This window comes from Stenotrophomonas sp. FBCC-B152 (assembly GCF_059134105.1).
Window position 1 is genome coordinate 1,010,861 of the sequence record NZ_CP101442.1, and the last position, 55,266, is coordinate 1,066,126.

Sequence of the window (55,266 nt, forward strand, 5' to 3'; positions counted from 1 at the left end):
GCATGCACCAGCCCCAGTGCCCGCATCGCATCGGCCTCGCTGCCGGCATCGATGGTGACCACGCCCAGCGCATCGCGGCTGACGCTGACCTTGGCCTGCAACCCGGCCACGGGCTGTTCGCCCTCCAGCGCTGGCAGGCTGCCGCGCAGCAGGAACCAGGCCACGCCGATCACGACGACCACGATCCCGACCAGCACCCCGAACGCCCACGCACCCCGTTTCAGCCAACGACGCATCCCACGCTCCCCGAAGAAGGTCATGCAGGCCGACCCCACCTGCGCCTGCGCATGCAACTGATTCCGATTAGATCACGGCGATCCGGGATAGGGCACCATGGCCCCCATCGATTCACAGGAGCTCCCCCATGAAAGGCAATCCCGACGTCATTGAATGCCTGAAGGAACTGCTGCGTGGCGAACTTGCCGCGCGCGACCAGTACTTCATCCACTCGCGCCGCTACGAGGACCAGGGTCTGTTCGCGCTGTACGAGCGCCTCAACCACGAGATGGAGGAGGAGACCCAGCACGCCGACGCGCTGCTGCGCCGGATCCTGTTCCTGGGCGGCAATCCGGACATGCGCCCGCACGGCTTCGAGCCCGGCGTGACCGTGGAGGAAATGCTGCAGAAGGACCTGGACACCGAATACAGCGTGCGCAACAACCTGGCCGCCGGCATGAAGCTGTGCGAACAGCACCAGGATTACGTGAGCCGCGACATGCTGCTGGTCCAGCTCAAGGACACCGAAGAAGACCACGCCTGGTGGCTGGAACAGCAGCTGGGCCTGATCAAGCGCATCGGCCTGGCCCTGTACCAGACCAGCAAGATGGACGCGAAGGGCACCGCCGCGCATTGATGCGCCCCGTGCCGACCAACGGTCGGCACCTACCGCGACGTATGCCGACCAACGGTCGGCACCTACCGGTAGCGCCCGACCGTTGGTCGGGCGGAATCAACAGCCAGCCAGCCAAACGCCAGCCAGCGACGGATACAAAAAAACCGGGGAAATCCCCGGTTTTTTTGTGGGCGATCACTCCACCGACAACCCTTCCACCTTCTGCCACCCGCGCGGCAGCAGGTGCCCACGGCTGGCGCGGCTGCCGAGGTAGGCCTCCAGGTCCTTGTACGACAGGTTCATGGTGCGCTGCCCGCTGCGTACCAGCAGCGTGTTGCCCGGGCCGACCGCCACCACCGCGACCACGCGTTCGGTGGCCAGCTTGGCCTTGGGGATCTCGATGATCTTGTTGCCCTTGCCCTTGTCCAGTTCCGGCAGGTCGCTGGCGGGGATGGCCAGCAGGTTGCCCGAGCTGGTCACCGCCACGATGCGGTCGGTGTCCGGGTTGGCCACCACGGCCGGGGTCAGCACCTTCGAGCCGGAGGTCAGGTTGAGCATCGCCTTGCCGGCCTTGTTGCGCCCGGTCAGGTTCTCGAAGCGGGTCACGAAGCCATAGCCATGGGTGGACGCCAGCACGAAGCGGGTGGCGTTCTCGCCGCTGGCCAGGGTCATGAAGGCACTGCCCGGGGCCGGCGAGAAGCGGCCGGTGAGCGGCTCGCCATTGCCACGTGCCGAGGGCAGGGTGTGCACCAGCGTGGAATAGGCGCGGCCTTCGCTGTCCAGGAACGCCACCTGCTGCGTGCTGCGTGCACGCACCGAACCCAGCAGGGCATCGCCGTCGCGGTAGGACAGCGTGGACGGGTCCACGTCGTGGCCCTTGGCCGCGCGGATCCAGCCCTTTTCGGACAGCACCACGGTCATCGGCTCGCTCGGCACCAGCTCGGTTTCGTCGATGGCCTGCGCGGCGCCACGCTGCACCAGCGGCGAACGGCGCGCATCGCCGAACTTCTTCGCATCGGCCACCAGTTCGTCGCGGATCAGCTTGCGCAGCTTGGCCTTGCTGTCCAGGATCGACTGGATCTTGTCGCGTTCCCTGGCCAGCTCGTCCTGCTCGCCGCGGATCTTCATTTCTTCCAGGCGCGCCAGCTGCTTGAGCTTGGTTTCCAGGATGTATTCGGCCTGGTCGTCGCTCAGCTCGAACCGCGCGATCAGCGCCCGCTTGGGCTCGTCCTCGGTGCGGATGATGTGGATCACTTCATCCAGGTTGAGGAACGCCACCAGCAGGCCTTCCAACAGGTGCAGGCGACGCTCGACCTTTTCCAGGCGGTGGGTAAGGCGGCGGGTCACGGTGGTGCCGCGGAACTGCAGCCACTCGCTGAGCAGCATCTTGAGGTTCTTCACCTGCGGACGCCCATCCAGCCCGATCACGTTGAGGTTGACCCGGTAGCTGCGCTCCAGGTCGGTGGTGGCGAACAGGTGGCCCATCAGCTGTTCGGCATCGACGCGGTTGGAACGCGGCACCAGCACCACCCGCACCGGGTTGGCGTGGTCGGATTCGTCGCGGATGTCTTCCAGCCACGGCAGCTTCTTGGCGCGCATCTGCGCGGCGATCTGCTCGATCACCTTCGACGGCGAAACCTGGAACGGCAGCGCGTTGATGACGATGTTGGTGCCGTCCTTGAAGAACGTCGAGCGCGCGCGCACGCTGCCGTAGCCGGTCTCGTACATGGTGCGCAGGTCGGCGGCCGGGGTGATGATCTCGGCCGCGCTCGGGTAATCCGGGCCCTTCACGTGCTCGAGCAGGTCGCCGATGCTGGCCTCGGGATCATCCAGCAGGTGCAGCAGCGCGCTGACGATCTCGTTGAGGTTGTGCGGCGGCACGTCGGTGGCCATGCCCACGGCGATGCCGGTGGTGCCGTTGAGCAGCAGGTGCGGCAGGCGTGCCGGCATCCAGGTCGGCTCTTCCAGGGTGCCGTCGAAGTTCGGGGTCCAGTCGGTGGTGCCCTGGTTGATTTCGCCCAGCAGCACTTCGGCGATCGGGGTGAGCTTGGATTCGGTGTAGCGCATCGCCGCGAACGACTTCGGATCGTCGGTGGAACCGAAGTTGCCCTGGCCTTCGATCAACGGGTAGCGGTACGAGAACGGCTGGGCCATCAGCACCAGCGCTTCGTAACAGGCGCTGTCGCCGTGCGGGTGGTACTTACCGATGACGTCGCCGACGGTGCGCGCGGACTTCTTCGGCTTGGCGGCGGCGTTCAGCCCCAGCTCGCTCATCGCATAGATGATGCGGCGCTGCACCGGCTTGAGGCCGTCGCCGATGAACGGCAGCGCACGGTCGAGCACCACGTACATCGAATAGTCCAGGTACGCCCGTTCAGCGTATTCACGCAGGGGCAGCTGTTCAAAGCCGTGGAAAGCGGGGCGGGCTAGATCGGTCATGCGGGATTGTTACCTGTGGCAGGGGACGGCGACGGCTGTCGCCCTCGCAGGCGGTCGATTATCCGGATGCGGCGTGGGATGCCAAGCGATGTGAAGGAATCGGGGGTCTGGGCCGTTGTCCTGAATGGGGCAACACTGCATTTCCTTCCAGATTAAATATTTCCATTGAGAAATATATTTTTCGGAAGTAAAGTGCGTCCCCATGATGATCTGCCCTGAATCCACGCCGCCCAGCCTGGGCCTGCTGCTGCGCCAGGTCCGCGATGGCCTGATGCGCCAGCTGGACGTTTCCATGGCCGAGGAAAACCTCGATATCGGCTTCACCCACTACCTGGGCCTGAAGGTGCTGTCGTTCCGCGCGCCGTGCACCGCCAACGAACTGGCCCAGGCCCTGGACCAGGTGCCCAGCGCGGTCACCCGCCTGCTGGACAAGCTGGAGGCCCTGGGCTGCGTGCGCCGTGAACCGCATGCGCAGGACCGGCGTGCGCTGCAGATCGTACTGACCGACGAGGGCCGCCAGCTGTGGGCCCGCCTCAAGCAGCGCGGCGACGCGGTGATGGACGACGCCATGCGCGACCTGTCCGCCGACGAGCGCGCCCTGCTGCTTTCCCTGTTGACCCGTGTCCGTGACTCTCTGATTTCGCCATGACTTCCATACCTGATCGCACCTCATCGCTGCGCCCGCTGCGGCCGGTGCTGCTGTCCGTGCTGGCGCTGGCGCTGGCCGCCTGTGCCAGCACCGGTGGCCTGCAACCGCACGGCCAGCTGCTCGACGCCGACAGCCTGCAGACCCAGCGCACCCTGGCCGGCCACGCCCTGAGCCCGTCAGCCTTCCCGGCCACCGACTGGTGGCGGGCGCTGAACGACCCGCAGCTGGACGCGCTGATCGCCGAAGGCCTGCAGCGCAACCCGGGCCTGGAGGCCGCCGATGCGCGCCTGCGCCAGGCCCGTGCCCAGATCGGCACCGCACATGCCGACCGCCTGCCCAGCGTGTCCGCCTCCGGCGGCTACACCGGCGTGCGCCTGCCCGAATCGATGGTGGGTGACGAGCTTGGCGGCAGCTATGCCGGCAGCGGCCAGGCCTACCTCAGTGTCAGCTACGGCGTGGACCTGTGGGGCGGCAAGCGCGCTGCCTGGGAAGCAGCGGTGGACAGTGGCCATGCCGCTGCCGTCGACGCGCAGGCCGCGCGCCTGAACCTGTCGGCCGGCATCGCCGAAGCCTACGCACAGCTCGGCTATGCGTGGCAGCTGCACGATGTGGCCAGCGAAGAACTGGACCGCTCGCAGAAAACGCTGACCCTGACCCGCCAGCGTCGCGCGGCAGGCATCGACAGCGACCTGCAGACCCGCCAGGCCGAAGCCCGCATTCCGGCCGCGCAGCAGCAGCTGCAGGCCGCACAGCAGCAGATCGACGAGGCCCGCACCGCGCTGGCCGCGCTGGTCGGGCAGGGCCCGGACCGTGGCCTGCAGATCGAACGCCCGCAGCCGCTCAACCCGCTCGCGCTGCAGCTGCCGGGCGTGCTGCCCAGCGAACTGCTGGGCCGCCGCCCGGACATCGTGGCCGCGCGCTGGCGCGTGGAAGCGGCCGGTCGCGAGATCGACGCGGCCAAGGCGAAGTTCTATCCCAGCCTCAACCTCACCGCGCTCGGCGGCGTGGTCGCCAGTGAAGTGGACCAGCTGCTCAAGAGCGGCTCGACCTTCGCCTTCATCGGCCCGGCGCTGAGCCTGCCGATCTTCGACGGTGGCCGCCTGCGCGCCAACCTGGACAAGACCGACGCGCAGTACGACCTGGCCGTGGCCGACTACAACCAGTCGGTGGTCACCGCGCTGCGCGAGGTGGCCGACCAGGTCAACGCGGTGCGCTCGCTGGCCGACCAGGCCGCGTCGCAGGCGCAGGCCGTCAGCACCGCGCGTGCCGCCCACGAGCTGGCGCAGCAGCGCTACAAGGCCGGCATCGGCAGCTACCTGGACGTGCTCAGCGTGGAAGCGCAGCTGCTGCAGTCGCAGCAGCAGCTGGCCTCGCTGCAGTCACGGCAGATCCTTGTTTCGGTTCGGCTGAGCCAGGCGCTGGGCGGGGGCTTCACCCCCTCCGGCGACACCGCCACGCTCGCCACCGCCCCCGAATCCACGCATTCCTGAGATACCTTCCATGAGCCAGACTTCCGCTCCCGCTGCCGCACCGGCAGCCCCCTCCCGCCGTGGCAAGCTGCTGCGCGGCCTGTTGGCCATCGTGGTGCTGCTGCTCGCCGCCGCGGCGCTGTGGTACTTCATGTTCGGCCGCTGGTTCGAAGAAACCGACGACGCCTACGTGCAGGGCAACCAGGTGCAGATCACCCCGCTGGTGACCGGTACCGTGGTGGCGATCAACGCCGATGACGGCATGCGCGTCGAGCGTGGCCAGCTGCTGGTGCAGCTGGACCCGGCCGACACCGAAGTGGCGCTGCAGCAGGCCCGCGCCAACCTGGCCCGCACCGTGCGCCAGACCCGCGGCCTGTACCGCAGCGTGGAAGGCGCGCAGGCCGAACTGAGCGCGCGCCAGGTCACCCTCAACCGCGTCCGCGAAGACTTCGCCCGCCGCAAGGGCCTGGCCGCCACCGGCGCGATTTCCGATGAAGAGCTGGCGCACGCCCGCAACGAACTGGCGGCCGCCGAAGCGGCCGTGGCCGGCTCGCGCGAAACCTTCGAGCGCAGCAACGCGCTGGTCGACGACACCGTGATCGCCACCCAGCCGGACGTGGAAGCCGCCGCGGCGCAGCTGCGCCAGGCCTACCTCAACAACGCCCGCGCCGGCATCGTCGCGCCGGTCAGCGGCTACGTGGCCCGTCGCTCGGTGCAGGTGGGCCAGCGCGTGCAGCCGGGTACCGCGCTGATGGCGGTGGTGCCGACCGAACAGATGTGGGTGGAAGCCAACTTCAAGGAAACCCAGCTGCGCCACATGCGCCTGGGCCAGGAAGTGGAGCTGCGCTCGGACCTGTACGGCGGTGACGTGAAGTACAAGGGCCGTATCGACAGCCTCGGCCTGGGCACCGGTTCGGCGTTCTCGCTGCTGCCGGCGCAGAACGCCAGCGGCAACTGGATCAAGATCGTGCAGCGCGTTCCGGTGCGCATCGCCATCGATGCCAAGCAGCTGGCCGACAATCCGCTGCGCATCGGCCTGTCGATGAAGGCGGAAGTGAGCCTGCGCGACCAGAAGGGCACCGTGCTGCCGACCACCACGGCCAAGGGCCAGGTGTTCGACACCGACGTGTATGCCAAGCAGCTGCACAGCGCCGACGATGTGATCCACGAGATCATCCAGAGCAACCTGCCGCGCCAGTCGAAGGCGAGCTGAGGTATCCATGTCCGCACAAGCTCCCGCCGCGCCCGGCCTGCCGGGCGCGCCGTCGGCGCCAGGTGCGACCGGCGCGTTCCGGCCGGCCAACGTCGCGCTGTGTACTGCAGGCCTGGCCATGGCCTCGTTCATGCAGGTGCTCGACACCACCATCGCCAACGTTTCGCTGCCGACCATCGCCGGCAACCTCGGCGCCAGTTCGCAGCAGGCCACCTGGGTCATCACCTCGTTCGCGGTCAGTACGGCCATCGCACTCCCGCTGACCGGCTGGCTGAGCCGGCGCTTCGGTGAAACCAAGCTCTTCATCTGGGCCACGCTGTCGTTCGTGATCGCGTCGCTGCTGTGCGGCCTGGCGCAGAGCATGGGCATGCTGGTGGTGTCGCGCGCGCTGCAGGGTTTCGTGGCCGGCCCGATGTACCCGATCACGCAGTCGCTGCTGGTCTCGATCTACCCCCGCGAGAAACGCGGGCAGGCGCTGGCACTGCTGGCGATGATCACGGTGGTGGCACCGATCTGCGGCCCGATCCTGGGCGGCTGGATCACCGACAACTACAGCTGGGAATGGATCTTCCTGATCAATGTGCCGCTGGGCATCTTCGCCGCGCTGGTGGTGGGCAACCAGCTGAAGGGCCGCCCGGAGCACATCGAAAAGCCGAAGATGGATTACGTGGGCCTGATCACGCTCATCATCGGCGTGGGTGCGCTGCAGCTGGTGCTGGACCTCGGCAACGACGAGGACTGGTTCAGTTCGCCGACGATCGTGGTGCTGGCCTGCGTCTCGGTGGTGGCACTGGCGGTGTTCCTGATCTGGGAGCTGACCGACAAGGATCCGATCGTGGACCTGCGGCTGTTCCGCCACCGCAACTTCCGCGCCGGCACGCTGGCGATGGTGGTGGCGTACGCGGCGTTCTTCAGCGTGTCGCTGCTGATCCCGCAGTGGCTGCAGCGTGACATGGGCTACACGGCGATCTGGGCGGGCCTGGCCACGGCGCCGATCGGCATCCTGCCGGTGATCATGACGCCGTTCGTGGGCAAGTACGCGTCGCGCTTCGACATGCGCTGGATCGCCTCCTTCGCGTTCGTGTTCCTGTCCTTCACCAGCTTCCTGCGTTCGGGCTTCAACCTGCAGGTGGACTTCGCGCACGTGGCGGGGGTGCAGCTGATCATGGGCATCGGCGTGGCGCTGTTCTTCATGCCGGTGCTGCAGATCCTGCTGTCCGACCTGGACGGCCGCGAGATCGCGGCGGGTTCGGGCCTGGCCACGTTCCTGCGTACGCTGGGTGGCAGCTTCGCGGCGTCGCTGACGACGTGGCTGTGGGCACGCCGCACGCAGGAGCACCACGCGCACCTGACCGAAAGCATTTCCGGCTACACGCCGGGCATGCAGGAGAAGGTGGCGGCGATGGGGCAGGGCGACCTGCAACATGGTGCAGCGGCGTTGAACAACATCATCAACCACCAGGCATCGCAGATGGGCTTCAACGACATCTTCTTCCTGCTGGGCTGGATCTTCCTGGCCATCATCGCCTTCCTGTGGCTGGCCAAGCCGCCGTTCGGCGCCGGCGCCGGCGCGGCGTCTGCTGGCGGGCATTGATGGTGTGAGGTGCTGAAACGAAAAACCCCGCTGAAAGGCGGGGTTTTTTTTACAGCCAACAGCAGCGTTTCGGTTGCTACGTGCTGGGGAGGCCGTCGGGCAGCCCCTTACGGGACACGCCGTGAATCCATCCCTGGAGGCTTGGCAAAAACATCCATGTTTTTGACAGTCCCTACAGGGGCTGCCCGCCGGCCTCCCCCGACAGATGGTCGCGTGCGGAAACGAAGAGCAGTCACGCAGGGCGTGGCTCTACGCCGTCCGGGCCTGGTCCGGTAGCGTCGGTTCCCAAACGACGGCACGCAGCGCCACCACGTCCGGTAACGCATGAAAATGATCGGCACCGCCGTTGATCTTCCCGTGGCCACCAACACACCGTCGAGGGTCGGCGGGGGCGGGTTTGCGGGACTGTCAAAAACATGGATGTTTTTGCCAAGCCTCCATGGATGGATTCACGGCGTGTCCCGCAAACCCGCACCCGCTGGCCCAGCCCAGACCAAGCGATGGCCACCGGCTGTTCGCCCGAATGCATGAAGCCGGGCGCAGCCCGGCACCACAGGACAGCGTGCATCGCAATCAAACCAGCAGAAACGAAAAAACCCGCTTTCGCGGGTTTGATCATTTACTGAGTCATGGTGCCCAGGAGAGGACTCGAACCTCCACGAAGTTGCCCCCGCTAGCACCTGAAGCTAGTGCGTCTACCAATTCCGCCACCTGGGCGACTCAGGAGGAGAATTTTGCGGGAGAACCGCGAATGTGTCAACAGGATGTCGAAGAAAATTTCCCGCGCGATCCATGCCGCAGATACGAAAAAACCCGCTTGCGCGGGTTTGATCATTTACCGAGTCGTGGTGCCCAGAAGAGGACTCGAACCTCCACGAAGTTGCCCCCGCTAGCACCTGAAGCTAGTGCGTCTACCAATTCCGCCATCTGGGCGACTCAGGGGGCGAATTATGCGGAAGCATCCGGAGGCTGTCAATGCATGCGCGAACGCCGATTGGCATACTCGGCCCACACCGACTCCCTGGAGTTTCCATGGCACTGCCGATCCTGCACGCCCACCCGCTGTCGTCCTGCTGCCAGAAGGTGCTGATCGCCGCCCGCGTGCTCGGCGTGGCCCTGGACGAACGCATGGTCAACCTGGGCGACCCCGCCGATCGCGAGATGCTCCAGGCCATCTCCCCGGCCGGGAAGATGCCCGTGCTGGTCGACCACGGCCGTGCCGTTGCCGAGACCAGCATCATCATCGAATACCTGCAGCAGCTGGCCGCCGGTGCGCGCCTGATTCCGGCCGATGCCGATGCCGCCCTGGCCGTGCGCTTCTGGGACCGGTTCTCCGACTTCTATGTCATGACCCCGATGCAGGCGCTGACCGCCGAACGGCTCAAGCCCGAAAGCGGGCGCAGCGAGGATGCCGAGCAGGCCGCCCGGTCTCGACTGCTGGAAAGCTACGCCGCCATGAATCGCCAGCTGGAAGACCGCACGTGGCTGGCCGGCGAAGGATTCAGCATGGCCGATTGTGCGGCGGCGCCCGCGTTGTTCTACGCCGTGGCGTACGTGCCCATTCCCGGCAACGCGGTCCACCTGCTCGACTATCTCGAGCGCTTGATGGCGCATCCGGCCGTGGCGGCAGTGGTCGACGCGGCGCGGCCCTGGTTCAAGTACTTCCCGGGGCGGGCAGGGCTGTCGGCCCGGTTCTACACGCCGGATGCCTGAAACGAAAAAACCCGCTTGCGCGGGTTTGATCATTTTCTGAGTCATGGTGCCCAGGAGAGGACTCGAACCTCCACGAAGTTGCCCCCGCTAGCACCTGAAGCTAGTGCGTCTACCAATTCCGCCACCTGGGCGACTCAGGGGGCGAATTCTGGGCAAGTCCGCAGGGGTTGTCAACGGTTTTGTCAGATTTCTTCACAATCCTGCATGGGCTGCGGCAATGACCCATTCTGCACACCGGCACGCGGTACCATGGGGGTCGATGAAATCAAAGAAACCGACCCGGGGCGCAAAAGCCCCCAAGTCCCCGGCGCCCAAGCAGGCTGCCGGTCCGTCGGGCAAGTCCCGCGCTGCTGCCAAAACCGGCAAGCTGCCGCCCTGGATGCCCGAGTCCATGAGCACCCCCGCGCCGCCCCGTGGCGGCAAGCGTTCCGGCCCCCGTCCCGACGGCCCGCCGATTCCGACCCGCCGCAACCCGCGCCCCAGCGCGCCAGTTGGCAGCGTGGACGATCCCTTTGCCGCCCGTGAAGCTGAACGCTACGCCCAGCCCATCGCCAGCCGCGAAGCGATCCTGCAGCTGCTGGACCGCTGCGATGGCCCGCAGACCGCCGAGGAAATCGGCATCCAGCTGGGCCTGACCGAGCCCGACCGCGCCGACGCGCTGGGCAAGCGCCTGGGCGCGATGGTGCGCGACGGCCAGCTGGTGCAGAACCGCCGCGGCGGCTTCGCCCCGGTGCAGGCCACCAACCTGATCACCGGCGTGGTGATCGCCAACCCCGAAGGGTTCGGCTTCCTGCGCCCGGTGGACGGCGGCGACGACCTGTTCCTGGCGCCGTATGAAATGCGCAAGGTCATGCACGGCGACCGCGTACTCGCCAACGTGACCGGCATCGACCGCCGCGGCCGCCGCGAAGGCAGCATCGCCCGCGTGCTCGAGCGCGGCATGACCCGCCTGATCGGCCGCTTCAGCGTCGAGTTCGGCATCAATTACGTGGTGCCCGACGACAAGCGCATCCAGCGCAACGTGCAGATTCCGCCCGACCAGACCGGCGATGCCCGCGATGGCCAGCTGGTGGTGTGCGAACTGACCCAGGCCCCGGATACCCGGCGCCCGCCGATCGGCCGCATCATCGCCGTGCTCGGCGACAAGCTCACCGCCTCGCTGATCGTGGAAACCGCGATCCACGGCCATGAGCTGCCGTTCGAATTCCCGCAGCAGGTGCTGGACGAAGCCGCATCGGTGCCGATGCAGGTGGAGCCGGCCATGATCGGCGACCGCGTCGACCTGCGCAGCACGCCGCTGGTCACCATCGACGGCGAAGACGCCAAGGACTTCGACGACGCGGTCTACTGCGAACCCAACGCCGAAGGCTTCCGGCTGGTGGTGGCCATCGCCGACGTCTCCAACTACGTCCGTCCCGGCACGCCGCTGGACAATGAAGCACAGAAGCGCGCCACCTCGGTGTACTTCCCCGGCTTCGTGGTCCCGATGCTGCCCGAGACGCTGTCCAACGGCATCTGCTCGCTGATGCCCAAGGTCGACCGCATGTGCTTCGTCTGCGACATGCAGGTGAACCGCGAGGGCGAAGTGATCCACTCGCGCTTCTACGAAGCGGTGATGAATTCGCACGCGCGCCTGACCTACACCCAGGTCTGGCAGGCGGTGGGCGAGAACGATCCGGCCGCGCGCAACGCCATTGGTGCGCTGCTGCCGCAGGTCGAGCGCCTGCACCAGCTGTACAAGGTGCTGGCCAAGGCCCGCACCCGCCGTGGCGCGATTGAGTTCGAATCCTCCGAAGTGCGCTTCGTGCTCGACAACACCGGCGAAGTCACCCAGGCCGGCATGCTGGTGCGCAACGATGCGCACAAGCTGATCGAGGAGTGCATGATCGCGGCCAACGTGCAGGCCGCACGCTACCTGCTGTACAAGCAGGTGCCGGCCCCGTTCCGTGACCACGCCAAGCCGCCGGAAGCCAAGTTCGAGGACCTGCTGGAGTTCCTCAAGGAATTCAAGCTGAGCCTGCCGCCGTGGTCCAAGGTCCAGCCGGGCGACTACACCAAGCTGCTCAAGAAGGTGCGCGAGCGCCCCGATTCGGCGCTGATCGAATCGGTGCTGCTGCGCAGCCAGAGCCTGGCGGTGTACTCGCCGGACAACCAGGGCCACTTCGGCCTGGCGCTGGATGCGTATGCGCACTTCACCTCGCCGATCCGCCGTTACCCGGACCTGCTGGTGCACCGTGCGATCAAGCATGCGCTGAGCGGCAAGCCGCTGGAGAAGTTCACCTATACCCAGCGCGAAATGGCCGCGCTGGCGCTGCAGTGCTCCGAACGCGAGCGCCGCGCCGACGAGGCCGAGCGCGAGGTCGACGAGCGCTACCGCGCGGCGTGGATGGAAAAGCACGTGGGCGGCCAGTTCGACGGCGTGATCAGCGGCGTGACCAGCTTCGGCCTGTTCGTGGAACTGGACGATTCCAAGGTCAACGGCCTGGTCCATGTCACCCAGCTGCCGCACGACTATTACCAGTTCGACGCAACCCGCAAGACGCTCAGCGGCGAACGCCGTGGCACCAGCTACCGCCTGGGTGACCGCGTGCGGATCCTGGTGCTCAAGGCCAGCATGGAAGAACGCAAGATCGACTTCCGGCTGGTCGAGGAGAAGGGCGACGAAGAACCCCAGCTGCCGCCACGCGGGCAGCCGGCCAAGCGGAAGAAGCAGAAATATTGAGGCCCGCGGTGTACCGACCAACGGTCGGTACCTACCGTCGCGGGACGATGCCTTGGTAGGTGCCGACCGTTGGACGGTACGGACATGAGGAGTGAGCGATGAACCCGGTTCCCGAATTCTCCGGCGGTTGCCAATGCGGCGCGGTGCGCTTCCATGTCCGCGGCGCCTTGCCGGATCGTTCCATCTGCCACTGCCGGATGTGCCAGAAGGCCTTCGGGGCGTACTACGCCCCGCTGGTCTCGGTCCGCGGGGCCGATTTCCAGTGGACCCGCGGCGAGCCGCGCCGGTTCCAGTCCTCCAACCACTTCCGCCGGGGCTTCTGCGCCGACTGCGGCACCCCGCTGACCTACGAAGGCGAGGACGGCATGGCGGTGGCGGCCGGCGCGTTCGACCAGCCTGGACGGCTGCCGCCGACGGTCCAGTACGGCACCGAGTCCAAGCTGCCGTTCGTGGACCAGCTGGGCGGGCTGGAGGTGATCCTGCAGGAAGACGACCCTGACGCCGAGCGCCTGCGCACACTGGTCTCCCACCAGCACCCGGACCACGACACCGCCCGCTGGCCGCGTTGAGCGGCCGGGCAGGGCCGCGCCGCTACGGCAGCCGAACCGGCAATGCTCTACCATTACCACCCCCTGTACCGGTCCCGCCCCCGCAATGAGCAAGCAAAGCCAGTGGATTGTCGGCGTCAACGCCGTCGCCTCCTCGATCGAGAACGATGCCGAGAACGTCCGCGAAGTGCTCATCGAGGCGAGCGCGAAGAATCCGCGGCTGACCGAAATCGAGGAAAATGCACGCCGCAAGGGCATCGACGTGCGCAAGGTCAACACCCAGGCGCTGGACGGCGTGGGCGGTTCGGTGCGCCACCAGGGCGTGGCCGCGCGCTACCAGGCGGCCCGCACCTGGGGTGAGAACGAGCTGGAAGGCCTGGTCGAGGCCGCCGAAGGCAAGGCCCTGCTGCTGATCCTCGACGAGGTGCAGGACCCGCACAACCTGGGCGCCTGCCTGCGCAGCGCGGCGGCCGCCGGTGCTACCGCGGTGATCATTCCCAAGGACAAGTCGGCCACGGTCAATGCCACCGTGCGCAAGACCTCGGCCGGCGCCGCCGACCGCATCCCGGTGGTGGCGGTGACCAACCTGTCGCGCTGCCTGAAGGACCTGCAGAAGCAGGGCGTGTGGATCTATGGCCTGGCCGGTGAAGCCACCACCTCGCTGTATTCGATCGACCTGAAGGGCAACGTGGCGCTGGTGCTGGGCGGCGAAGCCGACGGCATGCGCCGCCTGACCCGCGAAAACTGCGACGGCCTGGTCAAGATCCCGATGCCGGGCGACATCGAGAGCCTGAATGTTTCGGTCGCTGCAGGTGTGAGCCTGTTCGAGGCCGTGCGTCAGCGGAGCTGACGGAGGGCTTCGTAGAGCCACGCCCTGCGTGGCTGCTCCTCGTTCCGGCACCGCGAAGCCACGCAGGGCGTGGCTCTACGGTGTGTTGGCGCTGCCCCCCAGCGCCTTGAACAACGTCACGTCGTTGACCAGCTGCTTCTGCTTCACCGACGCCAGCGACAGCTCGGCGTCGCGGCGGGTCTGCTGCGCTTCCAGCCAGGTGCGCAGGTCGGTGGCGCCGACCCGGTAGCGCACTTCGTACATGCGCTCGATTTCCACCGCTTCGTCATACGACGCCTGCGACGCCGCCACCTGGGTGGTGAACTGGGTGCGCGCTGACAACGCGTTGTCCACCTCCGACAGCGCCGTGTACAGCGTGCGCCGGAAGGTGTTTGCCGCGATCTGGTAATCGGTGCCGGCGATCTGCGTGTCCAGCTGGGCCTGGCGGAGGTTGAGGAATGGCAGCGACAGCCCCGCACCCAGCGAGGCCACCGGGTTCTTCAGCACATCCGACAGCGTGGTCGCGCCGCTGCTCACGCCCCCGGTCAGGCTCAAGGCCGGGTAGTAGCTGGTGGCGGTCACCTTGATGTTCTTCAGGCTGTTGCGCAGGCGCAGCTCGGCTGCGCGCAGGTCCGGGCGCCGGCCCAGCAGGTCGGCCGGCAGGCCCTCGGCGATGGCCGGGCTGCCGGCGCTGTCCAGCGCCTGCGGTTCGTCGGCCTGCGGCCAGGGCTGGCCATCGAGCAGCACGGTCAGCGCATTGCGGCTGGCCACGCGCTGCTGTTCCAGCGCGCTCTGCGCGGCACGCTGTGCTTCCAGCTGCTGGGTGGCCTGGCGCACTTCCAGCCGCGACACCGCGCCGGCCGTGAAGCGGGCCTGCACCAGTTCCTGGGTGCGCTGCAGGCGCGCCAGGTTCGCTTCGCCGGCCGCGATCGACTGGTTGAGGTAGGCCAGGGTCCAGTACTGCGTGGCCACGTCGCCGATCACCAGCAGCGCGGTGTTCTGCAGGTCTTCCTCGCTGGCCTGGGCTTCCCACTGCGCGATGTCGCGCTGGGTGCGCAGGCGGCCCCACAGGTCGATTTCCCATTGCAGCGAGACCCCGGCCGAACTGCTGCGGTTCCAGTCGGCGCCCTGGTCGATGGGGCGATTGCCGCTGCTGCCCACGCTGCCCGACGGCTGCGGCCACAGCGCGTTGTCGCTCAGCCCGGCCTGCAGGCGGGCGCGCTGCACCGCCAGCCCGGCCGAGGCCAGGTCGGTGTTGGCCTGCAGCGCACGCGCGATCACGCGGTCCAGCCGCGGGTCGCCGAAGCCGGTCCACCAGGCGTCGTCGCGCACGTCGGTGCGCAGCAGGGAAGGGGCGTTTGACGCGTCGACAGGCGCGTTGCGCTGCGCATCGCCACGGCCGTACACGGCGGGCACGCTGGGCGGCTCGACCTGGTATTGGCCGGTACTGGCGCAGGCTGACAGCAGCAGGGTGGTGGTAAACAGGATGGACGTCTTCATTCGCGCGCCAGCGCCTCCACGGGATCGAGTTGGGCCGCATTGCGTGCCGGAAGGAAGCCGAACGCCACGCCGATCAGACTGGAGCACGCGAACGCGGCCACGATCGAGGCAGTGGAGAACAGCATCTTGAAATCAGGGGCGAAGGTGTCGAACACCCAGCCCACCACCAGCGACAGGCCCACGCCGAGCAGGCCGCCGAGCAGGCACACCAGCACCGCTTCGATCAGGAACTGCTGGCGGATGTCGCTCTGCCGCGCGCCCACCGCCATGCGCACGCCGATCTCGCGGGTGCGCTCGGTGACCGACACCAGCATGATGTTCATCACCCCGATCCCGCCGACCAGCAGCGCGATGGCGGCGATGGCGCTGATCAGCAGGGTCATCGTGCGGGTGGTCTGCTCGATGGTGTCACGGATCTCCGCGCTGTTGCTGAGGAAGAAGTCCTCGGTGCCATGGCGCATGACCAGCAGCTTGGAAATGGCGGCCTGCGCCGCATCCATCGGGGTGGCATCGTCCACCCGCACGGTGATGCTGGACACGTAGCTCTGGCCGAGCATGCGCGACATCACCGTGGTGTAGGGCACCCAGATCGACAGGCTGGTGCTGCTGCCAAAGCCCATGCTCTGGCGCTGGGCCACGCCGATCACGCGCACCGGCACGTTACCGAGCAGGATTACCTGGCCGACCGGGTCGGCGCCGTTGGGGAAGAACTGGGTGCGGGTGTTCTCATCGATCACCGCCACCTGCGCCAGCCCCTTCACCGCATCGGCATCGAAGAAGCTGCCGGCGCTCAGGGTCACGCCCTTGACCCGGAAGAACTGCTCGCCCACGCCGCTGACCTGCGCGGTGGCCGACTGGTTGCGGTAGCGCGCGGTGGCCGAGGAGGACACGCTGGGGGTGACGCTGTCGATGTAGCTCTGCCGCGCCAGCGCGTCAGCATCGCTCGCCTTGAGCGTCTGCACCCGCGCCGAGCGCATGTCGCCGAAGCCGCGCCCGGGGTACACGTCGATGGTGTTGGTGCCCAGCGCGCTGATGTTCTGCAGGATCTGCTGCTGCGAGCCGTTGCCCATCGCCACCACCGACACCACCGATGCGATGCCGATGATGATGCCGAGCATGGTCAGGAAGGTACGCAGGCGGTGCGCGTTCATCGCCAGCAGCGCCATCCGGAATGCTTCGGTGAAGCGGTCGCGCGCGGCGCGCCAGCTGTGGCCCCTGGTGGCGGCCACGGTCGGGGTGCGCTGTGCGCGGTAGCGGGGTGCCTTGGGGTTGACGCGGTCGGCGATGATCTCGCCGTCGCGGATCTCGATGATGCGCTGGGCGTGTTCGGCCACCGACATGTCGTGGGTGACGATGATGATGGTGTGGCCTTCGGCATGCAGCTCGCCGAGGATGCCCATCACCTCCTCACCGGATTTCGTGTCCAGCGCGCCGGTCGGCTCGTCGGCCAGGATCACCTCGCCACCGTTCATCAACGCCCGCGCGATCGACACGCGCTGCTGCTGGCCTCCGGACAGCTGGCCCGGTTTGTGCCGCATGCGGTCGCCCAGGCCCAGCCGCTGCAGCAGCTGTTCGGCGCGCGCGCTGCGCACTGGCGCCGGGCTGCCGGCGTACACCGACGGCACTTCCACGTTGCCGCGTGCATCCAGGTCGCCAAGCAGGTGATAGCGCTGGAAGATGAAGCCGAAATGTTCGCGGCGTAGTTCGGCCAGTTCGTCCGGCAGCATGCTGCCGGTTTCGCGGCCGGCGACCTGGTAGCTGCCCCGGGTAGGGCGGTCCAGGCAGCCAAGGATGTTCATCAGCGTCGACTTGCCCGAGCCGGACTGGCCCACGATGGCCACCATCTCGCCGGCGGCGATGTCCAGGTTGACGTCGCGCAGCACGGCGATGGTCTCATCGCCCGCCGGGAACTCGCGGCGCAGGTCGCGCAGCCGCAGCAGCGGCGCGCCGGTGGGAGCGGTCTTCATCGACGCGGCCCCATGCCCGGGCCGCCCATGCGCATCTGCGCGCCACCGCGGTTGCCGCTGCCGGAGGCGGCCGGAGTGGCGCTGCCTTCGCCGACCACCACCTTTTCGCCTTCCTTCAGGCCCGACAGCACTTCCACGCTGGAACCGGTGTTGATGCCGACCTTGACCTTGCGCGGCTGTGGCATGCCGTCGGCATCGGCCACGCGCACGATGTACTGGCCATCGCGTGATTTCGGACCCAGCGCCACCGACGGAATGATCAGCACGCCCTTGGCCTGCTTGAGCATCACCGACACCTGCGCGGTCATGTTGATGCGCAGCGTGCCGTCCGGGTTCTCGACGTCGAACAGGGCGTTGTAATACACCGCCGAACTGGAGCTGGAACTGGACGAACTGGAGCTGCTGGAACTGTCGCTGGCGATCGACGACGGTGCCGGATTGATCTGGCGCAGGGTGGCGTGGTACTTGCGGTCCGGGTCGCCCAGCGTGGTGAAGTACACCGGCATGCCGGCCTTGATCTTGACCACGTCCGCTTCGGAGACCTCGGCATTCACGGTCACCAGGTCCAGCCGCGCCAGCATCACGATGGTCGGTGCGGTCTGGTTGGCATTCACGGTGCGGCCTTCTTCGGCCACCACCGCGACCACGGTGCCGTCCATCGGTGCGGTGATGCGGGTATAGGCCAGGTTGGCGTTGGCCGTGCCCAGCTCGGTCTGGCGGCCCTGGATCTGCGCGTCATAGGCCTTGACCTGCGCACGGGCGGTCTTGAGCGCGGCGTCGGCGCTGTCGAACTCCGCACGCGAGGTGGCTTCGGCCGCCAGCATTTCCTGCTGGCGCGCGAATTCCAGTTCGGCCTGGCGCAGGGTGGCCTGCTGCACCGCGCGCTGGGCGGTGACCTGGTCCAGCGATGCCTGCGCGTTGAGCACGGCATTGCGCTGGGTGGTGGCGTCGATCTCGGCGATCAGGTCGCCCTGCTTGACCGTATCGCCCAGCTGCACCTTCAGCGACTTGATCTGGCCCGAGGCCTGCGCACCCACGCTGACCAGCTTGTAGGCATCGATCACGCCGGTGGCTTCCACGGTCTGCTCCAGGTCGCCCCGGGTCACCGGGCTGGTGGCCAGGGTGGGGGCGCTCGGCTTGCGCAGGCTCCATGCGACAATGCCGCACACCAGCACGGCCAGGGCGATCAACAGCAGCACACGGCCGCGACGGGTGGTAGGCAGGCGGGACTTCACGATGATCGTCAACTCGACAGGCCGGCGTGCGGCGTTGTCAGCATTGTGAAGAGCGCTTGTGGAGGGCTCAACGCACGGCATGTAACAGGACGTAACCACGCCCCGGTCCGACGTGTCCTTCTGTATCGTGTGCATGCCTTGAAACATGCGTACGCAAACCAGAGGATGCGGTTCAGCTCCCGACAGGGGATCATCGCCGCATGGAGAACACCACTACGATGCAACGCCTGCTGATCGTCGATGACGACAATGACATCCGCCAGCTGCTGGCCGAACAGCTCGGTCGTGCCGGCTACCAGGTCAGCACTGCCAGCGATGGCCAGGGCATGCGCCAGGTGCTGGAACGCGAGCACGTGGACCTGATCGTGCTCGACCTCAACCTGCCGCGCGAAGATGGCCTGACCCTGTGCCGCGACCTGCGCGCGCGTTCAAGCACGCCGGTGATCATGCTCACTGCGCGCAGTGAGCCGATCGACCGCGTGCTGGGCCTGGAAATGGGCGCCGACGATTACCTGGGCAAGCCGTTCGAACCGCGCGAACTGCTCGCGCGCATCCGCAACGTGCTGCGCCGGACCGAGGCGCTGCCGGCCAACCTGGAACCGCTGGCGATCCGCCGGGCACGCTTCTCGCACTGGATCTTCGACCTGGAGCATCGCCACCTGGTCGACCCGGATGGGCGCGTGGTGGTGCTGTCCGGTGCCGAGTTCCGGCTGCTGCGGGTGTTCGTCGGGCATGCCAACAAAGTGCTCTCGCGCGAACAGCTGGTATCGCTGAGCAGCGGCCGCAGCTACGAATCGCAGGACCGCGCGATCGACCTGCAGGTCAGCCGGCTGCGCAACAAGCTGGCCGATGACGGCGGCAGCGACGGCCTGATCAAGACCGTGCGCAACGAAGGGTACGTGCTGGCCACGGCGGTCACCCTGGAATGATGCGCCTGCGCCGCTTCTTCGCCTCGATGGTCGGTCGGTTGTTCGTGATCCTGCTGCTGGGCATGAGCGTGGCCGCCATCGGCGCCACCATGCTGGCCAGCGCCAAGCGCCAGCAGGAATTCGAGCGGCAGAACCTCAACCGCATCGCCGATCGCCTGCAGGGTTTCGTCAACATGCTCGACGGCGACCCGGAGCTGCGCGACCGGCTGCTGACGGTGGGCGGGCCGGCGGTGCGCAGCCTGCCCGAAGGGGCGCGGCTGGGCCGCGAAGATTCGGCGCTGATGGGCATCCTCGACGACCGCCAGGGCCCGGTCGGGCACGCTACCGTGCATTTCACCTCGTTCCGTTCGTGCCTGCCCAAGGCGCAGGAACTGTTGCCGCCGCCTCCGCAGCAGCAGCGGCGCCGGCCGCCGCACGAACGCGACCCGGCCTTCATCCCGCCCAAGTGCCGTGCGGTGCAGGTCCCGCTCAGCGACGGCACCGTGCTCTCGCTGGCGCTGGAATCGCCGGCCATCGCGCACAACGGCATCCTCGCGGTCGACCCGCTGTTCCTCACCCTGCTGGTGCTGGCCATCGGCGTGCTGGCCTACGTGGTCGCGCGCATCGCCAGCGCGCCGCTGCAGCGGCTGGCTTCGGCCGCGGCCGAGCTGGGCGATGACCTGCAGCGGGCGCCGTTGCCGGTGACCGGGCCGCTGGAAGTACGCCGCGCCGCCGAAGCCTTCAACGCCATGCAGAAGCGCCTGCAGCGCACGCTGGGCGAGCGCACCCAGATGCTGGCGGCGATCACCCATGACCTGCAGACCCCGGTGACCCGGCTGCGACTGCGCCTGGAAAACGTAAATGACGAAGCCCTTCGCGAACGCCTGATCGGCGACCTGGGCGCGATGCAGGCGCTGATCCGCGAGGGCCTGGAACTGGCCCGCAGCGCGGAGAGCGCCGAGCCACGCGCCGCGCTGGACCTGGATTCGCTGCTGGAAAGCATCGTCGAGGACGCGGTCGAGGCCGGCGCCGATGCCCGCTTCGAGCAGGGCAGCGGCGCGGTGCTGATGCTGCGCCCGCTGGCCATGCACCGGCTGTTCTCCAACCTGGTCGACAACGCGCTCAGCTACGGCGGCACCGCCCAGGTACGGGTCGAGCAGGGCACGGACGGGGTAGTGGTGCGGGTGCGCGACAGCGGCCCGGGCCTGGCCGAGGACGAGCTGGAAACCGTGTTCGACCCGTTCGTGCGCCTGGAAACCTCGCGCTCGCGGGCGACCGGTGGGGCCGGGCTGGGGCTGACCATCGCCCGCGCGCTGGCCGAGAAGGACGGCGCCACCCTGCACCTGCGCAACCATCCGCAGGGCGGGCTGGAGGCCATCGTGCACTGGCCGGCGCCACCGCGCCCGCCGGCCCCCCGCGCCGGCTGAGTCCACGGGAGGCAAACGGGCGCGGTTTTGCCTACTATGGGCATCCCCCGCCCGTATTCGCCGCATGAGTGCGCCCGATCTGGCTGGTTTCCACCCCGGCGCCGCGCTGTCCGCGCCGTGCCATTCCCGCGCCCCCGGCGGATCCTGACGGATGAGCCAAGGGGGAGGCGGGAACCGGTGGCGGCCGGTACAAGCAGTAGTGACCGTGCAGCGCCTTTGCCTGGCGCTGGTGTTGCTGTGCCTGCTGTTCGGCGTGCCGGCCACATCGGCCGCGCAGGATGGGCCGCCGCCGCTGCGCGACTACGCCATCGACGTGTGGACCTCGCGCAATGGCCTGCCGCACAACTCGCTGCGTGACATCGCGCAGACCCCGGAGGGCCACCTGTGGTTCGCCACCTGGGAAGGGCTGGTGCGCTACAACGGGCTGGACTTCACCGTGTTCGACCGCAGCACCCGCCCGGGCCTGCGCGACAACGGCGTGGGCGCGCTGTTCGTCGACCGCGAGGGCGGCCTGTGGATCAGCGATTCGCGCGGCAACGTCACCCGGCGCAGCGCCGACGGCCGCTGGCAGGTGTTCGCGCACCAGCCGCCGGCACCGCAGGTGCTGATCCAGGCCATGCAGATGGACAGCCATGGCCGGCTGTGGCTGCTGTACGAGGGCAACGGCATCGGCAGCGTGACCCGCGAAGGCCACTTCGAGTACCAGAAGCCGCCGGCCGACGTGCCGATGGCGATGAGCTTCACCAAGCTGGTGGTGGATGCGCAGGACCGGGTCTGGGTGGGCACGCTGGACGGCCTGGTGGTGCGCGGCACCGACGGGGTGCTGCGCCGCGCACCAGAGAGTTACGGGCTGGGCCGCGGCCTGGTGTGGCCGTACCGCGCGCCCGACGGCGTGCTGTGGATCGTGGCCGGCGAGCGCATCTACCGCATGCTCGATGGCATGCCGCAGTTGCAGCACCGCCTGGCCCCGGGCATGCACATCACTTCGATGCTGCAGGACCGCCACGGCGACCTGTGGCTGGGTACCGAAAACCAGGGCCTGCTGCGCCTGTCGCGGCACGGCCTGGAGCGGCTGCCGGCCGGGCTCTCGCTGCCTGGCGGCAGGGTGGTGAGCCTGCGCGAAGACGCCGAAGGCAGCATCTGGGTCGGCGCCAACGGCGGCCTGTACCGCCTGCGCGAAACGCTGTTCAGCAGTTTCACCGAACGTGACGGGCTCAGCGGCGATTACGTGCGCACCGTGCTGGAAGACCGTGACCGCCAATTGTGGGTGGGCAGCGCCAGCGGGCTGGACCGGCGCGATGCACAGGGCGTGTTCCACCCGGTGCCGCTGCGCAACCGCGGCGGCAAGACCCCGTCGGTGCTGAGCCTGGCCCAGGATCATGCGGGCGGGTTGTGGGTGGGTACCTTTGGTGACGGCATCCTGCGCCTGGACGGGCAGGGCCACATGCTGCGCAGCTACGGTGCCGAAGACGGCCTGCCGGGCGGCAACATCCGCGCGATGAGCGTGGACCGCGAGGGCGCGGTATGGGCCGGGACCCAGAAGGGCGTGGCCCGGCTCGACGCCAATGGGGTGACGGTGCCGACCGTGCCGGGCATGCCGACCGGGCTGGTCACCGCGCTGGCCCACGACGCCGAAGGCGATTTGTGGGTGGGCACCATCGAAGGCATCAGCGTGCTGCGCGGCGACCATGTGCAGCGCATCGACCTGGCGCCGCTGGGCGGCGGCCGCAGTGTGTTCGGTTTCCAGCAGATCGGCGATGCGATGTGGATCAGCAGCGACCGTGGCCTGTACCGGTACCAGGACCGCACGCTGTCACGGGTCGGGCTGGAGCAGGGGATGCCGGTCGATACCGTGTTCCAGCTGGTCCCGGACCGGGTCGGCAACGTCTGGATCAGCAGCAACCGTGGCGTGCTGCGCACCGACATGGCCATGCTCAACGATGTGGCCGACGGCCACACGCGCAGGATCGAGGTCGAGCATTACAACGAAATCGACGGCATGGCCAATTCGCAGGCCAACGGCAGCTCCGGTCCGTCGGCGATCCTGCGCCAGGACGGCACGTTCTGGGTGGTCACCGCTGGTGGCCTGAGCACGGTGGACCCGCTGCGCCTGCAGCGCTTTCGCGAACGCCTGGCGCCGCCGGCGGCGATCGAAACGGTGCTGGTCGATGGCGTGCCACTGCACTGGCAGGGCGCCAACCACAACACGCTGCCCGGCGGGCGCCGGCTAAGCATCAGCTACGTAGGCCTGAGCTACCTGATGTCCGAGCGCATCCGCTACCGCACCCGGCTGGAAGGCCTGGACAGCGCGTGGATCGAGCGCGGCCAGCAGCGCAGCGTGGAATTCATCGGCCTGCCGCCGGGCGATTACACCCTTCATGTATCCGCGGCCCACCCGGGCGGTACCTGGGGCGACAGCGAGGCGGTGTGGTCGTTCACGGTGGAACCGTTCCTGTGGCAGCGGCGCAGCGTGCAGTTCATCTGCGGCCTGCTGCTGCTGGCCGGGCTGGTGGCGCTGTACCGCTACCTGATCAAGCGCTACAAGGCCAGCAATGTCCGCCTGGCGCGCAAGGTCGATGCCGCCACCCGCGACCTCAAGGCACAGACCGCCAGCCTGCAGGCGTTGAACGAAGAGAAGACCCAGCTGGCCGCGCGCCTGGCAGTGCAGGCCGAACAGTTCGAGCGCCAGGCGCGCGAGGATGCGCTGACCGGGCTGCCCAACCGCCGCGCGTTCGACGAAGCACTGGCGCGCGATTTCGCCCGCTCGCAGCGCAGCGGCCACCCGCTGTGCCTGGTGGTGCTGGAATCGACCACTTCAAGGAAGTGAACGACCAGCACAGCCACAGCGTGGGCGACGTGGTGCTGACCGAAGTGGCGCGGGTGATCGCCTCGGCCTGCCGCGATTCGGACATGCCCGCGCGCACCGGCGGTGAGGAATTCACGCTGCTGCTCAACGACACCCGCCTGGCCGAAGCGGCGCAGGTCTGCGCGCGCCTGCGCGGGCTGTTCCATGACCACCCGGACTGGGCCGGCGTGCCGGGCCTGCAGGTGACCTTCAGCGCCGGGCTGGTCGAACTGGAAGCCGGGGATCGCACCCCGATGCTGCTCTACCAGCGCGCCGACCGCGCCCTGTACCGCGCCAAGAGCGAAGGCCGCGACAGAACGGCGATCGGTTGATATCCGAGGCGCCGGGCACCGCGTAGCGACACGCCATGCGTGTCCCACGCAATGTCACATCAAGGGCGCGGCCACGCATTGGCGATCTTGCAGAACAGCTTTGCCGTCTGCTCTGTGTCATACACCGCGCTGTGCGCTTCGTCCGCATCCCAGCCCAGCCCGGCAGCCGTGGCTGCCCGCGCCAGCACGGTCTGGCCATAGGCGATACCGGCCATGGTCACCGTGTCGAACACGCTGAAGGGGTGGAACGGGTTGCGCTTGTGCCCGACCCGGTTCACCGCGGCATTGATGAAGCCCAGGTCGAAGTGCGCGTTGTGGCCGACCAGGATCGCGCGCTGGCAGCCGTACTTCTTCACCGCCGCGCGCACGGGCGCGAAAATGTGGTCCAGCGCGTCCTTTTCCGCCTTGGCCAGCCGGAACGGGTGGTCGAGGATGATGCCGGTGATCTCCAGCGACTTCGGGTCGATGTCCAGCCCTTCGGCCGGCACCACGTGGGCGCTGGCGGTCTGGCCCGGATAGAGCAGGCCGTTGTCGTCCATCTCGATCGGCACCGCGGCGATCTCCAGCAGCGCATGGCGCTGGCTGTCGAAGCCGCCGGTTTCCACATCCACCACCACCGGCAGGAAGCCACGGAAGCGGGTCGCCATCATGCGCTGGGCGGCAGAGGGCATGTCTTCAGCGGCCACCGGCGCGCCGGCGGTCTGGGGGAGGTCTTGAGTCATGCACGAAGTTTAGCAGAGCGACCTGGCCGCCCCGTGGTGGCGCTGCCAGACCGCCACGCCCAGCAAGGCCGCGCCCAGCACGGCCAGCAACAGCGCCGGTCCCGGCAGCAGCCAGCCCAGCGGCCAGGCCGCAGCCATCGCCAATCCGCCCCATGCCAGTGCATCCGCGCGGCCATCCGGTGCCCGGGCCAGCCAGCCATCCACGCTCAGCCGCCCGCCGCCTTGCAGCAGCAGCGGCAGCAGCATGGCGATGAACAACAGCGGCAGCTTGAAGTTGCCCTGGCCCTGGTCGCTGATCGCATAGCCCTGCGCCAGCGTGGTGAGCGAATCCCACTGCGCCGGCCAGTGCACGGCCGCGGTCGCCACCACGGTCAACCCGATCAGCAGCGCGGCCGTGGCCCGGGTGGCCACGCCCAGCAGCAGGCAGATGCCGCCGATGAGTTCGATCCAGGTCGCTGCCTGCCAGTTGAACTCGGCCGGCAGCCAGCGAAGTGGCAGCGGGAAGTGCGCCTGGAGGGTGTCGAACCAGTTCACTCCGCGCCATTTTTCCAGCCCGGATTCCAGATATTCCCAGGCCAGCAGGATGCGCAGTCCCAGCGGGGCAAGCCAGGCGCCCAGGCCATCGAGGCGGGGGCGCAGGGTGGAAGCAAGGAAGCGGCGGAGATGCATGGGGACGGCCTGGAAAGGGAAGTCCCTTGAAGAGGGCCGGCGCGCGGGGAACGATGCGGGTGCCGGCGGCGAGGTTCAGCCGCCGGTCGGGGAGTGGGCGAGCCCGATCACGCCCGTGGAGAGCAACTGCGCCAGCAGTGCCCGCCCCGGCGGTTCCAGGTCGCACGGGTCCAGGCCGTTCTCGTCGGCCAGCTGCCGCAGGTGCGCGGCTCCGCTGCGGGGTGGGTCCGCGTCCATCTGTTGCAGCAGCTGCCACGCCAGGGGACTGAGCTGGGAAAACACGATGTGCCCGTCGGCGGCCCGACGTGCCAGCAGGAACGTCGGCGCCGGTGGTGCATCCACCGGCTGGAAGGCCGCGCCGATCTGCTGCACCGGCCATGCATAGGCCAACGGCCACGCCAGGGGGGAACGCTGCACTGTGCCATGCCATGCATCGGCATCCTCGCCGCACGGATCGAGCGGGAGCGCATCGCGCGACTGCAGCGCCAGTTCCACCCATTCGTAATGCGCCAGCTCGGCCAGGAACGGGCGCGGCAGCGTGTCCTGCAGCTGCAGCCACTGCACGAACTCGGCGGCGACCTCGGTGAACAAGGGCGACGCACAGCGGTGCTCGATGAAGTAGCGCCGGCACAGCGCCTGCCACTCCGCGTCGTCCAGTACCTGCAGCACCACCGGGAAACTGCTGCCCAGCAGTGCCTGCAGGTTGTTGAACAGCAGGTCACGATAGATCTGCAGCCGTCGCGGCTCCAGGCCTGGAGGCGACGGTTGATGTACGGGATCGCGCAGGTGGCGGGTCAGGGCAAACTGCTGGTCGCGCAGCAGGCTGCTCATGCTGCTGCACCCAGGATGCCGCGGATCTGCCGCAGCTCCGCCTGCAGTTCGGCATAGGGTGGCAGGTTGAAGTCGCGCTCGAGCAGGGCCGGGCGCGGCCCGAAACGCGCGCAGGCATGTTCCAGCAACGCCCATACCGGCGCGACCACGGCGCTGCCATGGGTATCTATTTTCAGGTCATCGGCTTCATCGTAGTGCCCGGCAACATGCAGGCAGACGATGCGTGCAGCAGGCAGGCCGTCGATGTACGCGACGGGGTCGAAGCGATGGTTGATGGCGTTGACGTAGACATTGTTGATGTCCAGCAGCAGGTTGCAGTCGGCTTCCTGCAGCACCGCCGTGGTGAAGTCCAGTTCGCTCATCGCTGCATGCGGGGTGAGGTAGGTAGACACATTCTCCACCGCGATGCGCCGGCCCAGCCGGTCCTGCACCCGGGCAATGCGGGCAGCGGTGTGGCGGATGGCTTCGTCGGTAAACGGCAGCGGCAGCAGGTCATACAGGTGGCCGTCGTCGCTGCAGTAGCTCAGGTGTTCGCTGTAGAGGCGGACATCGTGTGCGTCCAGGAAGCGCCCGACCTGGTCGATGAACGCCAGGTCCAGTGGCGCGCTGCCGCCGAGCGACAGCGACAGCCCGTGGCAGGTCAAGGGATGGCGCGCGCTGAGCCCGCGCAGGCGTTCGCCCATCACGCCACCCAGCCCGATCCAGTTCTCCGGCGCGCACTCGAGGAAATCGATATCGCCGGGCGGTGCCTGTTCCAGGTCATCGAGCAGGGCGCGGCGCAGCCCCAGTCCCACCGCCGTTGCAGGCAACGGCAGTGGGCGGGCAGGGCTCACGCGGGTGCGTGGATCAGTGCCCGGCACCGCACTTGCCTTCACCGCACTTGCCCTCGGCGGTCTTCTTGGCGGCTGGCGCGGGCGTGGCCTTGCTCTTGTCGGCCCCACACTTGCCTTCGCCGCACTTGCCTTCCGCGGGCTTCTTGTCGGCAGCATGCGAGGCGGCCTTGTCGGCGCCGCACTTGCCTTCGCCGCATTTGCCTTCCGCCGCCTTGGCATCGGCCTTGGGCGTGGCCTGGGCGGCCAGCGCGTAGCCCTGGGCCAGGTCGGTCATCGACAGCGCCGAGGCGGTGCCGGCCAGGCCGAGGCCGCCGGCAAGCGCGGCACAGGCCAGCAGGGAAGCGTGTTTGGTGGACAGGGTCATGGGAATAGCTCCTTGTAGTTGCAGGGGAAGCATGCCGGATTGCCGGCACGCGGGGAACATCAGGCCAGGTATTCGCGCGCCATGACGCGGGCGCGGTGCAGCCGGGCCTTGATGGTTTCAGGGGTGGTGGACAGCCGCGCGGCCAGTTCGGCGATCGACAGCCCTTCCAGGTCGCGCAGCAGGATCACTTCGCGGTAATGGGCGGGCAGCGATTCCAGTGCAGCGGCGCAATCGCGGCGCAGGTCCAGGTTGTCGTGCTGGGCCGGTGGCAGGATTTCCTCGCGCAGCTCTTCGTGCCGCCACTGGCAGCGCGCCCGCTTGAGCCGGTTGCACTCGCGCTTGACGATGCGGAAGGCCCACGAGGTGAAGCACTCCACCAGGCGCAGGTCGCACAGCCGCCGTGAAACGGTGATCAGGCTTTCCTGCACCGCATCCTCGACATCGTTGATGACGCAGTGGTACTCGGCATAGCGGCGCAGGTGCTGGCGCGAATGGCGCAGCACACGGTCCAGCGCGGCGCGGTCGCCGCGGTGGGCGGCGGCAAGTTCGTGCGGGCAGAGGCGGTGCATGCGGTCGGCGGATCCTGTTCAAGGTGGCACAGGATAAGAGCGCGCCCGGGGCTACAAGGATGCGCGGGGCGCCGGATTGGGACAGGGACGATTCAGTGCCGGCGGTGCGTTCGCGACATGTCGGGATGTTCGCGACAAGGCGCGACGCCGATGATCCAGGCCCCAAACGCAGACGCGCCGGGAGGTCCCGGCGCGTCACAGGGTCTGGGTTGTCGCGAACGGATCAACGGCCGTTGAGCACCACGTCGGCGATCAGGCCGGTGGCGACGGCGATCAACACGTAGCGGTCATCCACCTTGCGCCATTGCTGGCCACGCTTGGGCGCATGCAGGCCGTGGCGCTTGTAGTCGCTCACGTAGGCACCACGATGGTCCTTGGCCAGGTGGCCGCCACGGCGCGGCGGATCGTGGCGGTCGTGCCCCCGCGATGGGCCATGGTTGCGGTCATCGCGCTGGTCATGGCGGTCGCGGTTGTCACGGTCGTCATGGTGGGGCGGGGCGGCGAAGGCCGAACCGGTCGCGGCAAGCAGGGTCAGGGACAGCGCAGCGGCGAGGAGACGTTTCATGGTGTGAGCCCTCTGGAGCGGTGGGGTGGAACGCAGGTCCAGAGTGGGATTTTTTTGCTGAATAGGCAATTAAAAAAGGCCGATACGCAGTATCGGCCTGTAACGGCGTGTAACACGCGCGGGCGCGTGCTTACAGGCGTTCGGTGCTGGTCTCGTCGCGCTTCTCGCGCGGCGGCAGCGCCTGCTCGCCGTGCACCAGGAACCACACGTTCTCGGCGATGTTGGTGGCGTGGTCGCCCACGCGCTCCAGGTTCTTGGCCATGAACAGCAGGTGGGTGCAGGGGGTGATGTTGCGCGGGTCTTCCATCATGTAGGTCAGCAGTTCGCGGAACAGCGCGGTGTACTGCGCATCCAGGCGGGCATCGTCCTCGCGCAGCGCCAGCGCGGCGGCGGCGTCGTTGTCGCGGTAGGCCTCGATGGCACGGCGCACCTGCTGTGCGGCCAGCCGGCCCAGCGAGCGCAGGCCCTGGATCTGCGGCAGCGGCGGCACCTTGCTCAGCGCGATGGAACGCTTGGCCACGTTGGCCGCATAGTCGCCGATCCGTTCGATGTCGGCCGGAATGCGCAGGCCGGCCAGGATCTCGCGCAGGTCGCGCGCCATCGGGCCGCGCAGCGCCAGGCGCATCACGTCATGGCTGATCTGCTGCTCCAGGCTGTCGATGGCTTCATCGTTGGCGATGATGCGCTGGGCGGCGTTGTCGTCGCGGCGCTCGATCACGTCCAGCGCCGCTTCCAGCTGCGCCACGGACATTTCGCCCATGCGCACGATTTCGGCCACCAGCCGCTGCTGTTCTTCGTCGTAGCTCTTGACGATGTGGTCGTTCGGAATGTTCATTGTGATGTGCTCGATTGTCTGGTTGGTGGCATCGTCGCGCAAACGGTCCGGCTCAGCCGAACCGCCCGGTGATGTAATCCTCGGTCTGCTGCTTGATCGGCTGCGAGAAGATCACTTCGGTGCGGTCGTGTTCGATCAGGTCGCCCAGGTACATGAAGGCGGTGTAGTCGGACACGCGCGCGGCCTGCTGCATGTTGTGGGTCACGATCACGATGGTGTAGTCGTGCTTGAGCTCTTCCACCAGTTGCTCGATGCGGCTGGTGGAGATCGGGTCCAGCGCCGAGGTCGGCTCGTCGAGCAGCAGCACGTCCGGGCGCAGGGCCACGGCGCGGGCGATGCACAGGCGCTGCTGCTGGCCACCGGACAGGCCCAGCGCGCTCTGGCCAAGCTTGTCCTTCACCTCGTCCCACAGCGCACCCTGGCGCAGCGCATGCTCGACGCGGTCCTTCATGTCCGCCTTGGACAGCTTTTCGTGGTGGCGGATGCCATAGGCGACGTTCTCGAAGATGGTCATCGGGAACGGCACCGGCTTCTGGAACACCATGCCGACCTTGCTGCGCAGGCGGTTCATCGGGTACTTCGGCGAGAGGATGTTCTCACCATCGAGCAGCACCTCGCCGCGCGCTTCCAACTTCGGGTACAGCGCGTAGATGCGGTTGAAGATGCGCAGCAGGGTGGACTTGCCGCAGCCGGACGGGCCGATCAGCGCGGTGACGCGCTTTTCCGGTACTTCCAGGCTGATGTTCTTCAGCGCATGGAACTTGTCGTAGTAGAAGTCCAGGCCACGGGCGGCCAGCTTGATCGGTGCCGGGTTGCCCAGCGATTCATGCGAGGCCGGCACCGCGATGCGCTGCATCGGCACGGCATTGGTGAGGTCGTTCATGGCGGTGTCCGTGGAAAGGTCAGTCATGGGAGATACGGTTGCGCAGCAGGATGCCGCGCGCCGAAAGGCTTACCAGCAGCACGAACAGGGTCAGCACCAGGGCGCCTGCCCAAGCCAGCGTCTGCCAGGATTCGTAGGGGCTGCCGGCGAACTGGTTCATCACCACCGGCACGCTCGCCATCGGCTGGAACACGTTGCTGTTCCAGTACTGGTTGCCGAAGGCGGTGAACAACAGCGGCGCGGTTTCGCCGGAGATGCGGGCCAGGGCCAGCAGGATGCCGGTGACGATGCCGGCGGCGGCGCTGCGGTACAGCACCTGCACCGTGACCTTCCATTGCGGGATACCCAGCGAGAGGGCCGCTTCGCGCATCTGCGAGGGCACCAGCCGCAGCATTTCATCGGTGGTGCGTACCACCACCGGCAGCACGATGAAGGACAGCGACAGCGCACCCGCGAAAGCCGAGAACTGGCCGCCGGTCTGCATCACGTACAGGGTGTAGACGAACAGGCCCAGCACGATCGACGGTGCCGACAGCAGGATGTCGTTGACGAAACGCACCACGGTGCCGGCCTTGCGGAAGTTGCCGTACTCGGCCAGCCAGGTGCCGGCCAGCACGCCCAGCGGCGTGCCGATGGCGATGGCCAGCGCGCACATCACCGCGCTGCCGAAGAAGGCATTGGCCAAGCCGCCTTCCTGCATGGGCGGCGGCGTCATCTTGGTGAACAGGTCCAGGTTGATCCCGGCCAGGCCCTTGGAGGCCAGGGTGAACAGGATCCAGCCCAGGAAGAACAGGCCGAACAGTGCGGTCAGGCACGACAGCAGCAGTGCGACGATGTTGACGATGCGGCGGCGCAGGTACAGCGGCTGCGCGTTGTTGGCGACGGCGATGGACATCAGTTGCCCTCCTTGCGGGACAGGCGCATCAGCATCAGGCGGGCGATTGCCAGCACCACGAAGGTCACGATGAACAGCACGAAGCCGAGCAGCAGCAGCGCCGAACGGTAGGTCTCAGTGGCCTCGCCGAAATCGTTGGCGATCAGCGCGGCGATGGTGGTGCCCGGTTCCAGCAGCGACGGCGACAGGCGCACGCTGTTGCCGATCACGAAGGCCACGGCCATGGTTTCACCCAGCGCACGGCCCAGGCCGAGGAAGATGCCGCCGATCACCGCCGAGCGGGTGTAGGGCAGCACGATGTCCCAGCTCACTTCCCACTTGGTGGAACCCAGCGCGTAGGCCGATTCCTTCAGGCGGGTCGGCACGGTCAGGAACACTTCGCGCATCACCGAGGAGATGAACGGAATGACCATGATCGCCAGCACGAAGCCGGCGGTGAGCACGCCGATGCCCAGCGGCGGGCCCTGGAACAGCGGGCCGATGATCGGCCATTCGCCCAGGGTCTCATTGAGGGTGGGGGTGACGTACTCGGTCATCACCGGCACCAGCACGAACAGGCCCCACATGCCGTAGATGATCGAGGGGATGCCGGCCAGCAGTTCGATGGCGGTACCGACCGGGCCGCGCATCCAGCGCGGCGCCACTTCGGTGAGGAAGAAGGCGATGCCGAAGCTCACCGGCACTGCGATCAGCATTGCGATCAGGGCGGTGACCAGGGTGCCGTAGATCGGCGCAAGCGCACCGAACTTGTTCTCCACCGGATTCCAGTCGGAGGAGTAGAAGAAGCTCAGGCCCTGCTCCTGCAGGGCATGGCGGCCGCCCCACAGCATCGAGAGCGCGGCGCAGGCCAGGGCGACCAGCACCAGGAACACGGTGGCGATCAGCACCCACCGGAACAGTTTGTCGTTGCGGGCATCACGCAGGTCGCGGAGGGACGGTGCGGGTGCAGGCTGGGCAATGGCATTCATGGGAAAGGCTGGGGCCCGTGAGGTGTGATGCGATGTGATGGTGAATTGCCGGGCATGGCCCGGCACTACGACCGGTCAGGCCCGCGCATGGCGCGGGCCTGGCCTTCTCATTTGAACTCGACAGCCCAGTAGGCTTCGATCTGCTTGACCAGTTCTGCCGGCAGCGGCACGTAGTGCAGTTCGCTGGCCTGGGCCTGGCCGTCCTGGAAGGCCCAGGTGAAGAACGCCAAGGTGTCCTTGCTGCGCTTGGCATCCTTGGGCTGCTTGTGCATCAGCATGAAATTGGTGGCGGTGATCGGCCACGCCTGGTCGCCCGGGGCGTTGGTGATGACCAGGTTGAAGTCCTTGGCGCTGGCCCAGTCGGCGCTGGCCGCAGCCGCAGCGAAGCTGTCGGCGGTCGGCTGCACCCAGTTGCCCGCCGCGTTCTGCATCGAGGCGTACGGCATGCCGTTCTGCAGCGCGTAGGCCAGTTCGACGTAGCCGATCGAACCCTTGATCTGCTTCACGTACGAGGCCACGCCTTCATTGCCCTTGCCACCCACGCCGTCCGGCCACTGCACCGAGGTGCCTTCGCCGACCTTGCTCTTCCAGTCCGGGCTGACCTTGGACAGGTAGTTGGAGAAGTTGAAGGTGGTGCCCGAACCGTCCGAACGGTGGACCAGGGTGATCTTGCCGTCGGGCAGCTTCACGCCCGGGTTGGCGGCCACGATGGCCGGGTCGTTCCAGGTCTTGACCTTGCCCAGGAAGATGTCGGCCAGCAGCGGGCCGCTCAGGCGCAGCTTGCCGGCTTCCAGGCCGTCGATGTTCACCACCGGGACCACGCCGCCGATGGCGGACGGGAACTGGCCCAGGCCGGCCTGGGCCAGCTCTTCGCTGGACAGCGGCTTGTCGGAGGAACCGAAATCAACCGTGCCGGCCTTGATCTGGGCGATACCGCCGCCCGAACCGATCGACTGGTAGTTGACCTTGGCGCCGGTGGCGGCGTTGTAGTCGGCGGACCACTTGGACACCAGCGGGAAGATGAAGGAGGCGCCGGCGCCGGAGATCTCGGCGGTCAGCTTGTCGCCGGCGGCCGGGGCAGCGGCGGGCGCGCCTTCTGCCGAGGCGGTAGCCTGGCCTTCGGCGGCCGGCTTGCAGGCGGACAGGCCCAGCGCGATGGCCAGGGAAAGGGCGGCAAAGCTGGCCGAATGCAGTTTCATGCGTCACTCCGTAGCGGGATAGGGGGCCGGTCTCGCCGGCTGACGCTGCTATGAAATGATGTTTTTGTTACAGCTTGATGACGCCGTGACCGGGGGCACGTTGCAGGCCCGTGGGGCAAGGGCTGGCGGGCGGGATCTACAGCGGCTGCCGGTGAATCGAGCGCCGGGGCGCCATACCCTTTCCGGCGAATGTCCCCGGCGTCGGCCATAGGCCGACACCTCCTCCTTTACTTCGCCTCCAAGGGTATGCCGCCCCGGCGCTCGATCCACCGGCGTTGGCCCCCTGGCAACTGCTTTTTCCTGCCAACCGCAAGCCTTGCCCCGTCGCGGCCGGTAGGTCCCTGGCAAAGTAAAGGAGGAGGCCGTCGCCGCAGGGCGACGGCCGGGGGACATTTGCACAGGGGCCTACCGGTCGCGGCGGGGCCCCCGACGCTCGCGGCAGAAAAAAAAGCGCGGACCTTTCGATCCGCGCCGGTGGTGCCGCCAGGGGGAGAGAGGACCTGGCGACACCGTTGCCTGGTAGGTCACGACCGTGGGCCGTGACCCCTTCAATCAATATTTCAGGTTCTGCGACCAGTAGGTCTCGATCTGCTTGACCAGCGCGTCCGGCAGCGGCACGTAGTCCAGCTGCTTGGCCTGGGCATCGCCGCTCTTGTAGATCCAGCGGAAGAATTCCTGGGTGGCCTTGGCGCTGTTGACGTTCTTCGGCTGCTTGCGGACCAGGATGAAGTTGGTGGCGGTGATCGGCCACGCTTCGGCGCCCGGGGCGTTGGTCATGACCAGGTAGAAGTCCTTGGCGTTGGCCCAGTCGGCGCTGGCGGCAGCGGCGGCGAAGGACTCGTCGCTCGGCAGCACGACCTTGCCCGACGCGTTCTTCATCGCAGCGTAGGACATCTTGTTCTGCAGCGCGTAGGACAGTTCGACGTAGCCGATGCCACCCTTGATCTGCTTCACGTAAGCGGCAACGCCTTCATTGCCCTTGCCGCCGATGCCCACCGGCCACTGGACCGAGGTGCCTTCGCCGACCTTGGACTTCCACTCCGGGTTGACCTTGGAGAGGTAGTTGACGAAGTTGAAGGTGGTGCCCGAACCGTCCGAGCGGTGCACGACGGTGATCTTGCCGTCAGGCAGCTTCACGCCCGGGTTGAGCGCGGCGATGGCCGGGTCGTTCCAGGTCTTGACCTTGCCCAGGAAGATGTTGGCCAGGGTCACGCCATCGAGCTTGAGCGCGCCCGGGGCGATGCCGGCCACGTTGATCACCGGCACCACGCCGCCGATCACCGACGGGAACTGGGCCAGGCCGGCCGCAGCCAGCTCTTCCGGCTTCAGCGGGGCATCGGACGAACCGAAGTCCACCGTGGCCGCCTTGATCTGGGCGATGCCACCACCGGAACCGATGGACTGGTAGTTGACCTTCTTGCCGGTCGCGGTGCTGTAGTCGGCCGACCACTTGGACATGACCGGGTAGATGAACGATGCGCCCGCGCCGGTCACATCGGCGGCATTGGCGGCGAACACGGAGGACGCGGCGAGAACGGCAACAGCGGCGCGCGACTTGAAGGCGTGGATCACGGGGTGGCTCCTGGGATGGATGGTGGTGCGGGGTTTCCCGCCCGGTGCCTATTCCATAACGGTTCCGTGACAGCGCAGCGACTGTCATATGACGCAACCGTGACACAGCGGGTCGACACTTCCAGCCACGCAGGGCGTGGCTCTACGGAAGCCGTTGTGACGGCGGTCAAACAAAAAAAGGGCGCAGCCCAAGCTGCGCCCTTTCAATCACAGAGGTACTGCGAGACTTACCAGAAGAACTGCAGGCGTGCTTCCAGGATGTTCGGGTCGTCGTTCACGAAAGTGCGCGTGGCCGAGCTGTACTTCTTGCTGTCCACCATTACGTAGTTCAGGGCGAACTTGGTGTTGGAGCGCCAGTAGTAGTTCACGCCCACGGTCCAGATATCCATCTTGCCGCCCAGCACGCCGTCCACGATCGGCGGGCGACCGGCAACCGGGTTGGCGTTCAGATGGCCATCGTCCAGGTTCATCGAGTCATAGCGTGCGCCCAGCTGCCACATGCCACGGCCCGGCTCGTCCGGCAGGCCGGTGGTCGGGGTGCCGCCCTTGTAGCCCCAGGTCTCGCCGGTGATGTTCCACAGGCCGCTGACGTAGAAACCGTCGCTGGTGTAGTTGTCGCGCGTCATGCGCTTGGCTTCGCTGGTGTAGTACTCGGCCTGGGCCTTGAACGGGCCCCCGATGTACATCGCTTCGGCACCGATGGTCTTGACCCGGTCGGTGTCGGTCATGTTGCCGCTGTCGACCAGGCGCGCGGTGGCCAGGTCGGCGTTCGGACGGGCGCGCACGCGCAGGGTGTCGGCGTCGGTGTCGTAGTCGACATAGCTCAGGCCGAAGTGCAGGACCTGGCCCTTGTCGTTGATCGGCGCCCAGGTGCCACGCGCGCCGTAGCCGCTGCCGTGGGCCAGGTTGCGGGTCAGCTCACGGCCGAAGGCGCTGGCGGTGACCGACCAGTTGTTGTCGCCGAAGCTGTAGGCGCCACCGAGGCGGCGGGCCACGGCGTAGGTGTTGGTGACCGCAGCCTTGGAGATGAAGTCGTTGTTCTTGGTGCTGGACAGCTCTTCCAGGCTGTTGGGCTGCTTGAACTGGCCCAGCTGCACGAAGTGGTTGGCGTTGCCGGCCAGCTTGTACTTGACGTTGGTGTCCAGGAACTTGTCGGCCTTGGCGTCGTAGCCGACCACCCATTCCACGTTGCCCGGGCCCTTGCCCTTCAGCACCAGCTCGGCGCGACGCAGTTCGAATTCGCTGTCCTTGCCGTTGGCGGCATCGCCACCGTTGAGATCGGTCACATCGTTGTCGAACCAGTTGCCGTCGGCCTGGACCAGGCCTTCGAAGGTGATCTCCGAGCCGCCGATCACGTCGATGGCCACTTCAGCGTGAGCGGCCGGCACGAACAGCGCAGCAGCCACGGCCGCAGTAAGGAGTTGGCGATGCAGTTTCATGGAAAGGAGCCTTGCAGGCAGGTGGGAAGATGCTGCGCAGGCTAATAAGTGAAGATTGCGTAAATATGACAGTTTCGGACAAAGCAGCCCCGGTCCCAAGGCAAGCTGTTGTTGGGGTTGCCAAAACTGCCTGAAACAGATGACTGCCCGGTTGCGTTCAGATGGCAGTCTTCTGCTTGAACCGGCACAGGTCGCGGATCACGCACTGCGGGCAGTCCGGCTTGCGTGCCCTGCACACGTAGCGGCCGTGCAGGATCAGCCAGTGGTGGGCATCGAGCAGGAATTCGGCCGGAATCACCTTGACCAGCAGGTCCTCGACCGCCCGCACGTCCTTGCCGGGCGCCAGCCCGGTGCGGTTGGCGACCCGGAAGATGTGGGTGTCCACGGCCATCTCCGGCTCGCCGAACGCGGTGTTGAGCACCACGTTGGCGGTCTTTCGACCGACCCCCGGCAGGGCTTCCAGCGCGGCGCGGTCGCGCGGTACTTCGCCGCCATGCTGGTCGATCAGCAGGCGGCAGGTGGCGATGACATTCTTCGCCTTGGCATTGAACAGCCCGATCGTGGCGATGTACTTCTTCAGTCCGTCCTCGCCCAGCGCCAGGATCGCCTGCGGCGTGTTGGCGACCGGGAACAGTTTGCGCGTGGCCTTGTTGACGCCCACGTCGGTGGCCTGCGCGGAGAGCGCAACGGCGACCAGCAGTTCGAACGGTGAGCTGTATTCCAGTTCGGTCTTCGGATGCGGATTGAGTTCGCGCAACCGCGTGAACATTTCCACGACGTCGGCCTTGGGCATGCGCGCGCTGCGCGGTGCGGCCTTTGCAACGGTGGTCATCAGGAAGGCTTTCCAGCAGCCCTGGCTTTGGCGCGCGCAAGAATCGCGGCGGCCGCAGGCGGAAGGGCCGGCTTCAGATCGGGAGTGGGTGCGGCAGGCGCACGGCGGGCATCGCGTTCGGCGGCGCGACGTGCCAGCCGCTGCGCGCGCTGGCGGTAACGCTCGCGTGCGGCCCATGCACGCTGCAACTGCTGCTGTGCGTGCAGCAGGCGCGCCGGCAGGTCGGGATGGCCAGCCAGCAACGCGTCATCGCCAGGGGCGGGCACGTAGTCCATCAGTCCCGCTGCCAGCGCAGCGTCCAGGTCGTCATCCAGCACCAGCAGCAACAGGCGGGCGGGCAGGGGCGTGGCGTCGTGCATCATCGCTCAGCGGTTCTGGAACACCGGCGGACGCCGCGCAAGGAACGCTGACGTCCCTTCGCGCATGTCTTCGGTGGCGAACATCAGGCCGAACTGTGCGCTCTCATATTCCAGCCCGTCTGCAAGCGTGCATTCGCCACCGACATGCACGGCATCAAGAATGCCGCGCAGGGCGAGCGGTGCGGACCGCGCGAGCTGGGTGGACAGCTCGCTGACGCGCGCATCCAGTGCATCGGCCGCGACCACTTCGTTCACGATGCCCAGCTGCAGCGCACGTGCGGCGGTGATCGGCGCGCCGAGCAGCAACAGCTCCAGCGTGGCGGCGCGACCGCACAGGCGCAGCAGGCGCTGGCTGCCGCCGAAGCCGGGAATCAGCCCCAGGTTGATCTCGGGTTGGCCGACCCTGGCGCTGTCGGCAGCCACCCGCAGGTGGCAGGCCATGGCCAGTTCCAGCCCGCCGCCCAGCGCAAAACCGTTGATCCGGGCGATCACCGGCTTGGGCAGGCGTTCGATGCGGCGCATCACGGCCTGGCCCAACAGCGAGAAGTCACGTCCCTGAACCGGGGTCAGTCCGTTCATTTCGGCGATGTCGGCCCCGGCCACGAACGCCTTGGGGCCGGCCCCGGTCAGTACCACCACGCGGACGGATTCTTCCTGCCCTGCGGCCAGAAACGCCGAATCCAGGGCCTCCAGGGTCTCCCGGTTGAGCGCATTGAGCTTGTCGGGGCGGTTGACAGTGATCCAGCGGATGGCACCATCGTCGACAACGGTAAGGGGGGCGTCGGCCACGGCGGGGGCTCCTGGAAAAACGTTAAAAAAAAGTGATATTGAACTCTGGAAACAAAGGCAGGTCATAGCCTTCGTCGTTAGTGGCGGTTCAACGTTGCGGCGGCTATCCTAACCCGTCGCCTCAGGGCGGCCCAATGCGTCCTGAGTTACCACCCCTGGAGAAACGTTTGATGAAGTTGCGTTCTATCGCGGTCGCCGTCGCGGCCCTGGCCCTGACGGGCAATGCCTTCGCCCAGGACACTTCGTCCGAAAAGGGCAAGCTGAGCTATTACTTCGGTTACGACTACGGCAACAACCTGGCTGAGCTCACCGGTCGCGGCGAACAGCTGGACATCAATTCGGTGGTGAAGGGCCTGCAGGATGCCTACGCCAAGAAGCAGCCGGCGATCACCGCCGAGCAGCTGAAGCCGGCCGTCGAAGCCTTCCAGAAGCGTGAGCAGGGTCGTGCCGCCGCTGCCAAGGCCGAGTACGAAAAGGCTGCCGCCGAAAACAAGACCAAGAGCACTGCGTTCCTGGCCGCCAACAAGGCCAAGGCCGGCGTGCAGGCGCTGCCGAGCGGCGTGCAGTACCGCATCGTCGAAGCCGGCAAGGGCGCCAAGCCGACCCAGGCCAGCACCGTGCAGCTGGAAGTGGCCGGTCCGTACCCGTTCGGTACCCGTCCGACCGAAGCCCGCCCGGCGCAGCAGATTCCGGCGATCAAGGTCAGCGAAGTCGAAATGAAGGCCATGCGCGAAGTGCTGCTGCAGATGCCGGCCGGTTCGAAGTGGGAAGTCACCCTGCCGCCGGAACAGGCCTACGGTGCCGACCCGCGTACCCCGTTCCCGCCGAACGTCGCCGTGCAGTTTGAAATCAAGCTGGTCAGCGTCAAATAAGAAGAACGATTCGAAACACGAAAACGCGCCGATGGAAACATCGGCGCGTTTTTTGTTGCCCGCATTCGCGCTACTGTTGCGCGGTGCACTTTCCGGAACCCCCGCCCATGCCATGCCCAGTCCCTGCATCGGAACCTGCGCGCTTGATCGCGCCGGCCTGTGCGGCGGCTGCCTGCGCAACGTGGATGAAATCACACGCTGGTCGACGATGACCCGACACGAACAAGACCATGTGATGCGTCGGGTGCTGCCGCTGCGCGACCAGCTGCGGCAGTCGCTGGGCGGCTCGCTGGCCGGCCACGAGCGCCTGCTGCGCGCGCTGCACCCGCTGGATGCACCGCCCGGCGGCGATGGCTGGAACCGCAGTGAACTGGCCGACCTGCTGCCGCCTGGCCCGCCAGTGGAAGCGGCCGTGCTGGCCGGGATCATCCCGCGCGCCAGCGGCGCGCAGGTGCTGCTGACCCGGCGCACCGATACGCTGCGCCAGCATGGCGGCCAGGTCGGGTTCCCGGGCGGCCGCCAGGAGCCGGACGACCGCGATGCAGTGGCCGCCGCGATCCGCGAAAGCAACGAGGAAATCGCGCTGCCGTACGACCAGGTGCAGGTACTGGGCTACCTGGATCCGTTCGTGACCATCACCGGGTACCGGGTGATGCCGGTGGTGGCGGTGATCGACCCGGGTTTCGTGGCGGTGCCGCAGCCGGATGAAGTGGCCGAAGTATTCGAAGTGCCGTTCGATTACCTGATGGATCCGGCCAACCTGCACCAGGTCGAGATCGACCACCGCGGCCGCATCCGCCACGTGCTGGAATACGGTTGGCCGGGCCAGCGCATCTGGGGCGCCACCGCCGCCATCCTCTACAACCTGCGTCGCCGCCTGGAGCAACTGGAATGAGCACTGCGAACCCGACCCCGTGGACCACCCTTGTCGATGTGGCGACGCTGTCCAGCGCGCTGGCGCAGGGTGACACCCGCCTGTTGGATGCACGCGCCACCGCGAGTGCCGCACCGCGCGTGCTGGATGCGCGTTTTTCGCTGGCCGATCCGCAGTCCGGCGCGCGCGACTATGCCGCCGGGCATCTGCCGGGCGCGCTGCGCGCGGACGTCAACCGCGACCTGGCTGACATGAGCGTGGTCGGCCACGGCCGCCACCCGTTGCCGGACAGCGACGCGTTCGCTGCCACGCTGGGGCGGTGGGGCATCGGTCCCGACACCCAGGTGGTGGTCTACGACGGCGGCGACGGCAGCATGGCGGCGGCGCGCGCGTGGTGGCTGCTGCGCCTGATCGGGCACACGCAGGTGGCGGTGCTCGATGGCGGCCTTGCAGCGTGGCAGGCGGCCGGTCTGCCGTTGACCACGGAGGTACCCGAGGTGGTGCCGTTGCCGCCCTATCCAGGGCGTTTCGACACCACCCAGGTGGCGTCGGTGGACGAGATCGCCGCGCGCTTGAAGCATGCGCCGGGCTGGCTGCTGGATGCACGTGCCGGTGAACGGTTCCGGGGTGAGGTGGAGCCGCTGGATCCAGTGGCGGGGCATGTGCCCGGGGCGGTGAACCGCCCGTTCGCATTGAACGTGGCCGACGGCCGCCTGCGCCCGACCGCCGAGCTGCAGGCCGCGCTGCGGCCGCTGATCGGCACGCATGATCCACGGCAGGTGGTGGTGATGTGCGGTTCGGGCGTGACCGCCTGCCATCTGCTGCTGGCGATGGAAGTGGCAGGGCTGCACGGCGCCCGGGTCTATGCCGATTCGTGGAGCGGGTGGGTCAGCGATTCAAGCCGACCGGTAGCTACAACGTAGTCAACGGAACGGCCGCCAGCACCCGCGGCCACGGGAACAACGGGCCCGGGTCGCGTTTGCGCGGCACGCGGCGGTCCGGGTCATCGCTGGCCACCTCTTCGCGCGTGTCCAGCGCCTCGTGGCCGGCGATGTGCTGCAGGCCGGGCAGGGTGTCGCACAGGTGCTGCAACAGGTCGATCAGGGCCGCGATCTGGGCGTCCGGGTACGGTTCGTCCATCGCCTGGTGGCGCGAGTCCAGCCAGTGCGGGTAGCGGCCGGTATTGACCAGTTCGATGCCGATGGAGCGCGGGTTGTAGCCGCTGACATGGTGGGCGGTGCGCTCGACCGGGACGTACTGGACGATGCGGCCGTCGCGGTCGATGTAGTAGTGCCCGCTGTTGCCGCTGCCGCTGTCGTACAGAACGCGTTCGCCGTAGCTGCGCGCCATGGCCAGGTCCGGCAGTTCGGTGCAGTGGATCACCACCAGGTCGATGTCGTCCGGCGCGCGCGCACCCAACTGCTCGACATAGGGCAGCAGCTGTTGGTCGATGCGGGGCGGGGCGCGGTCGGGCATGCGCCGATGCTAGCATTCGGGCATGAGCGCTGATATCGATTTCCACGCGGTGGCTGCATGAGCCGCGGCCACTGCATTCTTTCCCACGGCTTCGAAAGCGGCCCGGACGCCACCAAGGTGACCGCACTGGCCGACGTGGCCCAGCGGCTGGGCTGGACCCATGAACGCCCGGACTACACCGACCTGGATGCCCTGCGGGAGGTCAGCAGCGTGGGCGATGTCCGCGCCCGCCTGCAGCGCCTGGTCGAGCGTGCCAGCGCCGCCGCCGCGTCCCAGGGCCCGGTGGTGCTGGCCGGGTCCTCGCTGGGCGCCTACATTTCGGCCATCGCCTCGCTGCAGGTGCCCACCCGGGGCCTGTTCCTGATGGTGCCGCCGACCCGGATGGGGCCGATGCCGGCGCTGGACGCCGCCCGCGTGCCCACCAGCGTGGTCCACGCCTGGCACGACGAGCTGATTCCGGCCGCCGATGTGATCGCCTGGGCCCAGGCGCGCGCGGCGCGGCTGCTGCTGGTCGATGACGGGCACCGCCTGAACAACCACGTGGATGCGTCGGCGCAGGCGTTCGAGGCGCTGCTTCGGAGCCTCTAAAGCGTACCCACCAACGGTGGGTACCTACCGGAGGCGACCAGCGGTTGGCATGCGCCGCAGGGCGTCCCGGGGCGATTCCGGCCGGGTCACGTACAATGGACGGTCCGGCGCCTGCGCCCGGGCCGCCTGCGGTGCCCGTGGGCACCCCCTTCCTGCTGACCTGCGATACCGATCCCGTGAAATTCTTTGTTTCCTGCGCCAAGGGCCTGGAGTACCTGCTCGCCGACGAACTGCTGGCGCTGGGCCTGCCCAGGGCCACTGCCACCATTTCCGGCGTCAATGCCGAGGGCGAGCTGCCGCAGGCGCTGAAGGTGGTGCTGTGGTCGCGCCTGGCCAGCCGGGTGCTGTGGCCGCTGGCCGAGTTCGACTGCCCGGACGAGGGATCGCTGTACCAGGGCGTGTCGTCGATGCCGTGGGAGCAGCACATCAGCCCCGAGCTGACCCTGTCGGTGGACGCCCATGTGTCGGGCACCGAAATCACCCACGCGCGCTTTGCCGCGCAGCGGGTCAAGGACGGCGTGGTCGACAGCCTGCGCGCGCAGGGCCTGGAGCGGCCTTCGGTGAACACCGAGTTTCCGGACGTGCGCATCAACCTGTCGCTGCGCAAGGGACGCGCCTCGATCTCGATCGACCTCGGCGGCGGCCCGATGCACCGGCGCGGCTGGCGCATGGCGCAGAACGAAGCACCGCTGAAGGAAAACCTGGCGGCGGCCGTGCTGATGCGCGCCAACTGGCCCAAGATCCACGCCGAAGGCGGTGGCCTGCTCGACCCGATGTGCGGCAGCGGCACGCTGCTGATCGAAGGCGCGCTGATGGCCGCCGACGTCGCTCCGGGCCTGCAGCGCCACGGCAGCATTCCGCCGAGCCGCTGGCTGGGCTTTGATCGTGATGCCTGGAACGCCCTCATGGCCGACGCACGCACCCGCGAGCAGGCCGGGCGCGCCGCGCTCAAGCAGGTCATCCACGGCAGCGACATCGACCCGCATGCCATCCGCGCGGCCAAGGAGAACGCGGAAACCGCCGGTGTCGCCGAGGCGATCTGGTTCGGCGTGCGCGACGTGGCCGATGTGCAGGTGCCGCCGCAGGAAACCGGTTGCGTGGTGTGCAACCCGCCGTATGACGAGCGTCTGGCCGCCGATGCGGTGCTGTATCGCCGCCTGGGCGATGCGCTCAAGCGCGCCGTGCCGCAGTGGCGGGCCAGCCTGCTGTGCGGCAGCGCCGAACTGGCGTTCGCCACCGGCCTGCGCGCGAACAAGAAGTACCAGCTGTTCAACGGTGCCATCGAGTGCGCGTTGATCGTGTGCGACCCCATCGCCGTGCCGCAGCGCGAGAATGCGGGCCAGCCGCGCGAGCTGAGCGAGGGCGCGCAGATGGTGGCCAACCGGCTGCGCAAGAACATCCGCAAGTTCAAGACCTGGAAGGCGCGCGAGCAGGTCACCTGCTACCGCGTGTACGACGCCGACCTGCCCGAGTACGCCGCCGCCATCGACGTGTACGAAGAAGATGGTGGTGCGGGCCGCACCTTCCTGCACGTGCAGGAATACGCCGCGCCGGCCACCATTCCCGACGTCGACGTGCGCCGCCGCCGTAACGAGCTGCTCTCGGCCGCGCGCGAGGTGTTCCAGGTGCCGGCCGAGCAGGTGGCGCTGAAGTCGCGTGAACGCGGCAAGGGCGGCAGCAAGTACGGCCGCTTCGAACAGCGCGGCGAATTCGTGCTGGTGCGCGAAAACGATGCGCTGCTGCGCGTGAACCTGTTCGATTACCTGGACACCGGCCTGTTCCTGGACCACCGCCCGCTGCGTTGGCACATGGCCAAGGAAGCGCAGGGCAAGCGCTTCCTCAACCTGTTCTGCTACACCGGCGTGGCCAGCGTGCAGGCGGCAGTGGCCGGTGCGGCTTCCACCACCAGCGTGGACCTGTCCGGCACCTACCTGCAGTGGTGTGCCGACAACCTGGCCCTGAACGGCAAGGGCGGCAGCCAGCACCAGCTGATCCAGGCCGATGCATTGGCTTGGCTGGAAGCCGAGCGGCATCGCTTCGATGTGATCTTCTGCGATCCGCCGACGTTCTCCAACTCCGCCCGCGCCGAGGATTTCGACGTGCAGCGCGAACACGTGCGGTTGCTGCGTGCGGCCGTGGCGCGGCTGAGCCCGGAAGGCGTGCTGTATTTCTCGAACAACTTCCGCCGCTTCAAGCTGGACGAGGAAGTGATCAAGGAATTCGCCGAGTGCCGCGAGATTTCCGCGGACACCATCGGCGAGGATTTCGAGCGCAATCCTCGCATCCATCGCGCGTGGGAGATCCGGCGCTTCGGCGCCTGATCGAACGCGTTACAGCGCAGCCGCCGCCAGCCCGATCACGGGTAATGCCCAGGCCAGCGGCGCGATCCAGCGCGGTCGCCAGGGATACAGGCCGAAGGCGATCAGCAGGCCGCTGATCGTCATCGCGCCCAGCCACAGCACTGGGCCGGCGGCCCAGCCGTGGTCGGCCACGCAGATGCCGAACGCGATCGCCAGCAATGCCCAGCCCAGCCAGCGCCACAGGCGCATGCGCGCGGGCCCGGCGTGCGCCTTGCCGTGCAGGTCGAGCTGGTGCTTTTCCATCGCCAGCGACAGCGCGGTGAACGCCGAAAAATTCAAGGTGAGCGCCAGCAGCATCATGCGTTGGCCTCGGCAGTGTTGCGGGTGGCGGCTGCAACTGCAGCGGCCTGGCGCTTCTTCTTCTCGGCCGCGCTCAGCGCCGGCTGCCAACGCTGCATGCGCAGGCCGCAGTACGCCAGCATCGCGCCGAAGGCGAGCATCACGAGGTCGAAACCGGCCAGCGCCCAGTCGCCCGTGCGCAGGGTCACGCCGAGGTGAGCCTGCGTGGTGAGCGCGTTGATCACCGGGATCAGCGCAAACAAGGCCGCGCCCAGGTACAGCTGCCAGGCCCACATCAACCGCTTGGGCCAGAGGAAGGCCGCCAGCAGGGCGGCGCCCCAGGCATAGAAGAACACGCTCGCTTCCGCGTCGGAACGCTCCGCGATCTGCAGCGGCAGCAGGCGGTTACCCCAGAAATAGGCGGCAAACGCGATCGGCAGGCCGGCCACGGCGCCGATGTTGAGCGCATCCACCAGGCGCAGGCCGAAGCCGATCCGGCCGGCCTTGGCGTGCTTGGGGCGCTCCTTGACCGCCCACAGCACCACGCCGCTGGCCACCATCAGGCAACCGACCAGGCCGGACAGGAAGAACAGGGCGCGCAGGCCCCAGTCCGCAAAGCGGGCCAGGTGCAGGCCGTACATGACGCCACGGGTGTGGGTGGCGCCACCGGGCACCGGGCTGGTCTCGATCAACGCGCCGCTGACCGCGTTGTAGCGCAGCGAAGGTGTGTCGACCGACAGACGCTTGCCGTCGCGCTGGTAGATGTCGATCACCGCATTGGCCGCGCCCGGGTGGAACACGGTGAAGCCGCTGACCTGCGCGCCCTTCCATTCGGCACGCGCACTGTCGAGCAGCTGCTGGATCGGCAGTGGAGCGGCGCTGCCTTCGGCGGGGTCGGCCGGATCGGCCAAGCGTGCGAAGGCCTCGCTGAAGAACGCATCCTCGTCCTTCGGATAGGCCACGCTCACCCCCTGCGGCAGGTACATGAACATCAGCGTGACGATGCCGGTGTAGGTGATCATCGCGTGGTAGGGCAGGGCCATCACCGCGCTGACGTTGTGGAAGTCCAGCCACGAACGCAAGCCTTTTTCAGGCCGGAAGGTAAAGAAGTCCTTGAAGATCTTCTTGTGGGTGATCACCCCGGTGATGATCGCCACCAGCATGAACATCGCGCAGAAGCCCACCAGGTAGCGCGCCCACAGCACCGGGATGTAATGCAGGTCGAAATGCAGGCGGTAGAAGAAGTCGCCGCCGCGGGTTTCGCGCGCGGCCACTTCCTCGCCGCTGGCCGGGTCCACCGTGGCATCGCCGAATCGGCCACCGCCGCGGCGGCGCTTTTCGCCTTCGGCCGGCGGTTTCACCATGGATTCGGGGTTGCGCCAGAACATGCGCATGGCCGGGTTGCGCGGGTCGGGCAGGGTCACGTTCCAGCTTTCGGCCTGCGGCGCCTTGTGCTGCAGGAACGCCACCGCGCGCTCGGCGGCCACCTCGGTGGACACACTGCTGCGCGGCAGTTCCGGGCGCATCCAGCGGCTGATTTCTTCGCGGTAGTAGCTGGCGGTGCCGGCCATGAAGATGAGCAGCAGCAGCCAGCCCACCAGCAGCCCGGTCCAGGTGTGCAGCCAGGCCATGGACTGGCGGAATCCATTCTTCATGCACGTGCTCCCAGTGCGAGGGTGCCCAGCCAGAACAGCGCGGTAGGCGCAGCAATGCCGATCCAGGCGCGCAGCGCCGTGCGGCTGGCGAACGCCCACAACGCCGCACAGGCGCACAGCACGATGGCCACCAACATGCCGGTCAGCACCGCCTGGGCACGGGCGATGGGCAGGGCCACGGCGAAGAACATCGAACAGGTGGCGGCCAGCGCGTAACCGCCGATGATCGCGGCCATTGAACGCGACAGCACTCCCAGCCAGGGGCGGGCGAAGAAACCGCCGAAACGGTTGAACCAGCTGGCATCAGGCGTGCTGTCCACGGTAACCTGCAATGTCGGGTCGAACAACGAACGTCACCGGCCGGGGCCGGTGACGGGGGGAGGGTGGCCATCCGTGGCCAAGCCGCCGCACAGGGCGGGGGTATCCCTGGAGAACGTTGCTGCCCCAGCGCGCCCATGGCAGCGCCACCATCGGCAGCGCGCAGGACGGCATCGGGGAAGCATCCAATGCGGGAATGATAGTCATTATCATTCGCTTCGGCAAGATTGATTGATGGTTGGGCGTTACCGGCTCTTCTCGCTGCCGCTGCGATACTGGTGGCATGACCGACGCAGACCTGCACGATCGCGACGCACTGCCCGATGCCGCCGGGCGAGACCCTGCCGTGCTGGCCGCCGACGAGGACTGGTGGGCCCAGGTAGCGGCGCTGTACGACCTCACCGACGAAGTGGTCATGCTCGACAACGGATACTGGGGTTCCATGGCACGGTCGGTGTTGCAGGCCTATCAGCGCGCTACCGCGCGGGTGAACCGCGACAATGCGTGGTTCGGGCGACGGGAATTCCCGCCGTTGCTGGAACACGCGCGTGCAACGCTGGCCGCCGCGCTGGGCGTGGGCGCCGATGAGATCGCGCTGACCCGGGGCGCGACGGAAGCGATGCAGGTACTGATTGCCGGCTACCGGCACCTGTCTCCGGGCGACACCGTGCTGTATGCGGACACCGACCATGAAAGCGCGATCGCTGCGATGCAGTGGCTGGGTGAGCGCAGGGGCGTGGAGGTACAGCGCATCGTGCTGCCGGAGCCATTCGACCACGACGGCATCGTGGACGCCTACCGCCAGGCGCTGGCGCGCTACCCGCGCACCCGCCTGCTGCTGCTCACCCAGGTTGGCCACCGCAACGGCATGCTGCTGCCGGTGGCGGAGATCAGCGCGCTGGCCCGCGCGGCCGGCGCGGACGTGGTGCTGGATGCGGCACATGGCATCGGCCAGGTCGACACGCCGCTGCACGCGCTGGGCGCGGATTTCGTCGGCATCAACCTGCACAAGTGGATCGGCGCGCCGGTTGGCCTGGGCGCGCTCTACGTGCGGCGCGGCCGTGTGCAGGACCTGGATCCCTGCATGGGCGAGGCCGACACTGGCGATATCGACAGCCGCGTCCACACCGGCACGGTCAATTTCGCGGCGGTGATGGCCTTGCCGGCAGCATTGTCGCTGCACCAGCGGATCGGCGTGGCCAACAAGCGCGCCCGCCTGCTGCGCCTGCGCAACCAGTGGCTGGATGCGCTGCGCGAAGACGGCCGGATCCAACTGCTGGCGTCACCGGATCCGCGTCTGTCCAGCGCCATCGCCGCCTTCCGCCTGCGCGGGCAAGTCAGCCTGGAGGCCAACACCGCCACGGCCGAGCGCATGCTGCAACAGTCCGGTGTCTTCGTCGTGGCCCGCGAAGGGTTGGCGTCCGGCGCCTGCGTGCGCGTGACACCCGGCATCTTCACCACGCCCGCGCAGATGCGGTCGCTGATCGACGCCATCCGCGCGCTTGCCTGATGGATGTCAGGCTGTACCTGGCTGTTCCAGCGGCTCGATGATCAGGCGCACACCGAGAGCGCCAAGTACCCGTTGAACGGTGTCGAAGCGGGGATGCGCGCCCGGCTTGAGTGCCTTGTAGAGACTCTCCCGCCCGAGGCCAGAGGCCTCCGCAATCTGCGCCATGCCACGGGCGCGCGCCACCACTTGGAGTGCATCCCGGAAATGCGGGGCGTCATCCGCGGAAAGTGCCTCGGTGAGGTACTGCGCAATGGCCGCATCGTCGACCAGATGATCCGCGGGATCGAAAGCAACGAGGACTGGCTTGCTCATGGTTGAATCCTGAAGGGGCAGTTGCGCGCTGTGGTTGCATCACGCTCCACGCGGGAAATGGGCGGCCATCTTCTGCGCCTGCAGGATGTCCGGAGCTTGGCTGTCCTTGTCGCCTGCGCATAGCAGAATGATGATTTGCCGGCCCCGCCGCGTGAAGTACACGCGGTAGCCGGACCATACGCCGAATGTATCCATTTGGATACAGCGTGCAAGGCGTACCCGACAGGTCCAACGCTTCGTTCAGCGCGAACTGCAGGCCTTGGCGATTTCGGCGTCGATGCGCTCCGGCGCGGGGCGTCCAAACAGCTCGCCGATCTCGCGACGGGCGCGCAGTTCTTCGCACTGTTCCGGATTGGCCGCGCCGTCGATGACGGTACCGCGCACCGGCGGCTCGCCACGACCGGCGTCGGCCTGCATGCGGCGACGGGCCTGGTGCAGGTCGCGCTGGGCGCGGGTGCGCTCTTCCCAGGTGAGGTTGGGATCCTTGACGATCGGCCGGGTCACGCCGGTGTCCTGCTCGGGCGGGCAGGGCACGGTCTGGTAGATGGTCTGGCCGCCAGCGGCGCATTTGTACACGCGCCCGGCATGGGCATTGCAGGCCAGCGCGCACAGCGCCAGCGTCACGATCGTCCTTCGCATGATTCCCCCGGCGGGCCACTCCAGCCCTGAATGCGCGGCAGAATACGCGAACTACGTCTCAAAAACACCCGGGCAATCTGTCAACCGGGCGCCACGCGCGTCACGACCAACGGTCGTGACCTACCGACGTTGGTCGAAGCCGGATGCGGTAGGTCACGACCGTTGGTCGTGACCGTGCATTACCACTGCATCCACACGGTCAACGCATGCAGCAGCAGCCCGATCAACCCACCCACCAGGGTGCCGTTGAACCGGATGAACTGCAGGTCGCGTCCCACGCTCAGCTCCAGCTGCTCCACCAGGTGCCGTTCGTCCCATCCCTTCACGGTCTGGGCGATATGGCTGGTCACGCCCTCGCGCAGGCGGCTGGTCAAGCGCTCGGCGCCGTCCATGAGGTGCTGGTTGAGCGCTTCGCGCAACGAGGGATCGTCCTGCAGCGCCTGGCCGACCTTGGCCAAGCTGCGCCGCAGGTGCGCGGCCAGCGCCGAGTCCTCGCGGGACAGGTCGGCGCGCAGGCTGGCATGGATGCGCGCCCACAGGCCCTGCACATACTCCTGCACCGCGGGGTGGTCGATCACCTGCTGCTTGAGCTGGTCGACCTTTTCCGCCAGTGCCGGGTCGTGCCGCAGGCGCTGGATGTAGTCGCCCAGCCACGCCTCGTAATCCTTGCGCAGCGGGTGTTCCGGCTCGGCCAGGATCTGCTGCAGTTCGGCCAGCACCGCGTGCGCCATGCGCTCGGCCAGGCTGTCGCCGATCTCGTCGATTGGCTTGACCCAGTTGACCGTGCTGGCCAGCTTCGGCCATTCGCGCTGGATGTAGCGGACGATCAGTTCCGACGCGCGCTGTCGTACCGCGTCGTTGTCCATCCACTGGCTGATCCGGGTCAGCCCTTCATCCAGCACCCGCTGGTGGCGGTTGTCGGCGGTGAGCAGGCCGAGCAGCTCACCGGCGGTGGCCGCCGCGTTCCACTGCCGCAGCTGCTCGACCACGAAGGCCTGGATGCTGCGGCGCACGGCGGCTTCGTCGAGGAAATCCAGCGCCTGCAGGGCCCAGCCCCGGGCCATGTCGGCCAGCAGCCGCGACCGCGCGGGATCGGCCAGCCAGCTGCCGAGCCGGCTGGCGGGGTCGAACACCTGCAGCCGGGCCAGGAGTGCCTGCGGTTCCAGGAACTGGTCGCGCACGAACACCGCCAGGCTGTCGGCGATGCGTTCCTTGCTGCGCGGGATGATCGCCGTATGCGGGATCGGCAGGCCCAGTGGGTGGCGGAACAGCGCCACCACCGCGAACCAGTCGGCCAACGCGCCCACCGCAGCCGCTTCGCAGAATGCGGACACCCACGCCCAGATGCCGCGTTCGCCGTTGAGGTGGCTGATGACAAAGCCGGCCAGCATGGCCAGCAGCATCGCCAGGGCAATGGCCTTGAGGCGACGCAGCTGCGCGCGGCGGGGGTCAAGTGAAGGTGTGGTGTTCATGCGGCCAGTGTATCGACCTGGGCGCGAACGCCACCTCGACAGTCATCCGGAGGGCCGGATCACGCCACTTCGGCGACCTGTCGGCGAAGTGCCGCCAGCTGCGCGCGGAGCGCATCGTTCTCGAGCGTCAACGCAATCACCCGCTGGCGCAGCTCGGCCGGGCCTTCGCCCAGCGAGGCCAGCGCGTCGGCAATCTCGGCCTCACGGCTCGGATCGATCTCCAGTTCGCCATCGGCGCTGTGCAGCACCTCCTGGACCGGCTTGCGCGGCTTACGCTTGGCCTCGCGCACGCGCTTGGCCGCCTGCTTCAGTTCGTCCTTGCCGGCCGCCGCCGCCGCGCGCTGTTCCTCTTCCGGCAGCGCAGCCACCGCAGCCGCGGCGCTGATCGAGATCACGCCGCTCTTGACCGCTTCCACCAGCTCCGGTGCGGCCTGCTTGTGGATGCGTTCGATCATCGTCACCTGGCTGCTGCTCAACCGGGCTTCGCGCGCCATGTCGGCGCGGCTCACCTTCGGCGCCGGTGCCCACGGCGGGCTGTCCTCATCGCCTTCAGGCGTGGCATCGGCAATCTCGCCGTCGCTTTCGCGCTGCAGCTGGGCCTGGTCGGCGCGGTGGCGCTCGGCCAGGATGTCGCGCTTGCGCAGGGCCAGCACGCCGCGCTGGAAATCGGAGACGCTGCGCCGGCCCAGGTGCTGTTCGATCATCCACAGGTGCACATCGTCCATCGACTGGAAGCGGGTGTTCTGCACCGTCTGGAACGGCAGGCCGTGCTTCTGGCAGATGCCGTAACGGTTGTGCCCATCCACAAGTACATCGTTCCACAGCACCAGCGCGTCGCGGCAGCCTTCGGCCAGGATGCTGCGCTCCAGCGCCTCGTGCTCATCGGCGGTAAGCGGATCGATGTAGGCCTTGAGTTCTTCTTTGACGACGATGTCCATGCAATCCGGTTGGCGAGCAGCTGTTGACCGCCCATTGTACCGGTCGCCGGCGTCACGCCGTGGCGCGGATCATCTCGCCCAGCACGTCCACGATCCGGTCGATCTGCGCCCGGTCGATGATCAGCGGCGGCGACAGCGCGATCACATCGCCGGTACAGCGCACCAGCAGCTGCCCATCGCGGAAGCAGCGCTCGAACACCTCATAGCCCCGGCTGCCGGGGGCGTCCTTGCGCGGCGCCAGTTCCACCGCACCGATCAGCCCGAAGTTGCGGATGTCCACCACGTTGGGCAGCCCGCGCAGGCTGTGCAGGCGGGTCTGCCAGTACTCGCCCAGTTCGATGGCACGGTCGAACAGGCCCTCCGCCGCATAGGTGTCCAGCGCCGCCAGCGCGGCCGCGCAGGCCAGCGGGTGGCCGGAATAGGTATAGCCATGGAACAGCTCGATGGCCCCGGGCGGGCCCTGCATGTAGGCGGCGTGGATGGCATCGGACACCATCACCGCGCCCATGGGCACCGCGCCGTTGGTCAGGCCCTTGGCCATCGTCAGCAGGTCGGGAGTGACCCCGAAGCGCTGCGCGGCAAAGGCATTGCCGACCCGGCCGAAACCGGTGATGACCTCGTCGAACACCAGCAGGATGCCGTGCTGGTCGCAGATCTCGCGCAGGCGCTGAAGGTAGCCCGGCGCCGGCAGGATCACCCCGGCCGACCCGGCGATGGGCTCGACGAACACCGCGGCGATGGTCGACGCGTCATGCAGCGCGATCAGCCGCTCCAGGTCCTCGGCCAGCTCGGCGCCGTGGCGCGGCAGCCCGGGGCTGAAGGCATTGCGGGACAGGTCCAGGGTGTGGCGCAGGAAGTCGCTGCCTGCCAGAAGCGGGCCGAAGCCCTTACGGTTGTTGGGCAGGCCGCCGATCGACAGCCCACCGAAACCGACCCCGTGGTAGGCCTTCTCGCGCCCGATGAAACGGGTGCGCTGGCCTTCGCCACGCAGCCGGTGGTAGCCGAGCACGATCTTCATCGCCGTATCCACCGCCTCGGAACCGGAGTTGGTGAAGAAGGCGTGGTTCAGCGGTCCGGGGGCGAGCGCGGCCAGGCGCTCGGCCAGCACGAACGGCAGCGGCGAGCCCATCTGGAACGGCGGGGCGAAATCCAGCGTGGTCGCCTGCTGCTGGATGGCCTGCACGATCCGCGGCCGGGCGTGCCCGGCGTTGCAGCACCACAGCCCGGCGGCGCCATCAAGGATCGGGCGGTCGTCCACGTCGTGGTAGTACATGCCTTCGGCACGCACCAGCAGGCGCGGTGCGGCCTTGAACTGGCGGTTGGCGGTAAACGGCATCCACCAGGCGTCGAGGGTGGTGGGCGCGTTTTGGGACAGCGAAGACGCTGGCGTTTCCGTGAGGGCCATGGTGCTGGATCCGCGGATGTGGATGGTCTCGACTTTACTGCCTGGATCGTTGCTTCGTTGTGGACCGCCTGGTCCGGCCAACGGCCGGGGCTACCGGGGGTGTCGTGGGCGGGCCAGTCACTGTTGCCGGTGCAACCATCCCGCCGGTCGGTTGCGGTCACGTGGCAGAATCGGGCAGCTGATCTTCCCGCACGTGACCGATGTCGACTCCTGCCGCTGCCCACGCCGCCAATTCGCCCCGCCGTATCCTGCTGGCCAGCCTGATCGGCACCACCATCGAATTCTTCGATTTCTACATCTACGCCACGGCGGCGGTGCTGGTGTTCCCGCACCTGTTCTTCCCCGGCAGCAGCGAGGGCGCGGCGCTGCTGCAGTCGCTGGCGACCTTCGCGGTGGCCTTCATCGCCCGCCCGGTGGGCTCGGCGGTGTTCGGCCATTACGGCGACCGGATCGGACGCAAGGCCACGCTGGTGGCGGCGCTGCTGACCATGGGTGTGTCGACCGTGGCGATCGGCCTGCTGCCCACCCACGCCAGCATCGGCATCGTGGCGCCGGCGCTGCTGGCGCTGTGCCGGTTCGGCCAGGGCCTGGGGTTGGGCGGCGAGTGGGGTGGGGCGGTATTGCTGGCCACCGAGAACGCGCCGCCGGGCAAGCGCGCTTGGTACGGCATGTTCCCGCAGTTGGGCGCGCCCCTGGGCTTCCTGCTCTCGGCCGGCATCTTCCTGCTGCTGGGCCGCGCGATGAGCGATGCGGACTTCCTGCAATGGGGCTGGCGCGTGCCGTTCCTGGCCAGCTCGTTGCTGGTGGCGGTAGGCCTGTGGGTGCGCCTGAACATCCACGAGACCCCGCAGTTCCAGGCCGCACTGGACCGCAACGAGCGCGTGCGCCTGCCCATGTGGACCGTGCTGCGGCACCACCCGCGCACGCTGGTGCTGGGTACGCTGGGTGCGTTCGCCACCTTCGTGCTGTTCTACCTGATGACGGTGTTCACCCTGGGCTACGGCACCACGGTGCTGCGCTACAGCCGCGAGCAGTTCCTGCTGCTGCAGATGGTGGGCATCCTGTTCTTCGCCGCCGGCATCCCGCTGTCGGCGATGTACGGCGACCGCTGGGGCACCCGGCGCACGATGATCGTGGCCAGCGGGTTGATCCTGGGCTTCGGCGTGCTGTTCGCCCCGTTGTTCCAGGCCGGCAGCCCGTGGCTGGTGGTCGGCTTCCTTGCACTGGGCCTGTTCCTGATGGGCTTGACCTACGGCCCCTGCGGCACGTTCCTGGCCGAAATCTACCCGGTGCAGGTGCGCTATACCGGCGCCTCGCTGTCGTTCAACCTGGCCGGCATCCTCGGCGCGGCCCCGGCGCCGTACGTGGCCACCTGGCTGGCCGGCCGTTTCGGCCTGGTCGCGGTGGGCTACTACCTGTGCCTGACCGCGGTGATCACCATCCTGGCGCTGCTGGCCATGGGGCGGCCGACCCGGCTCAGCGGAAAATCCGCTTGAGCGTGCGGCCCAGCCAGCTGCCCTGCTGGTGGTCGCGGGCGAACTGGTTCAGGTGCTGCTTGACCGATTCGGCGTAAGCCTTGTCATCGCCCCGGATGTGGTTGAACAGCCAGCGCGACAGCATCGTGCGCAGCTCGTCGGTGACGTCCTCGCCGGCCTGGAAGCGCAGCCGGTATTCGGCCACGCGCTTGCCGAAGATCTCGTGCACGCGCTTGTGCGCGGCGCAGAACGGGTAGCCGGCTTCTTCCATCAGCTCTTCCTCGAACGCGAAGTGCGACATGGTGTAGTCCACCAGTTCGTCGATCACCTCGGCCACGGCGACTTTGTGCAGGCTGGTCTGCGCCACGTGCAGATGGTTGAGCATCTCCACGATGCGCATGTGCTGGTGGTCGATGACGTCGATGCCGATGTTCAGGTCGTCCTGCCAGACCAGAAGTGCCATGCTGCGTTCCCTGTGATGTTCGCTGGGAACGACTCTAGGCAGGGCAGGGCGCGCCTGCGTTGATCTGGATCAAGGCGCCAGCGC

Annotated in this window: 52 protein-coding genes, 3 tRNA genes and 1 pseudogene (2 of these 56 only partly in view); 19 read left to right on the forward strand and 37 right to left on the reverse strand. The window is 67.7% G+C overall.

Going from position 1 to position 55,266, the window contains the following annotated elements:
• Positions 1 to 236 carry the 5' end (the start) of a penicillin acylase family protein gene (locus NMB40_RS04880; RefSeq protein ID WP_494360325.1) on the reverse strand. 2,140 nt of this gene lie to the left of the window's left edge, so only the first 236 of its 2,376 coding nucleotides appear in the window; it begins with the start codon at positions 234 to 236; its stop codon lies off the left edge, out of view.
• Positions 237 to 364: 128 nt separating this feature from the next.
• Between NMB40_RS04880 and bfr the strand changes: the two genes are divergently transcribed.
• Positions 365 to 853, forward strand: coding sequence for a bacterioferritin (gene bfr, locus NMB40_RS04885; protein WP_494360326.1), 489 nt, complete (start codon positions 365 to 367; stop codon positions 851 to 853).
• A gap of 174 nt (positions 854 to 1,027) precedes the next feature.
• On the opposite strand, the gene parC is transcribed toward bfr, so the two are convergent.
• Positions 1,028 to 3,271 carry a DNA topoisomerase IV subunit A gene (gene parC, locus NMB40_RS04890; protein ID WP_494360327.1) on the reverse strand — a complete coding sequence of 748 codons (2,244 nt, stop codon included), beginning with the start codon at positions 3,269 to 3,271 and terminating at the stop codon, positions 1,028 to 1,030.
• A gap of 205 nt (positions 3,272 to 3,476) precedes the next feature.
• Here parC and NMB40_RS04895 point away from each other — a divergent pair, with 205 nt between their 5' ends.
• Genes NMB40_RS04895 through NMB40_RS04910 form a run of 4 tightly spaced genes read left to right on the forward strand, consistent with a single transcriptional unit; the run spans position 3,477 to position 8,196 of the window.
• Positions 3,477 to 3,920 (forward strand): MarR family winged helix-turn-helix transcriptional regulator, encoded by a 444-nt coding sequence (locus NMB40_RS04895; protein WP_448143981.1) that lies wholly within the window; start codon positions 3,477 to 3,479, stop codon positions 3,918 to 3,920.
• Positions 3,917 to 5,410 (forward strand): efflux transporter outer membrane subunit, encoded by a 1,494-nt coding sequence (locus tag NMB40_RS04900; RefSeq protein WP_494360328.1) that lies wholly within the window; start codon positions 3,917 to 3,919, stop codon positions 5,408 to 5,410. Before NMB40_RS04895 ends, NMB40_RS04900 begins: the two co-directional genes overlap by 4 nt.
• Positions 5,411 to 5,420: 10 nt before the next feature.
• Positions 5,421 to 6,602, forward strand: coding sequence for a multidrug efflux MFS transporter periplasmic adaptor subunit EmrA (gene emrA, locus NMB40_RS04905; RefSeq protein WP_282246461.1), 1,182 nt, complete (start codon positions 5,421 to 5,423; stop codon positions 6,600 to 6,602).
• A 7-nt stretch (positions 6,603 to 6,609) separates the two neighbouring features.
• Positions 6,610 to 8,196 carry a DHA2 family efflux MFS transporter permease subunit gene (locus NMB40_RS04910; protein WP_282246462.1) on the forward strand — a complete coding sequence of 529 codons (1,587 nt, stop codon included), beginning with the start codon at positions 6,610 to 6,612 and terminating at the stop codon, positions 8,194 to 8,196.
• Positions 8,197 to 8,826: 630 nt separating this feature from the next.
• Here NMB40_RS04910 and NMB40_RS04915 read toward each other — a convergent pair.
• Positions 8,827 to 8,913, reverse strand: a tRNA-Leu gene (locus tag NMB40_RS04915).
• A gap of 129 nt (positions 8,914 to 9,042) precedes the next feature.
• Positions 9,043 to 9,129 (reverse strand) — tRNA-Leu (locus NMB40_RS04920).
• A 99-nt stretch (positions 9,130 to 9,228) separates the two neighbouring features.
• On the opposite strand from NMB40_RS04920, the gene NMB40_RS04925 reads away from it, so the two are divergent.
• Positions 9,229 to 9,909 carry a glutathione S-transferase family protein gene (locus NMB40_RS04925; RefSeq protein WP_494360329.1) on the forward strand — a complete coding sequence of 227 codons (681 nt, stop codon included), beginning with the start codon at positions 9,229 to 9,231 and terminating at the stop codon, positions 9,907 to 9,909.
• A 44-nt stretch (positions 9,910 to 9,953) separates the two neighbouring features.
• On the opposite strand, the gene NMB40_RS04930 is transcribed toward NMB40_RS04925, so the two are convergent.
• Positions 9,954 to 10,040: transfer RNA gene (locus tag NMB40_RS04930), tRNA-Leu, on the reverse strand.
• A 248-nt stretch (positions 10,041 to 10,288) separates the two neighbouring features.
• Between NMB40_RS04930 and rnr the strand changes: the two genes are divergently transcribed.
• From rnr to rlmB, 3 genes are all read left to right on the forward strand, one after another.
• Positions 10,289 to 12,631 carry a ribonuclease R gene (rnr, locus tag NMB40_RS04935; protein ID WP_494361040.1) on the forward strand — a complete coding sequence of 781 codons (2,343 nt, stop codon included), beginning with the start codon at positions 10,289 to 10,291 and terminating at the stop codon, positions 12,629 to 12,631.
• Positions 12,632 to 12,729: 98 nt separating this feature from the next.
• A complete protein-coding gene (locus NMB40_RS04940; protein WP_448142362.1) occupies positions 12,730 to 13,200 on the forward strand; it encodes a GFA family protein in 471 nt (156 codons plus the stop codon).
• Positions 13,201 to 13,285: 85 nt separating this feature from the next.
• Positions 13,286 to 14,029 carry a 23S rRNA (guanosine(2251)-2'-O)-methyltransferase RlmB gene (gene rlmB / locus NMB40_RS04945; RefSeq protein WP_282246465.1) on the forward strand — a complete coding sequence of 248 codons (744 nt, stop codon included), beginning with the start codon at positions 13,286 to 13,288 and terminating at the stop codon, positions 14,027 to 14,029.
• 75 nt (positions 14,030 to 14,104) lie between these two features.
• On the opposite strand, the gene NMB40_RS04950 is transcribed toward rlmB, so the two are convergent.
• From NMB40_RS04950 to NMB40_RS04960, 3 genes are read right to left on the reverse strand one after another with little or no spacing between them, the layout of a single operon-like run.
• Positions 14,105 to 15,508 (reverse strand): efflux transporter outer membrane subunit, encoded by a 1,404-nt coding sequence (locus NMB40_RS04950; RefSeq protein ID WP_494360330.1) that lies wholly within the window; start codon positions 15,506 to 15,508, stop codon positions 14,105 to 14,107.
• A complete protein-coding gene (locus NMB40_RS04955) occupies positions 15,505 to 17,475 on the reverse strand; it encodes a MacB family efflux pump subunit (RefSeq protein ID WP_494360331.1) in 1,971 nt (656 codons plus the stop codon). The genes NMB40_RS04950 and NMB40_RS04955 overlap by 4 nt, the downstream gene beginning before the upstream one ends.
• The gene (locus NMB40_RS04960) at positions 17,472 to 18,710 is read right to left on the reverse strand and encodes an efflux RND transporter periplasmic adaptor subunit (protein ID WP_494360332.1); all 1,239 of its coding nucleotides are present in this window, start codon (positions 18,708 to 18,710) and stop codon (positions 17,472 to 17,474) included. Before NMB40_RS04960 ends, NMB40_RS04955 begins: the two co-directional genes overlap by 4 nt.
• 218 nt (positions 18,711 to 18,928) lie before the next feature.
• Here NMB40_RS04960 and NMB40_RS04965 point away from each other — a divergent pair, with 218 nt between their 5' ends.
• The 3 genes and pseudogenes from NMB40_RS04965 to NMB40_RS04975 all read left to right on the forward strand — a co-directional run bounded on the left by NMB40_RS04965 (position 18,929) and on the right by NMB40_RS04975 (position 24,222).
• Positions 18,929 to 19,639: a response regulator gene (locus NMB40_RS04965; protein WP_093533929.1), complete on the forward strand. Its 711-nt coding sequence runs from the start codon at positions 18,929 to 18,931 to the stop codon at positions 19,637 to 19,639.
• Positions 19,636 to 21,045: an ATP-binding protein gene (locus NMB40_RS04970; protein WP_494360333.1), complete on the forward strand. Its 1,410-nt coding sequence runs from the start codon at positions 19,636 to 19,638 to the stop codon at positions 21,043 to 21,045. Before NMB40_RS04965 ends, NMB40_RS04970 begins: the two co-directional genes overlap by 4 nt.
• Positions 21,046 to 21,196: 151 nt before the next feature.
• Positions 21,197 to 24,222 (forward strand): annotated as a pseudogene (locus NMB40_RS04975) (two-component regulator propeller domain-containing protein).
• Between the two features lie 59 nt (positions 24,223 to 24,281).
• On the opposite strand, the gene rnt reads toward NMB40_RS04975, so the two are convergent.
• The 17 genes from rnt to NMB40_RS05060 form a co-directional block, all read right to left on the reverse strand.
• Entirely contained in the window at positions 24,282 to 24,869 is a 588-nt protein-coding gene (gene rnt / locus NMB40_RS04980) for a ribonuclease T (protein WP_282246480.1), read from the reverse strand.
• 84 nt (positions 24,870 to 24,953) lie between these two features.
• Positions 24,954 to 25,613, reverse strand: a complete 660-nt coding sequence (locus NMB40_RS04985) for an HvfX family Cu-binding RiPP maturation protein (RefSeq protein ID WP_494360334.1) — start codon at positions 25,611 to 25,613, stop codon at positions 24,954 to 24,956.
• A 75-nt stretch (positions 25,614 to 25,688) separates the two neighbouring features.
• Positions 25,689 to 26,444 (reverse strand): HvfC family RiPP maturation protein, encoded by a 756-nt coding sequence (locus NMB40_RS04990; RefSeq protein WP_494360335.1) that lies wholly within the window; start codon positions 26,442 to 26,444, stop codon positions 25,689 to 25,691.
• Entirely contained in the window at positions 26,441 to 27,304 is an 864-nt protein-coding gene (locus NMB40_RS04995; protein ID WP_494360336.1) for an HvfB family MNIO-type RiPP peptide maturase, read from the reverse strand. The genes NMB40_RS04990 and NMB40_RS04995 overlap by 4 nt, the downstream gene beginning before the upstream one ends.
• A complete protein-coding gene (locus tag NMB40_RS05000; RefSeq protein WP_494360337.1) occupies positions 27,291 to 27,641 on the reverse strand; it encodes an HvfA family oxazolone/thioamide-modified RiPP metallophore in 351 nt (116 codons plus the stop codon). The genes NMB40_RS04995 and NMB40_RS05000 overlap by 14 nt, the downstream gene beginning before the upstream one ends.
• A gap of 59 nt (positions 27,642 to 27,700) precedes the next feature.
• Positions 27,701 to 28,210 carry an RNA polymerase sigma factor gene (locus NMB40_RS05005; RefSeq protein ID WP_282246475.1) on the reverse strand — a complete coding sequence of 170 codons (510 nt, stop codon included), beginning with the start codon at positions 28,208 to 28,210 and terminating at the stop codon, positions 27,701 to 27,703.
• A gap of 223 nt (positions 28,211 to 28,433) precedes the next feature.
• Entirely contained in the window at positions 28,434 to 28,775 is a 342-nt protein-coding gene (locus tag NMB40_RS05010; protein WP_282246476.1) for an RcnB family protein, read from the reverse strand.
• A gap of 130 nt (positions 28,776 to 28,905) precedes the next feature.
• Positions 28,906 to 29,610 carry a phosphate signaling complex protein PhoU gene (gene phoU / locus NMB40_RS05015; protein ID WP_068854604.1) on the reverse strand — a complete coding sequence of 235 codons (705 nt, stop codon included), beginning with the start codon at positions 29,608 to 29,610 and terminating at the stop codon, positions 28,906 to 28,908.
• Positions 29,611 to 29,662: 52 nt separating this feature from the next.
• Positions 29,663 to 30,493: a phosphate ABC transporter ATP-binding protein PstB gene (pstB, locus tag NMB40_RS05020; RefSeq protein ID WP_494360338.1), complete on the reverse strand. Its 831-nt coding sequence runs from the start codon at positions 30,491 to 30,493 to the stop codon at positions 29,663 to 29,665.
• A 19-nt stretch (positions 30,494 to 30,512) separates the two neighbouring features.
• Complete coding sequence (pstA, locus tag NMB40_RS05025; RefSeq protein WP_494360339.1) at positions 30,513 to 31,388, reverse strand: phosphate ABC transporter permease PstA; 876 nt, start codon at positions 31,386 to 31,388, stop codon at positions 30,513 to 30,515.
• Positions 31,388 to 32,356: a phosphate ABC transporter permease subunit PstC gene (pstC, locus tag NMB40_RS05030; RefSeq protein WP_282246478.1), complete on the reverse strand. Its 969-nt coding sequence runs from the start codon at positions 32,354 to 32,356 to the stop codon at positions 31,388 to 31,390. Before pstC ends, pstA begins: the two co-directional genes overlap by 1 nt.
• Before the next feature lie 107 nt (positions 32,357 to 32,463).
• Complete coding sequence (pstS, locus tag NMB40_RS05035) at positions 32,464 to 33,555, reverse strand: phosphate ABC transporter substrate-binding protein PstS (RefSeq protein WP_494360340.1); 1,092 nt, start codon at positions 33,553 to 33,555, stop codon at positions 32,464 to 32,466.
• A gap of 552 nt (positions 33,556 to 34,107) precedes the next feature.
• Entirely contained in the window at positions 34,108 to 35,127 is a 1,020-nt protein-coding gene (gene pstS, locus NMB40_RS05040) for a phosphate ABC transporter substrate-binding protein PstS (protein ID WP_093533913.1), read from the reverse strand.
• 227 nt (positions 35,128 to 35,354) lie between these two features.
• Positions 35,355 to 36,566: an OprO/OprP family phosphate-selective porin gene (locus NMB40_RS05045; RefSeq protein ID WP_282248422.1), complete on the reverse strand. Its 1,212-nt coding sequence runs from the start codon at positions 36,564 to 36,566 to the stop codon at positions 35,355 to 35,357.
• A gap of 157 nt (positions 36,567 to 36,723) precedes the next feature.
• Positions 36,724 to 37,398 (reverse strand): endonuclease III, encoded by a 675-nt coding sequence (nth, locus tag NMB40_RS05050; protein WP_494360341.1) that lies wholly within the window; start codon positions 37,396 to 37,398, stop codon positions 36,724 to 36,726.
• Entirely contained in the window at positions 37,398 to 37,760 is a 363-nt protein-coding gene (locus tag NMB40_RS05055) for a hypothetical protein (RefSeq protein WP_494360342.1), read from the reverse strand. Before NMB40_RS05055 ends, nth begins: the two co-directional genes overlap by 1 nt.
• A gap of 3 nt (positions 37,761 to 37,763) precedes the next feature.
• Entirely contained in the window at positions 37,764 to 38,546 is a 783-nt protein-coding gene (locus NMB40_RS05060; protein WP_494360343.1) for an enoyl-CoA hydratase/isomerase family protein, read from the reverse strand.
• 170 nt (positions 38,547 to 38,716) lie between these two features.
• On the opposite strand from NMB40_RS05060, the gene NMB40_RS05065 reads away from it, so the two are divergent.
• From NMB40_RS05065 to NMB40_RS05075, 3 genes are all read left to right on the forward strand, one after another.
• Positions 38,717 to 39,418, forward strand: a complete 702-nt coding sequence (locus NMB40_RS05065) for an FKBP-type peptidyl-prolyl cis-trans isomerase (RefSeq protein ID WP_282248064.1) — start codon at positions 38,717 to 38,719, stop codon at positions 39,416 to 39,418.
• Positions 39,419 to 39,530: 112 nt separating this feature from the next.
• Entirely contained in the window at positions 39,531 to 40,313 is a 783-nt protein-coding gene (locus NMB40_RS05070) for a CoA pyrophosphatase (RefSeq protein WP_494360344.1), read from the forward strand.
• Positions 40,310 to 41,215 (forward strand): sulfurtransferase, encoded by a 906-nt coding sequence (locus tag NMB40_RS05075; RefSeq protein ID WP_494360345.1) that lies wholly within the window; start codon positions 40,310 to 40,312, stop codon positions 41,213 to 41,215. The genes NMB40_RS05070 and NMB40_RS05075 overlap by 4 nt, the downstream gene beginning before the upstream one ends.
• Here NMB40_RS05075 and NMB40_RS05080 read toward each other — a convergent pair.
• Complete coding sequence (locus tag NMB40_RS05080; RefSeq protein WP_494360346.1) at positions 41,205 to 41,768, reverse strand: N-acetylmuramoyl-L-alanine amidase; 564 nt, start codon at positions 41,766 to 41,768, stop codon at positions 41,205 to 41,207. The genes NMB40_RS05075 and NMB40_RS05080 overlap by 11 nt on opposite strands.
• 57 nt (positions 41,769 to 41,825) lie before the next feature.
• Here NMB40_RS05080 and NMB40_RS05085 point away from each other — a divergent pair, with 57 nt between their 5' ends.
• Both NMB40_RS05085 and rlmKL read left to right on the forward strand, forming a co-directional pair.
• A complete protein-coding gene (locus tag NMB40_RS05085; RefSeq protein ID WP_494360347.1) occupies positions 41,826 to 42,356 on the forward strand; it encodes an alpha/beta hydrolase in 531 nt (176 codons plus the stop codon).
• A 176-nt stretch (positions 42,357 to 42,532) separates the two neighbouring features.
• A complete protein-coding gene (gene rlmKL / locus NMB40_RS05090) occupies positions 42,533 to 44,677 on the forward strand; it encodes a bifunctional 23S rRNA (guanine(2069)-N(7))-methyltransferase RlmK/23S rRNA (guanine(2445)-N(2))-methyltransferase RlmL (RefSeq protein WP_494360348.1) in 2,145 nt (714 codons plus the stop codon).
• 9 nt (positions 44,678 to 44,686) lie between these two features.
• On the opposite strand, the gene NMB40_RS05095 is transcribed toward rlmKL, so the two are convergent.
• Genes NMB40_RS05095 through NMB40_RS05105 form a run of 3 tightly spaced genes read right to left on the reverse strand, consistent with a single transcriptional unit; the run spans position 44,687 to position 46,970 of the window.
• Complete coding sequence (locus NMB40_RS05095) at positions 44,687 to 45,016, reverse strand: DUF3325 domain-containing protein (RefSeq protein WP_494360349.1); 330 nt, start codon at positions 45,014 to 45,016, stop codon at positions 44,687 to 44,689.
• Positions 45,013 to 46,650: a PepSY-associated TM helix domain-containing protein gene (locus NMB40_RS05100; RefSeq protein ID WP_494360350.1), complete on the reverse strand. Its 1,638-nt coding sequence runs from the start codon at positions 46,648 to 46,650 to the stop codon at positions 45,013 to 45,015. Before NMB40_RS05100 ends, NMB40_RS05095 begins: the two co-directional genes overlap by 4 nt.
• Positions 46,647 to 46,970, reverse strand: a complete 324-nt coding sequence (locus NMB40_RS05105) for a DUF3649 domain-containing protein (protein WP_494360351.1) — start codon at positions 46,968 to 46,970, stop codon at positions 46,647 to 46,649. Before NMB40_RS05105 ends, NMB40_RS05100 begins: the two co-directional genes overlap by 4 nt.
• A 281-nt stretch (positions 46,971 to 47,251) precedes the next feature.
• On the opposite strand from NMB40_RS05105, the gene NMB40_RS05110 reads away from it, so the two are divergent.
• The gene (locus tag NMB40_RS05110) at positions 47,252 to 48,478 is read left to right on the forward strand and encodes an aminotransferase class V-fold PLP-dependent enzyme (protein WP_494360352.1); all 1,227 of its coding nucleotides are present in this window, start codon (positions 47,252 to 47,254) and stop codon (positions 48,476 to 48,478) included.
• 6 nt (positions 48,479 to 48,484) lie between these two features.
• Here NMB40_RS05110 and NMB40_RS05115 read toward each other — a convergent pair whose 3' ends face one another.
• The 6 genes from NMB40_RS05115 to aptA all read right to left on the reverse strand — a co-directional run bounded on the left by NMB40_RS05115 (position 48,485) and on the right by aptA (position 53,244).
• Positions 48,485 to 48,790 carry an addiction module antidote protein gene (locus NMB40_RS05115; protein ID WP_494360353.1) on the reverse strand — a complete coding sequence of 102 codons (306 nt, stop codon included), beginning with the start codon at positions 48,788 to 48,790 and terminating at the stop codon, positions 48,485 to 48,487.
• A gap of 39 nt (positions 48,791 to 48,829) precedes the next feature.
• The gene (locus NMB40_RS05120) at positions 48,830 to 48,985 is read right to left on the reverse strand and encodes a hypothetical protein (protein WP_494360354.1); all 156 of its coding nucleotides are present in this window, start codon (positions 48,983 to 48,985) and stop codon (positions 48,830 to 48,832) included.
• A 45-nt stretch (positions 48,986 to 49,030) separates the two neighbouring features.
• Complete coding sequence (locus NMB40_RS05125) at positions 49,031 to 49,429, reverse strand: DUF4124 domain-containing protein (protein WP_494360355.1); 399 nt, start codon at positions 49,427 to 49,429, stop codon at positions 49,031 to 49,033.
• A 179-nt stretch (positions 49,430 to 49,608) separates the two neighbouring features.
• The gene (locus NMB40_RS05130) at positions 49,609 to 50,901 is read right to left on the reverse strand and encodes a DUF445 domain-containing protein (RefSeq protein ID WP_494360356.1); all 1,293 of its coding nucleotides are present in this window, start codon (positions 50,899 to 50,901) and stop codon (positions 49,609 to 49,611) included.
• A 59-nt stretch (positions 50,902 to 50,960) separates the two neighbouring features.
• Entirely contained in the window at positions 50,961 to 51,839 is an 879-nt protein-coding gene (locus NMB40_RS05135) for a ParB N-terminal domain-containing protein (RefSeq protein WP_494360357.1), read from the reverse strand.
• 52 nt (positions 51,840 to 51,891) lie between these two features.
• Positions 51,892 to 53,244 carry an omega-aminotransferase AptA gene (aptA, locus tag NMB40_RS05140; RefSeq protein ID WP_494360358.1) on the reverse strand — a complete coding sequence of 451 codons (1,353 nt, stop codon included), beginning with the start codon at positions 53,242 to 53,244 and terminating at the stop codon, positions 51,892 to 51,894.
• A gap of 200 nt (positions 53,245 to 53,444) precedes the next feature.
• Between aptA and NMB40_RS05145 the strand changes: the two genes are divergently transcribed.
• A complete protein-coding gene (locus NMB40_RS05145; RefSeq protein WP_494360359.1) occupies positions 53,445 to 54,740 on the forward strand; it encodes an MFS transporter in 1,296 nt (431 codons plus the stop codon).
• On the opposite strand, the gene NMB40_RS05150 is transcribed toward NMB40_RS05145, so the two are convergent.
• Positions 54,721 to 55,182, reverse strand: coding sequence for a bacteriohemerythrin (locus NMB40_RS05150; protein ID WP_282246435.1), 462 nt, complete (start codon positions 55,180 to 55,182; stop codon positions 54,721 to 54,723). The two genes, NMB40_RS05145 and NMB40_RS05150, sit on opposite strands and share 20 nt — an antisense overlap.
• Positions 55,183 to 55,251: 69 nt before the next feature.
• On the reverse strand, positions 55,252 to 55,266 hold the 3' end of the coding sequence (locus NMB40_RS05155; RefSeq protein ID WP_494360360.1) for a diguanylate cyclase. It continues 1,326 nt past the right edge of the window; the window shows 15 of its 1,341 coding nt (coding positions 1,327-1,341); the start codon falls outside the window, past its right edge; its stop codon occupies positions 55,252 to 55,254.

Excerpts from the sequence above, each read along its gene's own strand:
- emrA (WP_282246461.1), top strand. The coding sequence starts at position 5,421 with ATGAGCCAGACTTCCGCTCCCGCTGCCGCACCGGCAGCCCCCTCCCGC.
- parC (WP_494360327.1), bottom strand. The coding sequence starts at position 3,271 with ATGACCGATCTAGCCCGCCCCGCTTTCCACGGCTTTGAACAGCTGCCC.
- NMB40_RS05135 (WP_494360357.1), bottom strand. The coding sequence starts at position 51,839 with ATGGACATCGTCGTCAAAGAAGAACTCAAGGCCTACATCGATCCGCTT.
- NMB40_RS05150 (WP_282246435.1), bottom strand. The coding sequence starts at position 55,182 with ATGGCACTTCTGGTCTGGCAGGACGACCTGAACATCGGCATCGACGTC.
- phoU (WP_068854604.1), bottom strand. The coding sequence starts at position 29,610 with ATGAACATTCCGAACGACCACATCGTCAAGAGCTACGACGAAGAACAG.
- NMB40_RS04925 (WP_494360329.1), top strand. The coding sequence starts at position 9,229 with ATGGCACTGCCGATCCTGCACGCCCACCCGCTGTCGTCCTGCTGCCAG.
- NMB40_RS05045 (WP_282248422.1), bottom strand. The coding sequence starts at position 36,566 with ATGAAACTGCATCGCCAACTCCTTACTGCGGCCGTGGCTGCTGCGCTG.
- pstS (WP_494360340.1), bottom strand. The coding sequence starts at position 33,555 with ATGAAACTGCATTCGGCCAGCTTTGCCGCCCTTTCCCTGGCCATCGCG.
- NMB40_RS05145 (WP_494360359.1), top strand. The coding sequence starts at position 53,445 with ATGTCGACTCCTGCCGCTGCCCACGCCGCCAATTCGCCCCGCCGTATC.
- pstA (WP_494360339.1), bottom strand. The coding sequence starts at position 31,388 with ATGTCCATCGCCGTCGCCAACAACGCGCAGCCGCTGTACCTGCGCCGC.
- NMB40_RS05130 (WP_494360356.1), bottom strand. The coding sequence starts at position 50,901 with ATGAACACCACACCTTCACTTGACCCCCGCCGCGCGCAGCTGCGTCGC.
- NMB40_RS05115 (WP_494360353.1), bottom strand. The coding sequence starts at position 48,790 with ATGAGCAAGCCAGTCCTCGTTGCTTTCGATCCCGCGGATCATCTGGTC.
- NMB40_RS05070 (WP_494360344.1), top strand. The coding sequence starts at position 39,531 with ATGCCCAGTCCCTGCATCGGAACCTGCGCGCTTGATCGCGCCGGCCTG.
- NMB40_RS05055 (WP_494360342.1), bottom strand. The coding sequence starts at position 37,760 with ATGATGCACGACGCCACGCCCCTGCCCGCCCGCCTGTTGCTGCTGGTG.
- NMB40_RS05065 (WP_282248064.1), top strand. The coding sequence starts at position 38,717 with ATGAAGTTGCGTTCTATCGCGGTCGCCGTCGCGGCCCTGGCCCTGACG.
- pstB (WP_494360338.1), bottom strand. The coding sequence starts at position 30,493 with ATGAACGACCTCACCAATGCCGTGCCGATGCAGCGCATCGCGGTGCCG.
- NMB40_RS05000 (WP_494360337.1), bottom strand. The coding sequence starts at position 27,641 with ATGACCCTGTCCACCAAACACGCTTCCCTGCTGGCCTGTGCCGCGCTT.
- NMB40_RS04950 (WP_494360330.1), bottom strand. The coding sequence starts at position 15,508 with ATGAAGACGTCCATCCTGTTTACCACCACCCTGCTGCTGTCAGCCTGC.
- NMB40_RS04965 (WP_093533929.1), top strand. The coding sequence starts at position 18,929 with ATGCAACGCCTGCTGATCGTCGATGACGACAATGACATCCGCCAGCTG.
- NMB40_RS04990 (WP_494360335.1), bottom strand. The coding sequence starts at position 26,444 with ATGAGCAGCCTGCTGCGCGACCAGCAGTTTGCCCTGACCCGCCACCTG.
- NMB40_RS04900 (WP_494360328.1), top strand. The coding sequence starts at position 3,917 with ATGACTTCCATACCTGATCGCACCTCATCGCTGCGCCCGCTGCGGCCG.
- NMB40_RS05010 (WP_282246476.1), bottom strand. The coding sequence starts at position 28,775 with ATGAAACGTCTCCTCGCCGCTGCGCTGTCCCTGACCCTGCTTGCCGCG.
- NMB40_RS04910 (WP_282246462.1), top strand. The coding sequence starts at position 6,610 with ATGTCCGCACAAGCTCCCGCCGCGCCCGGCCTGCCGGGCGCGCCGTCG.
- NMB40_RS05005 (WP_282246475.1), bottom strand. The coding sequence starts at position 28,210 with ATGCACCGCCTCTGCCCGCACGAACTTGCCGCCGCCCACCGCGGCGAC.
- NMB40_RS04895 (WP_448143981.1), top strand. The coding sequence starts at position 3,477 with ATGATCTGCCCTGAATCCACGCCGCCCAGCCTGGGCCTGCTGCTGCGC.
- nth (WP_494360341.1), bottom strand. The coding sequence starts at position 37,398 with ATGACCACCGTTGCAAAGGCCGCACCGCGCAGCGCGCGCATGCCCAAG.
- NMB40_RS05080 (WP_494360346.1), bottom strand. The coding sequence starts at position 41,768 with ATGCCCGACCGCGCCCCGCCCCGCATCGACCAACAGCTGCTGCCCTAT.
- NMB40_RS05120 (WP_494360354.1), bottom strand. The coding sequence starts at position 48,985 with ATGGATACATTCGGCGTATGGTCCGGCTACCGCGTGTACTTCACGCGG.
- rlmB (WP_282246465.1), top strand. The coding sequence starts at position 13,286 with ATGAGCAAGCAAAGCCAGTGGATTGTCGGCGTCAACGCCGTCGCCTCC.
- NMB40_RS04970 (WP_494360333.1), top strand. The coding sequence starts at position 19,636 with ATGATGCGCCTGCGCCGCTTCTTCGCCTCGATGGTCGGTCGGTTGTTC.
- NMB40_RS04940 (WP_448142362.1), top strand. The coding sequence starts at position 12,730 with ATGAACCCGGTTCCCGAATTCTCCGGCGGTTGCCAATGCGGCGCGGTG.
- NMB40_RS05100 (WP_494360350.1), bottom strand. The coding sequence starts at position 46,650 with ATGAAGAATGGATTCCGCCAGTCCATGGCCTGGCTGCACACCTGGACC.
- NMB40_RS05110 (WP_494360352.1), top strand. The coding sequence starts at position 47,252 with ATGACCGACGCAGACCTGCACGATCGCGACGCACTGCCCGATGCCGCC.
- rnr (WP_494361040.1), top strand. The coding sequence starts at position 10,289 with ATGCCCGAGTCCATGAGCACCCCCGCGCCGCCCCGTGGCGGCAAGCGT.
- aptA (WP_494360358.1), bottom strand. The coding sequence starts at position 53,244 with ATGGCCCTCACGGAAACGCCAGCGTCTTCGCTGTCCCAAAACGCGCCC.
- NMB40_RS04985 (WP_494360334.1), bottom strand. The coding sequence starts at position 25,613 with ATGCATCTCCGCCGCTTCCTTGCTTCCACCCTGCGCCCCCGCCTCGAT.
- NMB40_RS05095 (WP_494360349.1), bottom strand. The coding sequence starts at position 45,016 with ATGATGCTGCTGGCGCTCACCTTGAATTTTTCGGCGTTCACCGCGCTG.
- rnt (WP_282246480.1), bottom strand. The coding sequence starts at position 24,869 with ATGGCGACCCGCTTCCGTGGCTTCCTGCCGGTGGTGGTGGATGTGGAA.
- NMB40_RS04955 (WP_494360331.1), bottom strand. The coding sequence starts at position 17,475 with ATGAAGACCGCTCCCACCGGCGCGCCGCTGCTGCGGCTGCGCGACCTG.
- pstC (WP_282246478.1), bottom strand. The coding sequence starts at position 32,356 with ATGAATGCCATTGCCCAGCCTGCACCCGCACCGTCCCTCCGCGACCTG.
- NMB40_RS05075 (WP_494360345.1), top strand. The coding sequence starts at position 40,310 with ATGAGCACTGCGAACCCGACCCCGTGGACCACCCTTGTCGATGTGGCG.
- NMB40_RS05125 (WP_494360355.1), bottom strand. The coding sequence starts at position 49,429 with ATGCGAAGGACGATCGTGACGCTGGCGCTGTGCGCGCTGGCCTGCAAT.
- NMB40_RS05085 (WP_494360347.1), top strand. The coding sequence starts at position 41,826 with ATGAGCCGCGGCCACTGCATTCTTTCCCACGGCTTCGAAAGCGGCCCG.
- bfr (WP_494360326.1), top strand. The coding sequence starts at position 365 with ATGAAAGGCAATCCCGACGTCATTGAATGCCTGAAGGAACTGCTGCGT.